Genomic DNA, 57,671 nt, shown 5'->3' with positions numbered 1-57,671 from the left:
GGAAGCAAAACAGTAGAGGTAGTTACCTTTATTATCAAGAAACCGTAATACTGCAGGAGGTTTAACGATCTTTTGTAAAATCTCGCCGATAAAGGATGAGTATTTTAAATCGTCAACTTTTATATCAAAAAAAAGAATAGCTTGATAGTTATAGTCACTGTTTATTAAAGATGGAATTTCTTCGCCTATTATCTGGTGGGTTAAGGTTATTTCTTTAACTTCTTCTTTAAATTTTCGTTTTTCTTGCTTTGTTAGTTCCCCGGATAAAAAGGTTTTTTTATCAAAATTTTTACCAATCTTATATCTTTCGGGGACCCCAAGCATTTACATCACCACAAGAAAAGATACTAACTCAAAGTCATCAGCATTTGTGTGGGCAAATTCATTTTTGTAGCCGCCAAAGTCGAAGATACTGCTTTCGGCTTTTCTTTCTTCTTCACCTTTAATGCTGTTGATTGCTTTATTCAAAAGATTTGAATAAAAACTCATATCGGTTGCATTTTTTGTTTGCTGGTTAAACAATTCAATTAGTTCGGTATTTGGCTTATTTTTTCCGTAGGAAAGCTTCCGAAATTGCATTAAAGTCTCTCGTGAACTACTGTTCCCAAAATATATTTCGCCGTAATTTGCAACATAAATTAAGTAATATGGGTAAAGAGAACTGGTACTTTTAGGTTTGGTATTATCTTCAAGATGTCTGAAACAAAAGATGCATCCCGGCTTTTCACCCCTAACCAGGGAATAAATTCCTCTTGGTATCTTTTTTATTTCAGGATGATTTCGGACATACATGGATAATTCGTGTAAATAATCGTTCATATTTAAGTCTGTTAGGGAGATATTGTCAGATAACTCATCGATATCAACTACTTCCTGCTGCAGCCTTTCTAATTGTTTTTTGCGAAAATCAAAATCGTTTAAATCCGGATTCAATATATCGTCTTCTCCGGTTGCAGTTAAATTTACTGCCAGCATCTTTTGTTTGACTCGGTATTCTAAACGTAGATATTCATTTAGTTCTAAGTTCGGGAAAAAGTTTATCATGGCTATCCGCTCATTTTTGCTTCCCAGACGGTCAATACGGCCAAAGCGCTGGATTAAAATTACGGGGTTCCATTGAATGTCGTAGTTTACCACGCAGTCGGCATCCTGAAGGTTTTGACCTTCGGAAATGCAGTCTGTAGCAATAAGAATATCTATTTGTTCATCTTCCGTCAGGTCCCTTCCTAATTTTGAACGAGGTGAAAAATGAGATAGTATGGTATTAAATTCTTTGCGTATATCCAGGGTCGTTTTAGGCTCTCCCGTTCCCGTTACGAGGGCGGTATTTATTCCGTACTTTTTTATTTCTGGTGCAATGGCATCATAAAGGTAATATGCTGTGTCGGCAAAAGCTGTAAAAATTAACACTTTTTTATTGCCGGGATTATAGGGTGTTTTGGTTACTTTTTCATTTAAAAAGTCCAATAAGGTTTTTAACTTTTCATCACGCCGTTCTTTTAAAACAGTATCGACGCTTTTTAATAATTCTTCTATTTTTTCCTTATCGTAATAAAGGTCTTCGAGATATAGACCCTTTATCAGATGATTTACATTTATTTCATACTTGTAATCCAATAACAATTCTTCGTCTTCGCCGGACTCATCCGGTTCCACTTCTAATGTCTCACCGCTTTTTTCAAGCATCTCTATATATCTATTAATCCTCTGAAGAAGGCGTCGTAAAGTTTCTCCAAAAGCATATACGGAGCTTTCTAATCTTTTAAATAAATTAAACCGGTGCAATACAGACACGAAATATTCTCTTTCCTCATGGTTAAATAATACTTTGTCCCCTTGAACCGTTTGAAATTTTTCTACATAATGTTGTTTGTATTCCGGCCTTATGTATTTCATGGGTTGGTAAACCGCAAGGGTCAGCATATCGAGTTTTTCATTGGTATCGTAAAATTCTAGCAATTCTCCTTGGCTATCAATTCCCGGTTTATAGGTTTTGGGTGGAAGCTTTTCTGGAAATTTGCCTATTTCATCGTTGCCGTAATACATAGTAATATGCTTACGACTTCTTGAAATTGTAACTAATTCAAGAAGTTTAAAAAACTCTGAGGGGAGTCTGTCTAATAGGTCATTTTTATTTCTATTCGGTTCCCTACTCCATTCGTTTATTACCTTTTGTGCTTTTCTTAATACTCCTTCAATGCTGGGAATACCCTCTTCTTTAAAGGCTTCATCATTATCAATGGTAATTGTGCTTAGCTGATTTTTTAAGTCATTCAGGGAATTATTTACCGGTGTGGCTGTTAGCATTAAAACTTTAGTTTTAACCCCTTTTTTGATAATTTCATTTATTAACCTTCCGTATCGGGAAAGTCTTTCGGGGCTATCGTTGCGGTTTCTGAAGTTATGGGATTCATCGATAACAACTAAATCGTAGTTCCCCCAGTTTATTCTGGATAAATCAAGGCCGCTGCGGGAGCGCCCAAAACGGCGAGTCAAATCGGTGTGGCAAATAATATCATAAGCAAAGCGGTCTTTAGCAAAACGGTTATCAACATAAGAATTTCTAAATGAATCCCAGTTATCAAACAGCTTTGCCGGTGTTAAGACTAAAACTTTATGCTGACGTAACTCGTAATATTTAATTATAGCCAGTGCTTCAAAAGTCTTTCCAAGTCCTACGCTATCAGCAATAATGCATCCGTTATATTTTTCAATTTTACGGATGGCAGAAACCACTGCGTCTTTTTGAAAGCGAAAGAGACTTTTCCAAATCTCCGTATCCTTAAATCCAATACGGTCGTTTTCAAATCGTTCTATATCAGAATCCAACTGATTTCCAAAAAGTTCATAGAGGGTAAAAAAGTAGAGGAATTCTGGATCATATTCCTTATAGATGAAATTAAGGTTTTCCAGAAGCTGTTCTTTAAAATCTTCGGTATAATCTTTATTATTCCAAAGGAGCTCAAAGCTTTTTTTAAAATTTTTTAACTGCTCAGGGTCAGTGATTTCGACATTAAAGTTCAGAGGCAAAAGGCTATTTTTTCTCGTTTTGCGAACAATTTCTAAAGAAGAATCTCCAAATACCGCATAATCTTCATCTATTAATATTAAGTTGCTTTTTACTAAATCTTTTCTTTTAATCTTTTTTACATTTACGTGTTTTTCAATAAAGTTATACATACTGCGGGCTTTACTTAGATGCCCCAGCTTATTTTTTTCAACTATTTCATAAGAGTTAAAAAATATGTCATCAACAATCCTGCCAATCTCAAACTCCCTGGAAATTTCCCTTCCAGTAGGAATATACGATGAGTCTCTTAAAACTAAATTTATCTCTTTTACCTTTTCCATGTTTGTCTGCAGTTCGGCAAATACGGAGAGGGTAAGCTTATCATTAATTATATTAACGGTACTGCGTTTTTTATTTTTCAGCATCGTATTAATGCGGTTTATCAAAATCTCATTAGAATTTAATACCTCACCCATCTGCCTTTCCTCCAGCAACTCTTCTTTTAAATTTTACATTTGAGCTGACTAATAGTAATAGTTCTCTAAAATAAACTGTTTTCCTGCACAGTTAAGTCCGAACATATTGAGTAAAAAAGGAATTTTTATTTTGGTGTAGAAACTCATTTTTAGAACCTTTTTTAATTCGGTGAGGAATACATTTTCGTAACACGGCTGTTTTCGCGGATTCAAAGGGATACCTCAAGTGCGAAACCCCACATTTTTGTTACCGGTGACGACCGGTTAACCTACAACTTTGTGACCAACCTGGCAAATCAACATTGAGATATTTTATTTATAATCCAAATTACGCTAAGCCATGAAGAGTATTTTGTAACAAAGCCGGCTTTGTAGAAAAAGCTTATTGAAAAAGACTCACGGTAATATGTCAATACCCTAAAAATGGAAAATAAAATTACACAGGCGAAAAAAGGCAATAATATCCATACCCAACTTAGATGGAAAAAGTTGGTTACAAGAAGCTTAATAAGTTGTGAAACTAAATTAACGCATCACCATCCCTTTATAGATTTGACCTTTGCTCAGCAGCGCAAAGACCAGCTTAACCAGTTTGCGGGCAGTCAATACCAGCGCTCTTTTATGCTGGTGCTTTTGTACCTCCTGATACTTGGTCTGGTAATAGGCTCTATACTCCTCGTTGTGCACCCGCAACGAGTTAGCGGCCATGACCAAGTAATAGCGGAGGTATTTATTCCCGCTCTTAGTCAAACGACGCTCTTCAGCATCAAAATCGCCCGACTGATAACGGGTCCAGGTAAGGCCGGCATACTGAACAAGGGAAGCTTCATTCTTAAAACGCTTGATATCGCCTATTTCAGCGATTATGCCTGCAGCCGACACATCGCCTAAATCCTTAACCTTAGTGAGGGTTTGAGGTATAGCTTTAAGCTATCGAGAAATGACCTTATCAAGGTTTTTAAGCTGCCTTTTGAGGTGCTCAATGTTTTGAAGAGTAAGGGAAAGAGCTATCTCACAAGCCTCCTGCATTTTGGAGCTTAAGCGGTAAGCACGCCTTGCTGCTTTCTTTAAAGCATTAGCAACTTCTTCGGCATTGGTGAATCTGTTTTTTCCGTGGGCCTGGATAAACTCTGCCGGCTCTTCTACGGACATTTGCGCTATCTCATCAGGCGTGAAATCTTTCAAGACTTCCATTGAAGCCTTGCTGAAAGGGTTGTCCTGTTTATAGTTAGAAAACCTCAAGAAAAGGAGATTCAAAGCTCGATTTTTCTCCTCCACCAAGAGATCGACAAGGTGCACTCTAAGCCTAGTGAGCTGGCGCAATGGTTCCGTAACAGAAGCCTCATGGCTGTAAGGCATAAGATGTCCGAAACGCAGCCCTTCTGCGATTATATAAGCGTCAACGGCGTCAGTTTTAGGAAGTTTAGAGCCGAATGCCTTTTTAAAGCCGGCTACGAGAGAAGGGTTTATCTCATAGACCTGGACCGAATAAGGCTTTAACTGAGGGGCGTCCGAGAGGAAAGTGCGAAGGTGGATACCATAAACTGAAGTAGCTTCCAGGCCTATATTAAATTTGCTAACGTTAAACTTATTAGCGAACGACTCAAGGGTTTTAACTAAATTAGCGGCACCCTCGAGATTATTAGGGAAAGATCTAGAGGAAGAAAGCTGATTTCCCTGATCATCGATGCAGACGAGGTCCAGCTTAGGAGCGCTGACATCGATGCCTGCGAAGATAACCTGAGCCAACGAATATCCCTCCTTGAGTTGGCCAGGATTAGGGGCGTGCCCTGCGGGTGCAGCACCTAACAACCTCGCGGGCGATAAGAGCTTGACAGGGCATCCGGGGGTGCACCCCTGGTCTGCTGACCTCATGAGCCGGAAGACCTGCTGGCTCAGCTCACGCGTAAGAAATCTGTGCCGCACCGCAAGGGTCTCACTCTTTTTCAAGTAGTCACCGGTTTTACCGGGCTACAGGAGGTGATAAGAGTGACCCCAGACCAACCCAAATTAATTTTCGCAAAGGCACACCTGATTATCAAGAACCTAAAACGGTTCTGCGATAATTTCTAAAACATATTATACGAGGGGGTATTATGATGGCTAACAGAGAATTGCTAACGCTTTCAGAAATATTTAATAATCGCTTTTTCAGAATACCTGACTATCAGAGAGGTTATGCATGGCAAGAAAAACAGTTAGAAGATTTCTGGGAAGATTTAGAAAATCTTAAAGAAGGGAGATCTCATTACACGGGCTTATTGACTATAGAGGAAGTTAATAGGAAAGAAGTTGAAAACAATGAAAGATGGAAGGACGATCTTTGGCTTTTTGATAAAGGTTTTTAGGCATATTATGTAATTGACGGGCAGCAGAGGTTGACAACTATAATTATTTTATTGCATGTTATTTTATCTAAATTTAAAGATGAAGATTTGCTTAACTATGAGCTTGTCAAAAATCATAAAGCTAAATATTTGTATCAAGAAGCTGGAGATAAATATAAATCATATATTTTTGGTTATGAGAAAGATAATCCTTCGGATGAATTTTTTAAGACCGAAATACTTGATCAAAAGTCTATTACTGCACATAGCGTTGCTAAGGAAACGCTTTATACTGCAAATTTAAAAAGAGCAAAGGATTTTTTTATAGAGAAAATAAGAAATATGGATGAAAAAAATATTGAAATATTATTCAAAAAAGTAGTGAATGGGTTAAAATTTAACTTATATGAAATAGATGATGATTTAGATGTATTTATAACTTTTGAGACTATGAACAATAGAGGTAAGCCTTTATCAAAACTTGAACTGCTTAAAAATAGACTTATATATTTGTCTACCCTTATTCCAGAAAATGAGGATATTCAAAATAAACTTCGCAGGGAAATAAATGAGGTTTGGAAAACAATTTATGAATATTTAGGCAAGAATAAAGATAATCCGCTAGATGATGATGAGTTTCTTGAAAACCACTGGATAATGTATTTTAAATATGAAAGAGGAGAATCTGAAGCTTATGCAAAGTTTCTTTTGGATAAATATTTTATTGCCAAAAATGTATTAAACCCAAATGCACAAACTAATGTAGGTTTTAAAGAAATAAAAGATTATATCGATAGTCTTGCTGAGAGCGTCAAAGCTTGGTTTTATATGTTTAACCCCGCACATTCAAATTCAATTTTTAACAAAGATATTATTGAATGGCTTCAAAAACTTCAAAGACTGGGTTTTGGAGCTTTTAAACCGCTTATTATGGCAGCTATCGTAAAAAAAGTTCAATCTGAGTTGTTATTAGAATTACTAAAAACCTGTGAAAGGTTTATATTCCTGGTATTTTCGATTTCCAGAAGGCCATCGAATACACAAAATAGCCACTTTTACCGCGTAGCTCATGACTTTTATACAGATTCCTGGGATATTAAAACAGTAATTAATGACATAAATTCATTAACGAACGATGTTGACAGCGGAGGGTGGTATGATATAAAAAGATTTTATGATTATATAGATGAACAATTTAAAAAAGCAGAAGGTTTTTACAGTTGGAATGCTTTGCGTTATTTTTTGTATGAATACGAGTTATATTTGCAAGAAAAAGCTAATGGGCCGTGTAAAGTTATTTGGGAAATAATAAAAGAAAAAGATAAAAGAGATACAATAGAACATATTTATCCTCAGGATGACAGCGATAAATACTGGCAAGTAAGGTTCGGTAAATTTTCACCAGAACAAAGGAAGGTCTTTGTAAATTCTCTTGGGAATTTATTATTGATTTCGCAATTAAAGAATTCCCAACTTCAAAACAAAGGTTTTGATTTCAAAAAAGAACATGAAGATAGAAACAATAATTACATAGGTTATTGCAACGGTTCTCACTCGGAAATAGAAGTTGCACGATACAATGAATGGACCGAGAAAGAGATAAAGGATAGGGGGATTAAACTTCTTAAGTTTATGGAAGAAAGATGGGGGATACAAATACCAGACAAAGAAAAACTTTTAGGATTTTGATAAATTATATGAGTTAAATTGAGAAGTAAATATTAGGGGATGACCTTATCATGGATGTTAATATATTTTATATACATCAATATAAATTTGAGTATGTTTGTGACATAATTCCTGAAACCGATGATAATGGGAACATTATTGAGTACTATCCGCAGGATTTATATAAGAAGAAGGAATTTGTCCAATTAAATGAATACGGTAAGGGGCCGTTTTGCAGGTTCAAAATTCCTACTTTCTGGGCTAAGAAAGAAGGGGTTTATTGTATTTTTTCAGATGAGCAACTGGTTTATGTAGGTGAATGTGTAGATCTAAGCAAACGATTTAATATGGGTTACGGCAATATCTCTCCACGCAACTGCTTTAAAGGTGGACAGCCAACGAACTGTAAAGTCAACAATTTTATACTAAATGAGATTAAGCAGGGAAAGTCAGTAAAACTTTATTTTCTGGAGACAAAAGAGCGTTTTGAGATTGAAAAAGAACTTATAGAAAAGTTTCATCCCCAATGGAATTCCCAATCAGGTAAAAATATAAGAAGTAATAATAGGGTTTTAAATGAAATAGGTATGGGGGTTAAAATTACAAAAGATAAATGCAATAATATCAAAAGCGCATCTGTTCGCAGCGGTGGTTATGAAGAGTTGTCAGCTTATCTGAAGAGAATTACTGGAGATTCGATAAGATTGACTTTTAAAGAAATTGAGAGGATTATAAATAGGACTCTTCCTCCATCGGCTTATAAACACGCGGCATGGTGGGCAAATGGAGGGCATTCACACGCGAATTATTGGTTGAAGGTTGGCTGGAGGGTAGAGAAAATCGCCCTTGGAGACTGGGTTGTATTTTCAAGAAAGTAAATCAGGAGTAAAAATTGAGTTTAAATCTTTCAATGTTCTAAAAATGAAATTTCGGAATGACATAAAGTTAGCATCCTAAGAAAAAAGTCTGTTAAGTCCGATTTAACTATAATAATTTATTCAATTCAAAGGTGACCTGATTAATGTTAATTAAAGACCTTGTCGAAATTAACAAGGAAACGTGCAGGCTGCTATGGACAATACCAAATTTTTCGTCTGAAAGTCTACCGCTCACTTTTTCTAGACTTATTTTTCCACCTTTAAGTAATGGTGTAATCAGAATAAGTGAATAGGAAGCCCGGTTTGCTTTTGCTTCTGTCATAGAGAGATCTACTAAATACTTTTATTCTGTAGAAACCCCAACAAAGGAACTCTACAATTTCACCGGGCAAAAGGATATAAGCGCTCAAACCGATTTGACTTTATATACTTTTGAAAATAAGTTTGTCGAACAAGTAAGGGTTGAATTTAAAGCTAAAAATCCTCCGCAAGAACATATTACGAAAGACATTGAAAAACTGGTCAAAGAAAATACAACCGGAAATTGGTTTCATTTGTTGGAAAATATTGATAGCTGTACTTTGCGAAGCCTTTTTGATAAGTTTCAGCTAGCTTCCAAAGAAGTAAATTCTAGGTTGTCAGATAATAAACAAATCCTTCTAATTAAACCTATACTTTTTTTCTTTGTCGTAATTGATAAACGTTGGGCTTATATATAAATGGTTTAATCCCTCAGGTGATATTGAAACTTATTGCAATAATTTCTTCTACATAGGGTATAGTGTGCGGCGGGGTGAAATTAACATTTCGGATTTAAATGGCTGGGAAGAGTATAAAGCTTAGATTGAGCTGCGGCCCGGAAGAAAGGGCAAGTTATTAATAGGTATAGGTAAATGAAAGGCGGTGATACCCATGGCCGTTTCCCTCACCTTTTACGACGGCGCCGACTGCATCGGCGGCAACAAGATACTGCTGGAAGACGGCAAAGCGTCGCTTTTTTTGGATTTCGGCACCAACTTCAAAGCCGAGGGCATGTTCTTCGACGAATTCCTCGGGCCGAGAAGTACGTTCGGCTTTTATGACCTCCTATGCCTCGGCATCCTGCCGCCGCTAAGGAGCCTGTACCGGACAGACCTGGAATACCCGGGCGTATGGGATAGATTCTCATCGCACCCACTGTACCGGAAAAACGAAGTTACGGGCGTATTCCTCTCACACGCCCACTTCGACCACTGCGGCCACTTTTCATACATCCGGGAAGAGGTGCCCGTAATAACCGGGCTGACCAGCGCCCTTATATGCAAAGCCCTTCAAGATACGGGAGGGGGCAACCGCTTGCAGGAAATATGCTATACAACGCCCCGGGAATTAAAGGACGGCCTTCTGCAGACCGGGCACTACAAGACAACCCCCTTCAGGCAGCGCCGCTACCGCATAATGGGAATAGAGGCTATTCCGGAAAGAGCCTGCGGTTTCTGGGAGAGAGTCGATAACTCCCGAGCGCTGCAATGCTGCGCCCTTGAAGCCTGCGGCGGGGAGTCTGAAATCGGCGGCCTTACCGTGCGCTTCTGGCCGGTGGACCACTCCATCCCCGGAGCTGGAGCCTTCGGTATAAAGACTTCCGCCGGCTGGATTATCTACACCGGCGACCTCAGGCTTCACGGTAAAAACGCCGGCCTTACCCGGTGGTTTTTCCAAGAAGCCGCAAAACTAAAGCCTCTTGCCCTCATCTGTGAAGGTACCCATCCGGGGACGCAAAAGCCCGTGACGGAAGGGGAAGTGGCTGCTAACTGTTTCGACGTGGTGGCTAAAGCAGGGGGCCTCGTTGTTGCTGACTTCGGTCCGCGCAACGTAGAGCGCCTGCTTTCATTCCTCGACATAGCCGGAAACACCGGCCGCCGCCTGGTATTGACCGCCAAGGACATATACCTGCTGGAAGCTCTGGATGCGGCGGGAGAGGACGGTGTTCCCGACCCGAACGAAGACGAACGCATAGTGCTTTACCTGCGGCCAAAGGCCCAGAGAAAAAAGTGGGAGGATGCCCTCCTCGACCGGTTCGACCCTACAAAGATGGTAACAGCGGAAGACATAAAAAAAGACGCCGGAAGCTACATACTCTGCTTTTCCTATTACGACTTCCACGCATTTCTTGACATCCAGCCGGAAGGCGGGACCTACATATACTCCTCCAGTGAGGCGTACGACGAAGAAATGCTGATAGACCACCAGCGGATAAAAAACTGGATTGATTATTTTGGTTTTGAACTTTACGGAACGTTAGGTAGGGACCGGGAAAAATCGGGCTTTCACGCCAGCGGGCACATCCACGGCCCGGGAATAGAGGAGATGGTGGAGACAATAAAGCCGGAAGTGCTCATCCCGGTGCATACACAGGACGGGGAATTTTTCGCGCGGTTTGAGGGATTTTGTAAAGTAGTGTGGCCGGAGAGGGGAAAGACTATAAAACTTAGCGGATATGACGGAACTATGTAGAGGCGGTTTTTGGTGCGGCGGGTTAAAGTTAAAGCAATTTACTTATTTGCTGGATAAATGAATCAAAATCTCCAAGATTGTTTTGCAATATGCCGTAAACCTCTTTATCGTCAACTTCATCATAGAAGTGAACGATACGATTTCGGAATTTGGCCATTAGCTTATATATATCAGCGTCATTTTTTGCTATTATTCCACTTTTGTATAGAATTTCAAAAGTATCGGCGTAAGTTTTTGGAATTCCAAGTCCCCTTCGAGATATAACATGGTTACCTATGTCTATCATAGCCTCGATAGCAGTTTGAAGATTATATTTTGCGGAATCAAAGTATCTGAAATCAGATATAAATTCATCTAAAGGAAGCCGGGAGAGTGTTTTTAATTTTGACAGGCTGTTTTCAATTACCCTAATTTTATCTAGAACCCTTTTTTTATCAATTTCATACATATTTATCTCTCAATCCTTTCATAAAATCATCATAAAATTTTTTTAATGTAATTCCATAATCCCCGTAGATATTAAAAACTCTCTCCTTAAAGTCTGCAAGGGCTATTTCATCAGTACAGTATAAAAGCTCTCCTGTATGTAATACCTGATGACAGATATCTATCGGGGCTTTGTTTAAGTTGACCAAATCAATGTCGTCGCGCTTGAAAATCTGGCTGATGCCGGATTCAATTTCCAGCTCTTCAAAAAGTGAAGGGCTGTTTCTGAATAATATTGCCAGGTCAATATCGCTGGTAGTGCGTTCATGACCGGTACCGTAAGATCCAAATATATATAATGCCAAAATATTTTTATTTTGCCCGAGATATTTTTTTAATTCTTCAATTTGCGTTATTATACCGTCAAGATTCCTTTTCAATTGAATCACCTATAATCGAATTTCATTTTAATTATACCAGAATAATCCTAAAGTTAAACAAACTTCTCAAAAAATATTGATGGTGTATAGTAACCCACCTAAATAACGCTGGTAAAAGGTGGGGTTTTATGAAAAAGATAATCATCCTCCTGATGGCGATTCTTTTAACGGCCTGTTCCGGTAATACGTCTTTCAACCCGGCGAAAAATGAGACGGTTTATTTGATAAATGAAAGCGGAAGGACCGTTCAGTAGAGGATAAGGGTTCCTGAGGGCTTTGAAAGGGTTGAAGTGCCCGAAGGTTCTTTCGGTGAATATTTGAGGAACCTGCCCTTAAAGCCTCACGGCTCGAAGGTAAAGTATTATAACGGCCTTCCGAAGCTCCGGAATGTCCATGTGGCAGTTCTTGATATTGACAAGGAGACAGGAACCTGCAGCAGTGTGCCGACGCCGTGATAAGGCTCAGGTCGGAGCACCTTTACCGGAAAGGAGAGTATGATAAGATCCACTTCAACTTTACCAACGGCTTCATGGCCGATTATACCACATGGATGAAGGGGTACAGGATTAAAGTTGAAGGGGATAATGTGTACTGGGTAAAACAGGCGGATTACTCCAACGATTACGAAAGCTTTAGAAAATACCTGGATACTGTCTTTGCTTACGCAGGCACGCTTTCGCTGTCAAAGGAATTGAAAAAAGTGCCGGTGGAGGATCTGCAGATAACCCAAAGTTACATGCCGGCCCAGGATATTCACATTCTCAAAAACCCGGCGAACGGCAAAGGAAACCCCTGGTATTCCATCAACTTCGGGGAAAGGCTCCGGACTCCGAAGTTAGAATTCACCCGGGACCAGCTGGCACGTTTTGATACTGAGTGATAAAGCGTATACTTCTGCAAATCTTGAAGATATACGGTAGATACGCTAAGATTGTGGTAGCGAGCCATATTCATATATATCAGAGGAGGACAAATAACATGTTAAACCTTGCCTATGTGGGACTTAAGCTCTTGTGGCACAACAAGTGGCCCAGGGAGAAAATCGAAAGCTACGCTAAGGCAAGGTTCCGTAGAGTCGTTGAACACGCATTTTATAATAGCAGGTTTTACCGCGAGCTTTACCGGAGTGTAGGTATTACAGAAAAGGATCTCGCTTATCTGGAGCCGTCAGACCTCCCTATAATCAACAAAGATGTCGTGCGCGCCAACTTCGAAGATATCTGTACAGTGAAGCACCTGCCTGCCGGCTTGAGGTCCCAGGTTGAAAAGCAGCGCGGAGAGCAAGATGCCCATGACAGCAGGCTCATAGTAAGACTAGGCCGTTACACTCTTGTGCACACTTCGGGGAGCACGGGAAAGCCTTGCAATTTCCTCTACAACGATTCAGCCATCACGCAGGTTGTAGCAAACATGGTCAGGTTGAGCCTGGGAGGTAAGGCAAAGATAAGACTATGGGATTTTCCTGTCCGTGTGCTGTTCGTGGCTTCCGTGGGGAGGGGATATGCCAGCACAACTCTGGCATTAAATGGGATAAAGAAATACAACGCGAAGAGCCTGATTCTGAACGTCCAGGATCCCCTAGAATCCTGGCCCGAAAAGATTCAAGAGTTTGATCCAAATTACCTTGCAGGTTATCCTTCGTGTATACAAATCGTGGCAGACATGCAGGCCAAGGGAAGCATACATATACGTCCGAAGAAGGTGATCACCGGAGGAGAACCTATCACCGTGGAAAGAGCGCGCTATTTTCAAGAGGTCTTCGGCTGCGATATTATAGACTATTACGCATGTACCGAGTCACTAGCTCTCGGGGCAGGTGCCAGCTGGTACGACGGCATCTACCTTTTCGATGACATGAACTACTGCGAGGTAGATGAATTTGGTAGGCTCATAGTAACTGTACTTTATAACGAGGTTTTTCCCCTGATACGTTACCGCCTCAACGACGTTGTGCTGGGTTTTACCAGAGGTCCGGTGGGTCCCTTACCGTATACGCGTATCGACAAGGTTCTCGGCAGGAGCGAAGACATGATGTGGTTCAGAAATCCCGCGGGGAAATGGGATTTCCTCCATCCCCTCTTTATTGATGACCTTAACGTTCCGGGTATCAAGGAGTTCCAGTTTGTTCAGGTCAATGAGATATCGTTCCGCCTCAGGATAGTTCCCGAACCGGGGACCAACGGAGAGAGTCTTACTGAAAAAGCGCGAGAACAGGTCAATGCCTTCCTCACCAGAAAAAATCTGAGCAACGTCAAATTTTCCGTCGATTTAACAGATTCGCTCGATGTGGATAAGATATCGGGTAAGGTTAAACTAGTGGTTGGCGCGCTCAAGCCCGGGAGCGATTTTTAATCCCTCAAAACCGTTTCGTTCAAGTTCTCTCAACTGCTTTTTAAATTTCATTGTACTGCTTGGCTCCGTTCTGCAGTTCCATTTGCCGCTTTACATTATAACGTACTTGTTCAAAACGATTTTTTAGAATATCATTAAATTGAATTGCATGAAATATATCAAATATTAAATGGTGGAGGGTTCAAGATGAAGACGGAAGAAGTAATTAAATTTTTAAACGAAAATCCCAATGGTGCCTTTGCCACTGTGGACGACGGGAAACCACGCGTAAGGCCCTGGCAGTTCCAATTTGAAGAAAACGGGAAATTTTATTTCTGTACATCCAACACCAAAGACGTTTTTAGACAATTGCAAAAGAATCCTTTTGCAGAATTTACCAGTACATCAAAGGATATGGTGACGGTCAGACTGTCCGGTAGGGTTATTTTTACAAAGGATTTGGATGTTAAAAGAAAAATTATTGAAAAAAACGAAGGAATAAAAGCCATATATAAATCTGCAGATAATCCTATCTTTGAGGTCTTTTATATTGAACCCAGTGAAGTGATTATATCTGACCTGTCCGGCAACCCCCCAATTAAGATCAGCTTTTGAGAGAAAGTGATGATCAGGGAGAAGGGATAATTAATAAGTAGGGGATAAGCGCAAAGCTCTAAAGGAGCTTTAGCGCTTATCCCTTTTTAATTATTTTTATTAACCTATAAAAATTGCAGTATAACAAAAATATTTTTATTGAACTAAAATTTTTTCTATGATATAATAACAAACAATAAATTCGGACCCGAGGTGGTGGTCGTTCACAGATTTATGGCTGATTTTTTTTTTTAAACAAACTGGCATATTTAATTATCCCAGGAACCATAAAACAGAAAGGATGATTGGATGAAAAACAAGATCGGCTTATGGGACTTGGTCTTCATGAATGTTTCCGCCTTGTACGGAATAAGATGGATAGCGAAGTCTACTGCGGACAGCTTCGGTTTGGGGCTTGGGGCCATACCGGTATGGGTTTTATTTTCTTTCATCTTCTTCGTGCCCAGTGCCCTCATCTGCGCAGAACTGGCGGCCACGTATCCGAGAGACGGTGGGCTTTACGAGTGGGTTAAAGAAGCTTACGGCGAAAAGTGGGGATTTATGGTATCATGGCTTAACTGGACTGCCAAAATATTCTGGTATTCTTCGTTTTTAACCTTCTTTACAGTCAACGTATCTTTCGCCCTGGGCAAACCCGAACTTGCAAGCGATAAGATGTTCGTATTAATACTCTCGCTTGTGACCTTCTGGATATTATCTCTCATCAGTGTAAGGGGCATGAGCTTCGGTAAGATATTTACCAATATTGGGGCTCTGGGTTCTACAATACCCTCCGTGCTGCTTATTTTAATGGCATTTATTTCTGTTGTAATATTCAAAAATCCTCCGGCTTCCACTTATACGGTATCAACACTTATGCCCAAGCTTAATATGGACTCTCTTGTAGCAATATCGTCGATTATGTTTGCTCTCAGCGGGGCCGAAACTACCGCCAACTTTATAACCGAAGTTGAGGATGCAAAAAATACATTCCCCAGGGCGATTATGCTCGCGGCTATGATCGTAGGGGGCTTATATGTTCTCGGTTCGATAGCCATTACGTCAATTTTGCCGACGAGCCAGATAACAGCTTCAAGGGGTGTGCTGGAAGCCCTTGCAGCAGTTGCATCAAAGCTCGGTATCGGGCCTTGGTTCATACAAATTATTGCTGTTTCTATATCCTTTTCAATACTCGGTGCAATAATACTTTATATAGCTTCTCCCATTAAGATGTTGTTCGGAAGCGTCCAAAAGGGAATTTTTCCGGAGTACTTTACCAAAGTAAATGCTTACAATATTCCTGCAAATGCCGTAATATTCCAGGCAATCCTGGTAACGGCGATACTCCTTGGAACGAACCTTCTGCCATCGGTAGATGCCATATACAACGTACTTGTGACTATGACCGCCCTGACACAGCTCTTCCCCTATGTCCTTCTATTTGGTTCTTATATTAAACTGAGAAGGGAAAGGCCCAATGAGAATAGGCCTTATGAAATGACGAGGGACAATGGAAAAGCTATAGCGATTGCCAATATGGTGCTGGCTATTACAATGATCGGCATAGTGCTTTCGGCAGCGCCCGTTATGGAGACCTTCAGGGAAAACCTTATATATGAAATCGAAATGATAGGTGGAGGGCTTTTGGTAATACTTACAGGACTGCTGATATGGAATAATTATGAGAAAAGATCCCCGATCGGGAAAAGCGCGGCCCTTAAAAAATAAAGGAGACTATCGTCTAAGATAGTCTCCTGCCCTGTTTGAAAAGCTTTAAAAGGGGGAAATGACATGAATCAGGAAAGGCTAAATGTCGTCTTGAGGGAGATGGAGAAACAAAATATCCCGCAGATTGTAGTCTCTGACCCTGCTTCAATTTTCTATCTCACGGGGAAGTGGATACATCCCGGAGAGCGAATGCTGGCGCTGTATCTAAATGTCAACGGCGACAAGAGGCTTTTTATCAACGAGCTTTTTCCCGTGCATGAAGACCTGGGCGTTGAAAAGGTCATTTTCAATGATACCCAGGATGCTGTAGAGATTTTGTCGAGGTATGTTGAAGCGGGAAAACCTTTGGGCGTAGATAAAAACTGGCCTGCCCGGTTTCTGTTAAGGCTAATGGAATTAAAGAGTAATTGTAAATTCGTTATCGGTTCAAATATCATCGATAGAGTGAGGATGCGAAAAGACCCCAGGGAAATCGAGCTGATGCGCCAATCCTCGAGAATCAACGATCTTGCCGTGGGGAAATTAATCGAACTTATACCGCAAAAATATACCGAAAAGAAGATGGGCCAAATTCTTTTAGAGATTTACGAAGAGTTAGGCGCTGAGGGCTGTTCCTTCGATCCCATCATCGCCTACGGCGCTAACGCGGCAGACCCCCACCATACACCCGGAAACTTTACAGTAAGGGAAGGGGACTGCGTTATCATAGATATCGGGTGTGTAAAGGATTCCTACTGCTCCGATATAACCAGGACTGTATTTTATAAGAAGGTTTCCGATGAGGCAGCTAAAATATACAATATAGTTCTGGAAGCCAACAAGAGAGCAATTGATACTGTAAAGCCGGGCGTAAGATTTTGCGATATTGACGCTGCTGCGCGAAATTATATTGAAAAAGCCGGGTACGGCAAATATTTTACTCACAGAACAGGACACTCTATAGGAATAGAGGTTCATGAACTCGGAGATGTCTCGGCTGCAAATACCGACAGGGTTGAACCGGGTATGATATTTTCCATAGAACCGGGCATATATATTCCGGGCATCGTGGGTGTAAGAATAGAAGACCTGGTGGTCGTAACCGAAGACGGTTGCGAAGTATTAACCGGGTACGATAAAAATCTAACCGTTATCGAATAACTCCTTGAAACCCACATAAGCGATCTTGCGCTTATGTGGGTTTTGGATTCTATATCAAAAAATAATAGGGGTTAGCACGGTCAGCAATTTTGTCTTCCGCTCTAGAGGATTAAACCATGAATGGGGTATTGTCGACGGGTAGTGTATCGACTCTCCTGCCTTTACCAGATATTCTTTACCGTCGATATCGACGATTACGGCGCCTTCAAGCACATACACAAATTCTTCTCCCGGGTGGCTGAATTTGCTCCCCAGCCCTTCTCCCGGTTGGATGTACACGATCATTGCTTCTAACGTTCTTTTAGGGAACTCCCCGCTTAAAAGCACGTATTCTGCAGAATTCCCCTCTATTTTGAATACTTTCTGTTCACTTAATTTGATATGGTAGCTGTGGTTATGGTAAGAGCTGAAAAACTCAGTTATTGGAACATTTAATGCATCGGCTATTTTCTTAAGGGATGTTATGGCCAGCGACGAGTAGCCGTTTTCAACCTGCGATAGAAAGCTGACCGAAAGGCCTGTCATTTCACTTAATTCTTTCAAAGTAAGGCCTTTCTGCTTTCTCAACTTACTTATCTTTTCAGCAATTTCATTAATCATTTTAACCTCCAGCCTATGTGTCGGGAATTTTATATACAGTCCATTTATAGATTACACGAAGCAAAAGCAAAAAACAAGGCTTGCTGAAGAGGGGCCTGTCAAGTTATACTTCTGAAGTGTAAAGTTTAAGAAAGAGGTGAAGCTTCCCGTATGCGGATCAGAAGATATGCGCCGCAGGATTTAGAGCAAATGCTCCAGTTGCTTTACGATACCGTACATAATATTAACATAAAGGATTATTCCCCGGAGCAGGTTGATGTATGGGCGCCGAAAGAGCCGGAGGTCGAGAAATGGTCCGGTTTTTTCGAAAATAATATCTGCTATGTGGCGGAAATCGATGATAAAATAGTCGGCTTCGGGGATTTAACGGAGAAGGGTTACCTGAATACCCTTTACACGCATAAGGATTTTCAGAGAAAGGGGATAGGTTCAGCCCTTTTAAAGGCTTTTGAAAGTGAAGCTAGAAACCTTGGTGTAAGTGAGATTACAACGGAAGCGAGCATTACCGCAAGGCCTTTCTTTGAAAAACACGACTTCGTATGCGTGAAAAAGCAGAATAAGGAATATAAGGGAATGGTTTTTATTAATTTTTTGATGAAAAAGAGTCTCCGATAAAAGTAGGCGGGCAATGCCCGCCTTTTCTGTCAAAGTTTGTATAGTAATGGCCTTATATGCGTGATATAATTAATATTAATTAAACTTAGACTTTTTGGGAATGGGAGAAGGTGGCATGAGTGGACGGTAAACGCCGGCTGGGGGACCTGCTGGTGGAGGCGGGCATGCTTACCCCCGAACAGCTGGAGAAGGCCTTAAATGAACAAAAGCGGAGCGGAGAGCGCCTGGGCAAGGTACTTACGCGCCTGGGGTATGTGAGCGAGAAGGATATCCTGGAGGTCCTGGAATTTCAGCTGGGTATACCTAAAGTGGTAGTGGAAGATTACCAGCTGGAACCTGAGGTGGTACGGCTGATACCGGAGCGCCTGGCTCGCCGCCACATGGCTATACCCGTCCGCCGGGACGGGAATAGACTGCTGGTGGCCATGGCGGACCCTTTAAACCTTACAGCACTGGATGACCTGCGCCTGGCTACGGGATTTGAAATCATACCGGCCATCGCCTCGGAAAGAGAGATTGAAACGGCTTTGTCCCGTTTCTGGCAGTCCTTCCTGGAAAATCAGGCCATGGCCGGTTTTGAGGAGACAGCGGCGGATACCTCTGCGGCCGCATGGGACTCCTTCGACCTGGATGAAGCGGCCGAGACCGGTATAGAAGGTGCGCCGGCAGTTCAGCTGGTGAACCGGCTGATTGCCCAGGCCGTGCGCGCCAGAGCCAGCGATATCCATATCGAACCTCAGGAAGGGAGCGTGCTGGTGCGCTTCCGGGTGGACGGGCTTTTGCGGGAAGTGCTTCGCCTGCCACCGGGGGTGCTTAGCAGCCTGACTTCCCGAATAAAAATTATGGGGGGTATGGATATCGCCGAAAAGCGGCTGCCTCAGGACGGCCGTTTCCAGATAACGCTGGAGAGGCGCAGTATAGACCTGCGCGTTTCCACCATGCCCACCGTTTATGGCGAAAAAGTTGTGCTGCGTATCCTGGATAAAAAAACTATGCTCCTTACTCTCGATAAGCTGGGCTTTTCGCCCGCTACCAAGGAGCAGTATGAAAGTTTGATACGCAGCACTTACGGAATGATTTTGATCACCGGTCCCACCGGCAGCGGCAAGACCACCACCCTCTACGCCACTTTAAACGCCCTGAGTTCCCCGGAAAAAAATATAATCACCATAGAAGATCCTGTAGAATACCTTTTGCCCGGCATCAATCAGGTGCAGGTAAACCCCAAAGTAGGCCTGGATTTTGCAGCGGGCTTGAGGGCTATTTTGCGCCAGGACCCGGATATTATAATGGTAGGGGAGATTCGCGACAGGGAGACGGCTGATATAGCCGTCCGGGCGGCTACAACGGGCCACCTCGTTTTCAGCACGCTGCACACCAACGACGCGGCCGGGGCGGTGACAAGGCTGCTGGACATGGGTGTGGAGCCGTTTCTCGTAAATTCTTCCCTGATCGGTGTGGTGGCCCAGCGTCTTGTCCGCCTCATCTGCCCGCAGTGCCGCGAGCCCTACGAACCGGCGCCCGGCGATGCGGCCTACGCCTTCCTCGGGGAAAACATAGACAAAAAGTTTTACCGGGGCCGCGGCTGCCGGCAGTGCAATTACACAGGATACCAGGGCAGGACTGCTATCCAGGAAATCCTGGTGATGACCGATGAAATTCGCTCTCTCGTGGCTGCCAAAGCACCCGTTACGGAAATAAAAAAGGCTGCCGTCGCCGGCGGAATGGTTACCTTGCGGGAAGACGGACTTTTAAAGGCCGGCCAGGGATTAACCACAGTGGAAGAAGTGATTCGCGTGTCCATGGGCGAATTTTAGCGCAGAGGTCAGGTGATAGTTTTGATGCATTTGCGGGAAATACTGGGAGAAGCCATAAAAAAAGGGGCATCGGATATACATCTGACGGTGGGTTTACCGCCGGTCTTCCGGCATCACGGACGGCTCGAACCTCAGGGGCAGTGGCCTCCTTTGACTGCTTCTGATACTGAAGCACTGGCAAGGGAGATTTTGGGTGAACGGTGGGAAGAATTTATTGAGCGAAAGGAACTGGACCTGGCCTACTCGGCAGCGGGATTGGGGCGTTTTCGGGTAAATATTTTTCACCAGCGCGGAAGTATAGGGGCTGCCTTACGCCTGGTTGGCGATGTTATTCACAGCCTTGACGAGTTGGGGCTACCCCCGGTGGTAGGCGAGCTGGCCGATCAGCCCCACGGCCTGGTCCTGGTTACCGGGCCTACCGGCAGCGGTAAGACCACGACTCTGGCGGCCATGATCGACCGGATTAACGAGCGGCGCAGCTGTCACATAATTACGCTGGAGGACCCCATAGAGTACCTGCATACGCATAAAAGGAGTATCGTGAACCAGCGGGAAATCGGAAGTGACTCTCCTTCCTTTGCGAGCGCTTTAAGGGCTGCCCTGCGCCAGGACCCCGACGTTATTCTGGTGGGCGAGATGCGGGACCTGGAGACGGTAGCCACGGCAATTACTGCGGCGGAAACCGGGCACCTGGTGCTGGCTACCCTTCATACCGGCAGTGCTGTCCAGAGCATTGACCGGATTATAGACGTTTTTCCTCCGCACCAGCAGAACCAGATCAGAATCCAGCTTTCGGATACTCTGGCCGGAGTCATTACCCAGCAACTGCTGCCCCGGGCTGACGGCAAAGGACGGGTGGTGGCTGTGGAAGTTTTGATTGCTACCCCTGCTGTGCGCAATCTTATAAGGGAAGGGAAAACCCACCAGATCGTTTCTTTGATGCAGACGGGCGGCCGATTCGGAATGCAGACCATGGAAATGTCGCTCAGGCAATTGCGTGAAAAGGGATTAATTCACCCGGATTTATATCAATTGAAGAAGGATTTTGGATAATTTTGCCGAATTAAATTTATAAAAATCCCTGTAAAGGGCAAACCCGGTGAAAGCCGGGGGCGCAAAGCTACGGGCCTAAGGGTAATAAAGCCTATCGGCCGCCGGGCTGCCGGGGGACGGTATGAATCGTTCTTCCAAAGCAGCCCGGTGCGTCTTTTTGGGACAGTGTAGGTGGAGATATGGCGATTTACAGTTATCGTGCGCGCGACGCTTTTGGTCAACCGGTGGTCGGTACTGTAGAAGCGGAAAATGAGGCGGCTGTCGTCCGGCTTTTAAGGGATAAGGGTTTATTTATCGTGGAAGTTCGCCCCGGGCGGGAACGGTTTGCGATAAATTCAGGACGACTTTTACGCCGCGTTGGAAAACAGGATCTTGCGGTTTTCTGCCGGCAACTGGCCACCATGCTCGGAGCGGGACTTCCGATCGTCCCGGCTCTCCAAATCCTGGCCATGCAGGCTGAAAATAAAATATTGCGCAGGAACATTGAAGAGATTGTGAGAAGCCTTGAAGGAGGTGAGACTTTTCACGAAGCGCTGGCCCGGTTGCAGGTTTTTCCTCCGATAATGGTGCATGCAATAGAGGCGGCTGAGCTGGGAGGGTCCCTCGATGAGGCCCTCGAGGAGTTGGCTGCCCACCTGGAACGGGAGCATGAGCTTCAGGAGAAGGTCAAGTCCGCCCTTACGTATCCGGCTTTAGTCGTATCGGTGGCTTTGGCGGTTTTGATCGTTTTGCTGGTCTTCGTTCTCCCGGCTTTTCAAAACATGCTGAACGCCTTGGGGGTGCCATTGCCCCTCCCGACCCGGATTGTGATGGGCGTAAGCAGAGCTCTCCGGCGGGGATGGCCTATCCTGATCTTTGCGGCAGGTATTCTGGCTTATGTGGCTTACGGGGTCCTCAAAACAGATAACGCCAGATACCGCCTGGACGGTATTTTGCTGAAACTGCCGGTATTTGGCCCGCTCCACAAGAAGGCGGTCCTTTCCCGCTTCAGCCGTAGCCTGGGCACGCTCCTTAGAAGCGGGGTTCCGATTCTCCAGGCTATGGATGTAGTACGGCGAACGGTGGGAAACCGGGTAGTAGCTGAAGCCATAGCTAGGGCACAGGAAAGTGTCAGGGATGGTAAGGGCATTGCGGACCCGCTGAAGGAGAGCGGTATTTTCCCTCCGATGATCATCGGAATGATCGCCGTAGGCGAAGAAACCGGTGCCCTTGATTTCCTTCTGGCGAAAATCAGCGAATTGTGCGACCGTGAAGTGAAAGAAGCCGTCAGCCGCCTGTCTGCTCTGATAGAGCCTTTATTGATCGCCATGCTGGGCGGTGCGGTGGGATTTATTGTGATTTCCATATTGCTGCCCTACTTCCAGATACTTGGGAATATAGGAAATATAGGATAATATATAATTTTGCAAGGGGGGTTGAAATCGGCGGAAAACCGGTAAAGTAATCTGAACCATTTTATAAAACAAATTGATGGGGGGCGTTGTTTCTTATGATGAAATGCTTTCGGAAAAAAGTAAAAGACCAGCGGGGCTTTACCCTGGTAGAGCTATTGGTAGTCATAGCCATCATTGCTATCCTGGCTGCCGTAGTTCTTCCAAATGCCTTCAATGCTATCGAGAGGAGCAAAGTTGTAGCGGCTGAGGCAGATTATAAGTCGATTAAAACGGCAGTGTTGAATTTTTATGCGGATACTGGAAAATGGCCGCAAAGTGATGATTACTCTTACCTTGTTGATAAGCCTGATGATAATAGTTATCCTGGATGGAACGGGCCATACCTGGATCGCTGGCCAAACAAGAACCCGTGGGGCGGGACGTATACTTACAAAAATGATAGCGCGGTAAACTGGGATGGCCAGGGAAGTGGAGATTCTGCTAGGTATCTAGAAGTTGATTATGTTCCGGACAATCTTTACGACAGATTAAGGGCTGACCTGGGCGGAAATATGGTTATGAAAGACAGCCAAACCAGCAATGTAGTATATATTTTAATTTCCAAAGATTAACTTCGCAGTCAATTATATTTTAATCTCAAATTAAGTTATGCTGGCATTGATGGTGCCCACCAAGCAGCAACTGCCGGAACTTGCTGTATATCATGTTTCAGCAAACAAGAGGTAATCGATTGGACCTACATAGCACCCTGTAATATTACTAAGTAAATAGAAAGAAAGTCTATAAAGGTGAAAATTATGTTTTTCATGGTAGGGTTTTTCTTCTTACTCGGCCTTTTCACCGGCAGTTTCCTCAATGTCGTCATCTACCGCCTGCCGCGGGGAGAGACGGTGGTTTGGGGGCGATCCCGTTGTCCGGCCTGCGAGCACGTGCTGGCCTGGTGCGATCTCGTGCCGGTGGCAAGTTACCTCGCCCTGCGGGGGAGGTGCCGCTACTGCGGGGCGCGAATTTCCCCGCGGTATCCTGTAGTGGAATTGTTGACAGGCGCGGTGTTTGCCGCGCTGTTTTATCGTTATGGACCGGTGCCGGCCCTGGTCAAGTATCTTTTTCTCGGCGCCGTCTTAATAGCGGCTGCCTTCATCGACCTGGAACACTACCTTATTCCGGACCGCCTTGTACTGGCCGGCTTTGCGGCCGCCATCGTTCTGGGGTTTGCGGCCAGGGATGTGGGGGTCTGGTCGTCCCTGGCGGGAAGCGCGGCGGGAGCAGGATTTTTATTTGCTATTGTCGTATTTAGTAAAGGCGGAATGGGTTGCGGTGACGTAAAGCTGGCCGCGGTAGCGGGTCTTTTTATAGGTTGGCCGCTGGCGGCTCTGGCTCTGTTTCTCGCGGTGATTACCGGGGGCCTGGTAGCTGCCGTTCTCCTGCTTTTCAGGCTGAAAGGGCCGAAGGATGCCATTCCCTTTGGCCCCTTTATTGCAGCGGGCACGCTTGCTGCGGCACTCTGGGGTTCACATATTATTGACTGGTACAAGCAGGTTTTTCTGTTCTAGTCAGAGCGGTGACGTGTTTTGGTATATCAATAGGGCACATGAGGCCAGGGAGGCTGGGGGAGAAACGCCTTTATTGCTTAAGGAGGGTATGGGAAAGTGATTTGGGCGCCAAAAGTTAAGGGGAAAACAAGTCAGCAGGATAACCCGAATAACGGCGGTTTTACCCTGGTGGAGGTGTTAATAGCCACCCTGGTTCTCGTCGCTGCTATTGTTCCCCTTATGAACGCCTTTATACACGGTGCGCGATGGACGGCCGAGTCGCGAGACCTAATAACGGCCTTAAATCTGGCCCAAGGTAAGCTGGAGGAACTGAAGAACAAACCTTATGCAAGCCTTGAGGCTGGGGAACCCACCGACCCCGATCAACCGCCGCGTCCCTTTACCGGTTATCCGGAATATACTTACCGGATTAGCGTCTTTGAAAACGATAAAAAAAACTTGAAAACGATAACGATAAAAATTTACGATGCCGCGACCAGCCGGGAAATCCTCTCCCTGACCATGGACAGGGGTGACTGGAGATGACGGGCAGGCGCACGAAGGAATGCGGTTTTACCCTGGTCGAGGCCGTCGTGGCAGTTTCCATCTTCAGCCTGGTGGTGGGGGCGGCGCTGGCCCTATACCAGCAGGCCGTTCTGTCCTGGCATAAGGATGAGGCGAGAGTCGATGTTCAAGAAAATCTGCGCATCGCCTTGGAAAGGATGAGCGGGGAAATAAGGTCCGCCAGGGGGCTGGTCGAAGCCGGGGAATCATGGATACGTTTGGCTGTAATGGAACCTGGGGGAGATTCGGATAATAGTACGAAGAACGTAAGTTATTACTTGGATTCCCGCGAAAAACGATTGATTCGGGAAATAGACGGGAAAAAAGAGCCGGTGGCTGAGTATGTAACAGATTTTCAGCTGGCTTACTACGACGAAAAAGACGAGGATGAATTGCAATTTCCATTGTCCGATGAGGACCACAAAAACATTCGCCGGGTTAAGATCACTCTCACCGGGAAAAAGGGTAACGGGCCTGAGGTCAAGATGACTACTTCCGTCAAGATCAGGGCCCTTAACTGAGGGGGTGCCGGGGTTTGCACATGAATATAAAGGAGAGCCAGGGCGCGGAACGGGGACAGGCCCTCGTCCTGGTCATGCTTGTGCTGATGGTGGTGGTCATACTCGGCAGTGCCACTGTAACTTTGACTGCCAGCCATAGGCAGGCAGCCGCCCGGCAGCGAAACCGCCTGCAGGCATACTACGCAGCCGATGCCGGTGTGGAGAGGGCCCTGGTTATGATTAGGCAAAACCCGGGAGTTGTGAATCAGATTCCTCCTGGGGGCTCTTTGACTTTGATTTCGAATGAACCTTATCCCGAACCTTCTGCCGGCGGCAGCATTGAGAAAGTGACCGTCGAAGAAATCGAGGAAGAATCCGGTACCGTTGTGAAGATAACTTCCGTGGGAACTTTTAATAAGGCGCGCGAGACTTTGACCGTAAAGGTGCGCATCAATACCTCCGGCAGCCCGGCGGAATTGCTTAAAGGTGTCAGCCTCTTACCGGAAGATCAGAATTCTGATATTAATTTGTTAAAACATATTTCGATCATAGGTTCACAAGAACCAAAACCGGTAATTTATGTTAACGGCAACCTAAATATTGGTGACAAATCGACAATTGAAAATTTTAATATTTACGCTTCTGGTAAAATCACTATTAATAAAGATGCAGAACTGAATAACTGTCAAATCACCGAATATCACCAAGCAATTCCGGATTTTCCAGATTTGAGAGAAGATTGGTACCGACAACAAGCTGAGATGACTGGCAAATATTTTGGGCAAGATACAACTTTTCCTATAAATGACCCGGGAAAAGAGAAGGGTGGAAAGAGCGAAGATACTACCGAATATAGCGGTATCTATTTTGTGAATGGAAATGTTAAAATTTCAGGTAGGTATAGCGGACAGGCGGTTATCGTAACTAGCGGTAATATCGATGTTACCGACGACCTGAAGGCTAACACCCCTGATGAAGACCTGTTGGTTTTGATTTCCTTAGGTGGTCAGGTAAATATAAATAAAAAAGGTTCGGACTCTATCATAGACGCCTTAATAATAGCCAACGGTAAATTATTTTGTGATAATAAAGTAGTACTAAATGGGGGAGTTTTGGTGCGACTAATAGAAAACACAAATAAACTGACAATATACTCCAACCCTGTACTGATCGATAGCCATCCTGAATTAATCGGGTTGGCTTTTGGCGGGGGCAGCGGTGGCGGGCCTACAAGCATTGAAATTGAAAGCTGGAGCGAGCAATAGGTCTTCTAAAGCTTTGGATCAACCGCGCGATTGTTGAAAGAGTGATCATAATATTTTAAATTGGGGGTCAAGAAGTGCACTGGCTTAGCTTGAGGCGGCAAAAAGGATTGCTGGGAGTGGATCTGGGGACTGCCCGGATCAAAGTGGCGGTGGTGAGGGGAGACCGCCTCCTGGCTAAAGGGGCGGTTCCTGCTCCTGCCGGAGGATGGGATAATATAACGGAAATGATAGCCGCCCTGGCCGAAGCGGTACAGCAAACGGGCTGGCGGGGCCGGAGAGCGGTGGCCGCCGTTAGCGGCGAGCGGGTGGTTGTGCGATACCTGCGCCTTCCGCGCATGCCGGAAAAGGACTTGCGGGCCGGGTTACAGTATGAGGCGGAGCGCTATCTTCCCGTGGGGACGGAGGATATGGTGCTGGATTTCGCCATACTGGATAGGGAGCCGGAAGGCCATCCCGGCCAGATGCTGGTCCTGCTGGCGGCAACGCCCAGAGAACAGGTAATCCAGTATCATCACCTTTTTAAGGAAGCCGGTCTTGAGCTGGAAGCATTGGACCTGATACCCGCAGCCCTGTGCCGCGCCCTGGGAACCACCGGTGAAGAAAAGGAATCCATCATACTGGACATAGGTGAGCAGTGGAGCCATGTTGTGCTGGCGCGCGGGAGCCGGCTTCTTTTCAGCAGGACAGTCAGAATGGGTTGCCGGGAGCTGAGAGGTGGCACCCTTTATACCGGTTTAAATCGGGCCGTAGATCTGATTCAGGAAGTGCGGCGTTCTGTGGATTTTTATCGTTCCCAGGGTGGAAGCGGTTTTAGTCCGGCAGGGTTATACCTGACAGGCGGAGGAGCCTACCTTGAAGGGATAAAGGATTATTTCGGTTTAGAACTTGATTTACCGGCGGAAATTGCCAGCCCGTTTTTGCTGGGGCCGGAATTTGCGGTGGCGGTGGGGCTGGCTTTAAGGGAGAGATAAGGGTTATGGCGTCTATAAACTTGCTTCCGCAGGAGTTAAGGCCTTCCAGCAGGCGGATTTTTTTGGTCCGGTCCAAGCCGGTTTTAATCCTGATCTCGGTATTAGTGCTTCTCTTTTCTGCATATTCGTTTCTGCTGGTTCATACGTGGTTGATGGAAAATCGCCTGACGGAAATCGAAAAGCAGGTTACTTTTTACCGGCAGCAGGTAGAAGCGGTGAAAGAGGCGGAAAATAAGCTAAACAGCCTTCGCCAGCAGAAGGCGGAGCTGGAAAAACTCGCGAAAGGCCGTCAAAAAAGGTCGGAGCTGCTGATTACTTTGACCGATGCTGTTCCGCCGGAAGTGTGGCTGACAGGGCTGGAGGTAAACGGGGAACAGCAAGTTAAAATTACGGGGCGGTCTTTGGATCTTGCGGCAGCGGGAAGGTTTTTTTTCGCACTGAAGGACCAGCCGTTTCTGGAAAACGTTAGGTTGGAGTCGGTACAGGATGTAACCGGCGAAGAAACCGTCCTGGAATTCAGTATAACAGCGGACTTAAGACAAACTAATGCGCTTGCCGGAAAAGCAAAGCAGTAAGACTTCCGGACACCGGGGTAGAGGAAGGAAGGATCGGGATGAGGCTACAGACCATAAACTTAAGCCGGCGGGAAAAAGTATTGATAATCATCCTGGTTGTATCGCTTGTCCTGTTTTTTATACAGAAGTTTATCTTCGCCCAGCGTTTGCCCTACTATATCCAGTTAAAAGCCCGGATGCGGGAGGAAACGGCAGAGCTAGCTTCCACCCGGGAGACTGCCGGCAGCTTACCGGTTCTGAAAAAAAATGTGGAAATTGCAGAGATGGAACTCGCCGAAACCAAGAAAAAGCTTGGCGTTGCTTTCGATGATATGGATTCCTTTTTACTGGCGGCCCAGCCCAAGGAACCGGGAGTCCGGGTGAAGCTTTTCCAGCCGATGCAGGAGGAAAAAAGGGGAATTTTCAGCGTGCAGCCGTTCAAGGTTACCGTGTCAGGCGATTACCCGAGCATTATGACCTATTTGCTGTACCTTGATACGTTGCCGGCAATGACTGAAATTCGGGAGCTCAAAATTTCGGCTGGGAGTGAAAAGCTGGGGGAAGTGGAGGCCGGTTTTGTTATAGATCTTTTTAAAATAGGGGTGGAAGGTGAAAGCATTCCATTAAGTGATGACCGCAATGATGAACAAAAAATCTTGCCTCAGAGCCGGAAGAATATCTTTGAACCGGCGGTGGCGGTCAACCGGCCGGAAAAACCGCATGAACAATTACCCCAACTATCTCCTCCTTCACCTGAAACACCGGCTTTGCCTAAAGTCCCGGATACTCCTACTCCCCAAAAAGACGTGCCCCTTTCAATTCCCGCCATTTCCAGCTATACCTTTCCATCAATTGACGGCAAAAGCAATCGGATAGCGCTTCCGTGGCTTGAGGGGGCAAAGGTGTTGCGCAATGTGGGGCCCTTTTATTCCGTTGGCTCCAGGAAAATAGCCATAGCGGGAAGGGAATTCGGTCGCGGTGTAGTTGTGGAAGTTGATAAAAATAGGCCGGTGGTAGAAGCTGTTATGGATTTGCAGGCGCGATATAGTGTTTTGCGTGGTTTTGCCGGCGTAGAGGATGATACCCAAAACAGCAGCGGCAGTTTCGTGCTGACTTTTTTGGGCGATGAGCGCGAACTCCTGAAGACGCCCGTTCTCAAGCCCGGCGCTTATCCGTATTACGTGGAATTGAACGTGAAAGGTGTGAAACGCCTGACAGTACGGGTTGAATGGAAGGAAATCGAACCGGGAGACTATGACCGTGTTGCGGCAGCCCTGGCAAATATGAAATTTGTAGCGGAAGAGCCAGCGAAAAAATAAAAATGCGGTGGCAAAATGAAAAGGTTGGGCGACTTGCCCAACCTTCAGCTTGTAGACAAAGCCGCTTTTAGGATGCATAACCTAAAAGCGGCTTTTTGTTGAAGGCGAAGAAAATTTTTAAGAAAAACGAATGTAAAGCGGGGACTGTTGGCGGAAACGTTCCCCGTCTTTTCTTCCATAAAGCCAGCTTTTTTAAATTCATGCATGCGAAAAGAAGCGTGAGGTAATGTCCAACTTTCCTCAAGCCTCGTAGATTTGTATAGCGCATGCCATGCTTTTCCTTCGCATCGGCAAATACCCGCTCGATGGTCTGGCCGCGCATTTTGTATAGTTCTTTACCCCATTGGGTGTGTCTTATATCTTCCGCTATTTCTATGTAATGCTCCCATATATGCCGAGTTATGATTTTTGTGTAATTTTTACTTTTGGTGCACTGTAGGCGCATGGGACATTTACAGCATATTTGGGGGTTGCTCCTATATTCCCGGTATCCCGCCCGGTTGGTGGTGCTGTATTCTAATATTTGGTTGTTGGGGCATATGTAACAATCATAATATTCGTCATAGACGTATTCGCGTTTTTTAAAGTAACCATCTTTGGTCATCGGCCTCTTGTAGGGCATAACGGGAAGCGCTCCTGCCTCAATGATTTCTCTGCATATCCCGGGGGTTTTGTAGCCTGCATCAACCACTACCGCCTCTATTTTAGAAAATTTATCGTTTACTTCTTGAAATAAATCGGAGAATACCTGGCTGTCATGAACATTTCCAGGTGCTATTTTGACACCAAGGACAAAGTTGTTCCGGTCACAGGCTACAGAAGCTGTGTAGGCAAAGCAGCGCTCTTTTTCCCCTTTTTGAAACATCCCACTTTCAGGATCTGTGGTGCTTACCCTGACTTTTTTAGAGCTATTTTCTCCTTTGTTGTTATCGTCATCATCATCTTCTTCTTCAAAGGGCTTTTTACCGTTTGCTTCCCGTTCGGCGTTGATTTCTTTTAAAAGTTCTTCCTTATATTTTTGAGTCCGTTGCTTAGCGACTTTCTCGATATATTTATTCTTATTGGCACTGGCTTTTATGTGAGTAGCATCGATAAATACTGCATCTGTTTTAACAAACCCGCATTCTATTGCTTCCATCAACACCCGCTCGAATATCTTTTCAAATAGATCACTTTCCTTAAACCGCCGTTCATAGTTTTTTCCAAAAGTTGAAAAGTGAGGTATTTTTTCTTGTAATCCATAGCCTAAAAACCAACGGTAAGCTACATTGACTTCTACTTCTCTGATGGTTTGGCGCATGGAGCGGATTCCATACAATGCTTGGAGCATGAGTAGCTTAATTAACACTACCGGGTCAATACTAGGTCTTCCTGTATTTTCGCTATATAGGTCTTTTACTTCATCATAAATGAAATTAAAGTCGATGCTTTCTTCTACTGCCCTAAGGAGATGGTCTTGAGGTACTAAGCTATCGATGCTTACTAATTCTACCTGCTCTATTATTTCTCGATTTTTCTTCGTTAACATTTCATCGCCCCACAATATTTTTGTATCTTCTTTAATTTTACTAAAAAGCTGATGATTTTTGTACTAGCTTTTGCAAAAAAAGACTGTCGACAGTTACTTTGTCGACAGTCTGAAGGTTGGGCGACTTGCCCAACCTTTAATTTCATTATTCTATTTCTATCCTGCGGCCGGTGGGTTTGCTGGGAGTGATCTTGGGGAGGATTACCTGCAGCACGCCGTTGTTGTAACTTGCCCTTATCTTTTCGGCGTCCACGTTTTCGGGTACCGGGATGGTCCTTCTGAAGCTGCCCCTGCGCCGTTCCCGGTGGATGTAATTGTCGCGCTTTTCCTCGGTAAACTCGTCATGCTGCGCTGAAATGGTGAGCAGGTTGTTTTCGTAGCGGATATCTATACTGTTTTTGTCGTAACCGGGCATATCGGCTTCTACGATATATTCGCTTTCGGTTTCCCTCATGTCAATCCTTATGGCCTGGGGTGAGAAGAAGTCGAAGAAGCTGTCCAGGAAATTCTCCACGTCGAATTCGAAAACGGCAGGGAAAAAGCTCTTTCTCCTCCAAGGAAACAATTCCCGACCGCGCATACTAACTCCTCCTTTTACAGAAATTAGTATTGGCAATTATTATTATATAATAAAGGTCAAAGAAGGTCAATATGCCTGTGCGTAAAAATTTTTTAATTTCGAAAGGTATTACGGGTAGGATATAGAATTTATATATTATATAAATATTTCTCCCGGTATAGTGTTTCACTTTTTTCTTTGCGTTATTACATCTTTTCAGAGGTGAAACTTCTATTCATGGAAATAGGAGTTGACATAGTAGAGGTCGACAGGATAAAAAAGGCCATTGAAAACGGTGAGTTTTTGACGCGAATTTTCACCGAAAGGGAAATAAATGCTTTCAAAGACAAAAAAGGGGAAGGCTACTTCCGGCATATAGCCGGCCGGTTTGCTGCCAAGGAGGCGGTGAGCAAAGCGTTATGTACCGGGATCAGGTTTTTCGGGTGGCACGATATCGAAATCCTGACAGATGCCTTAGGAAAGCCGGAAGTGAGGCTTCACGGCAGGGCCTTTGAGATACTCAAAGCCCGGGGATATTCCCGGGTTCTCGTCACCATATCGCATTCTAAGGATTACGCCGTGGCTTTTTCGATAGCGGAGGAGGGGAATAGATGTGAAGGTTGTCAGCCCTTCGACTATGAGGGATATCGATAGGAGAGCCATTAAAGATTTCGGCGTGCCCGGCATCGTGCTCATGGAAAACGCCTGCCGGGAAGTGGCAGTAGCAGTATGGAGGATTTGGGAGCGGGTTAAGGAGAACCGCCGCGTCCCTCCGAAAGTGGCCGTGTTCTGCGGAAGGGGAAACAACGGTGGAGACGGCTTCGGGGCCGCCCGGCATCTTGTAAATATGGGTTTTGAAGTTCGGGTGTTTCTTGCGTCTGACCCGTCGGAAATAAAAGGTGATGCGGCGGTAAACTTTGAGATCGTCAGGAGGATGGGGATTCCGGTAATCACATTGCGGGGTGAAACCGACCTGGAAAAGGCCCGCGGGTTTTACTCGGAATCCTTTGCCGCCGTAGACGCCCTTTTCGGCACCGGCCTCAGGGGAGAGATAAAGGGGTTTCCCCGGAGGGTGATAGAATTCATAAATGAAGGCGGCTGCCCAGTGGTGGCTGTGGACATACCTTCCGGGATATGCGGCATGACCGGGAAAGTCCTGGGAGCTGCGGTGCGCGCCGAGGTGACGGTGACCATGGGGCTGCCCAAGATCGGCCTTTTGCTTTATCCGGGCGCATCCTATGCTGGCAAGATCATTGTGGCGGATATAGGTCTTCCAGCGAAAATTCTGGATGATGTTAAGGCTGAGGGCCTGCTCCTGGACCGGCAGGTGATCTCCGGTTATTTCAAGCCCTACGCTCCGGACGCTCACAAGGGCGATTTCGGCCGGGTGTTTATCATTGCCGGGTCGAAGGGTATGACGGGAGCTGCGGCCCTGGCGGGCCTCGGGGCCGTAAGGGGCGGCGCGGGCCTTGTGACTATAGGCATCCCCGAGGGGCTGAACGACATCCTGGAGGTTAAGGTCACCGAGGTTATGACGCTGCCCCTTCCCCAGACGCACGAGGGGAGCCTGTCTATAAAGGCGCTGGAGCCTGCGCTTGATTTCGCAAAAGGGTGCGATGCCGTGGCCATAGGGCCGGGACTGTCCCGCCATGAGGAGACCGCAGAGTTCGTAAGGAAATTTGTAGCGGAGTGTCCGGTGCCGGTGGTGATCGATGCCGACGGGCTGAATGCCCTTTCCGAAGACCCGGATGTGCTGAAAAAATCGGTTGCTCCTGCAGTGATTACTCCGCACCCGGGGGAAATGGGAAGATTGCTTTCGGTAACCGCCGAAAAGGTGCAGGAGAACAGGTGGGATGCAGTGCGAGAGGCCTGCGACCGGTTCGGGTGTACCGCGGTCTTAAAGGGTGCCCGCACTCTGGTGGCTTCGCCGGATTATCCAACCTGCATCAATCCCACCGGGAATCCCGGGATGGCTACCGGCGGCAGCGGAGACGTGCTCACCGGCATGATAGCTGCCCTTGCGGCAAGAGGTCTAAAATGCCATGAGGCGGCCGCGGCAGGGGTTTACCTGCACGGCCTGGCCGGAGATCTGGCAGCCCGGGAAAAAGGAGAAATCCCCCTGATCGCGGGAGATATTTTAGATCATATCCATGAGGCTTTTAAATACGTATTAGAGGGGGAAAGCTTGGATGGATGTGAAGGTCAGGCCCACCAGGGTCGAGATTAACTTGGACAACCTGGAGCACAACCTAAAGGAGATAAGGCGGATAACCAGCCCGAACGCCGGCATATGCGCGGTGGTCAAGGCCGACGCCTACGGCCACGGTGCCGTGGAAGTGGCCATGACCGCCCTTTCGTTCGGTGCGAAATACCTCGCCGTTGCGTTCCTGGACGAGGCCGTCGTCCTCCGGGAAGCTGGGATCAGAGCTCCCATCCTAATTTTGGGTTTTACACCGGAAGACCAGTTTGATAAAATATTAGAGTATGGCATAACGCAGACCGTTTATAACGTGAGGTCCGCGGAGGTTCTGTCCCGGGAAGCCCAAAAGCGAGGCATGAAGGCAAAGGTCCACATAAAACTCGATACCGGTATGAGCCGCATCGGCTTTCCGGCCGAACCGTCATCCCTTTCCGACATCGAGAAGGTATTTTTACTGCCCGGAATAGAAGTAGAGGGTATTTTTACCCACTTTGCAAGAGCCGACGAGGAAGACAAGAGCTTTACAGAGGAGCAGTATAAAAAGTACCGCGAGACTGTCGGCGTCCTGGAAAGCCGCGGCCTTCGGGTTCCAATAAAGCACGTGGCCAACAGCGCCGCTATTATAGACATGCCCGGGATGCACCTTGATATGGTCAGGCCGGGTATAATCCTTTACGGCATATACCCTTCAGAAGAGGTGCAAAGGAGCAGAATCACTTTGAAGCCGGTAATGACCTTTAAAACAAGGGTATCCCATGTAAAAACCGTGCCCGCCGGTACGCCCATCAGCTACGGGGGCACCTTTGTCACCAAAAAGACAAGTGTTATAGCCACCCTGCCTGTAGGTTATGCGGACGGCTACCCAAGGCTCTTATCATCCAGGGCTGAAGTCGTCATAAAAGGGCGGAGGGCTCCGTTGGTCGGAAGGGTCTGCATGGACCAGTGCATGGTAGATGTCACCGACATCCCCGGAGTTCAGCCCGGTGACGAAGTAGAACTTTTTGGCACCGGCGAAAACGGCGGCGTTACCGCCGATGAAATAGCGAAAATCGTAGGGACTATCCCCTATGAGATAGTCTGCGGCATATCTAAACGGGTCCCCAGAATATATATTAAGGATGGTAAAATAATAAAAATCAAAAATCATTTGGCAGCAAAGGTATAATTTACATACGCGATTCACATAATGATACTGATTTGTTACTATTTTTTGGGGGGTGCCGCTGTGGCTGAGTTAAAAAGGATAGTCGTCAGCTTACCGGATAGCCTGTTAAAGCAGGTGGATGGCATAATATCTAAGGAAAAAAAGAACCGCAGCGAATTTATTCAGGATGCGATGAGATTATATATTAGAGAAAGGGAAAGGATAAGAATGAGAGAACAGCTCAAAAACGGTTACCAGGAAATGGCCGATATAAACCTTAGGATCGCTGAATTCGGGATAAACGAGGATTTCAGAGATCTTGCGCTTTACGAGATAAGGCTTTCGGAGAGTGACTAAAGTGCTGGTAAGGCGCGGAGATGTGTTCTATGCGGATTTAAACCCGGTTGTGGGTTCCGAACAGGGCGGTGTAAGGCCCGTCCTCGTTGTGCAAAACGACGTGGGAAATAAGTACAGCCCTACCGTAATTGTTGCTGCAATTACGTCCCAGATTGACAAGGCCAAGCTGCCGACCCACGTGGAGCTAAAGCGGGGAGAATACGGCCTGGAAAAGGATTCGGTCATTCTTTTAGAACAGCTCAGGACCATCGACAAAAGGCGATTGAGGGAGAAGATAGCTTACCTAGACCAGGAAATTATGGCAAGAGTAGATGAAGCGCTGAAAATAAGCCTGGGACTGGTGGACTTTTAAATATCAATTTCAGGAAGCCCGTAACGGGCTTATTAGTTTTTTTAAAGCAGGATATTTCAGTTTTTTTTAGAATATATACATTAACTGTATACTTTTTCGCATCGGAGGTTTGCATGGAAATTAAGGATAAACTTTTTACCGAATTAATGACCGCCCTCTCTTTGATGATGGACCTGGAAGAGAACCGGAAGCTCTACCACGCCTGGAGAGTAGGTGTGTTGGCCGAGAAAATGGCCCGGAAGGTAATGCCGGAATACGCCAACCACATATTTTACGCCGGTCTTTTGCACGACATCGGAGCCATATCCCTGCCCGACCACATGGTGCACTATACCAATCCGGATGACCACCTTCGCTATCCGGTGATTTATAACCATCCGCGCAAAGGGGCCGAAATAGTGAGGGAGATCGAACCGCTGAAAGGTGTGGTGGATATGATCCTGGACCACCACGAGCACTGGGACGGCAGCGGTTACCCGCGCGGTATTTGCGGCGACAGGATAAGCCTGGGAGGCCAGATTCTCAGGATCTGTGACACCTTTGACGTGCTCTCCAGGGTAAAACCTCCCCTTGACATCGTCGGTATGAAGACACTCCTTGCCGCCAGAAGAGGGTGGGAGTTTTCGGACCTGATGTATGAGGTCATGGTTGAAGTTCTTGGGGAAGGCAATTTCTTCGACGAGATCATAGATGAACAGAAGATAGGAGAAATGGTGTTCAAAATAGTTGAAAGCATGCCGCCCACCAAAACCGGATACTGCGAGAGGGACATATCTAAGGTTATACAGGTGTTCGGACGGGTAATAGACGCCAAACACGAATATACCGCCGGCCATTCCAGCCGGGTGGCCTTTTATACGTCCCTCATAGCCAAAAACCTGGGCCTTGCCGATAGTGAGGTGGAAAAACTCGAGTTTGCTGCATACCTGCACGATGCGGGAAAGGTGGCCATTCCCCGGGCAATACTCGATAAGCCGGGGCGCCTTACCCTGGAAGAGTTCAAGACAATGAAGAGGCACCCGGTCTATACGATGGAGATATTGAGCACGGTAGGCGCCCTTAAGGATCTGGCACCTATATCGGGACACCACCACGAGAAGTACGACGGCTCCGGATACCCCGACGGCCTGTCCAGGGACGGCATCCAACTGGGTGCCCGCATAATGGCGGTGGCCGACGCCTTCGATGCCATGACCTCAGCAAGGCCCTACCAGAAGCAGAAAAGTGGCTGGGAGGCAAAAGAGGAACTCGTAAAATGGGCGGGGTCCCAGTTCGACCCGGAGGTGGTGAAGGTGGCCGTCAGGGTTCTTCCTGACCATCCACAGCCGGAAGAAGCGGAGAGTAGATAGGGTGAAACCTCTGATAGCGATAACATGTTCGTTGGAAGATGGTAGAATTTTTCTAAATCACGGCTATTACAGGGCTGTAGAGAGGGCCGGTGGGATACCCGTAGTCGTCCCGCCTTTGGGGAGGGAGCAGGATCTCGGCGAGTTGCTCGATAGGGTCCACGGCCTTCTGCTTGCCGGGGGGCCCGACGTAGACCCGCGTCACTTCAACGAGAGCCCGCGGCCCGGTCTGGGAGAAATAAACCCGAAGCGCGATGCTGTCGAACTTTACCTCTGTCGGGAGGCTGTCAGGAGGAGAAAGCCGGTATTCGGCATCTGCCGGGGCATACAGGTTATCAACATCGCCCTGGGAGGCAGCGTTTACCAGGATATCGGGTCGGAAATAGAAAAGCCGCTCAAGCACAGGCAGGAAGCTCCAAGGTGGTACGGCAGCCACGAGGTCAGGGTAGAGAAAGATTCGATGCTTTACGGCCTGATCAAAGCAGAGACGCTCCTGGTGAACAGCTTCCACCACCAGGCCCTGAAGGATATCGCCCGCCCTCTCAGACCGGTGGCCTTCGCCCCGGACGGTCTGGTGGAAGCCGTTGAGGGTATTTCGGAGGATGCGTTTCTTTTGGGAGTGCAGTGGCATCCGGAAGAGATGTGGGAAGTCTACCCAGAGCAGCTCGAGCTGTTCAAAAGCTTCGTCGAGGCTGCCGCCCGGATCGACGAATAATTTCGGCCGGACTTTAATAACTTTTTAATAGCAATTGTAAGAAGGAGGAGGGGCTTTTTGAAGATCTACATATCCGCCGATATGGAAGGTATTTCGGGAGTCGTCTCGCTGGCTCACGTAGAACCGGGGTCCGGGGAATACGAGAGGTTTCGGCGGCTGATGACCAGAGAGGTAAACGCGGTGGTGGAGGCCGCTTTTGAGTTTGGGGCCTCCGAGGTCGTCGTGAATGACTCCCACAATAAAATGGACAATATCCTGGTGGAAGAACTGCATCCCCGGGCTTCTCTAATAAGCGGCAGCCCCAAACCACTCAGCATGATGCAGGGAATTGACGGGAGTTTCGATGCGGTATTTTTCGTCGGATACCACGCCCGGGCTGGTAGTTCCGAAGCAATAATGGACCATACCTATACCGGCAGCGTGCTGTGCGCAAAAATAAACGGCAGAGCCATGAGCGAGGCCGGATTAAACGGCAGGCTGGCGGGTTACTACGGTGTGCCAGTGGTGCTGGTGACCGGAGACCAGAACGCGGTAAGATGCGCAAGAGAGGAGCTCAACGATCCGGTAGGTGTGGTGGTAAAAGAGGCTGTTACCAGGTATTCGGCTAAGGTGTGCCCCTTCGACGTAGTGAAAGAACGGATCCGGCAAGGGGTAAAGGAAGCCCTAGAAGACGTCTCCCGTTTCAGGCCAACCATCGAGGAGGGAACCGTTGAGCTGGAAATTGCCTTTAAGCAGTCCATTTTGGCTGATGTGGCCCTTCTGATTCCTGGCATGAAAAAAAAGGATGCCAGGACCGTGGTTTACAACGCTGCTGATTATTTAGAAGCGTATAAAGTGTTCAGGGCGGCTCTGGCCATGGGCTCCGGCATACGCTAATAAGGTTAAGGCAAAAGTTGGAGCAAATAAGGTAAAATGATGAATTTTATTCGGGTAATGTATAAAAGTAAGAGGCGTGGAGGGAAGGATCAGTATGATAGCCATAAAAGGCGGCATGGTTTACACTATGAAAGGCGAAGTGTTGGAAGACGGAGTCGTGCTCGTCGAGGGCGGCAAGATCAGCAAAGTCGGGAAAAATCTGCCGGTTCCGGAGGGCTGCGAAGTAATAGATGCGCGGGGTAAATACGTGTTTCCCGGTTTTATAGATGCCCACAGCCACGTGGGGATCTTCGGAGAGGGCGTTGGGGACATCGGGGAAGACGGCAACGAGTGGACGGACCCCATCACACCGCACCTCAGGGCCCTTGACGCGATAGATCCCATGGATAAGGCTTTTGAAGATGCGGTGAAGGGCGGCGTAACCTGTGTCTTTACAGGGCCGGGCAGCGCCAACGTCATAGGAGGCCAATCCATAGCCGTAAAGACCTACGGCCGGGTTATTGATAAAATGGTCGTCAAGGCTCCGGCGGGGTTGAAGGTGGCCTTCGGGGAAAATCCGAAGCGCGTTTACGGCAACAAGAAGAAGATGCCGTCGACCCGCATGGGCACCGCCGCCCTTTTGAGGGAGGCTTTAAACAAGGCCAGGAATTACAAGGAGAAGCGGGACCGGGAGAGGAAGGAGAACGAGGTCTTTGAAAGGGACCTGAAGATGGAGGTCCTGTGCGACGTGCTGGAAAAAAAGATACCCCTCAGGGCTCACGCCCACAGAGCCGATGATATTATGACGGCCATCAGGATAGCACGGGAATTCGATGTGGACGTAACTATAGAGCACTGCACCGAGGGGCACCTGATAGCCGACGAACTGGCGGAGCTGGGCGTTGCGGCCGTTGTAGGCCCGTCGCTTACGTCCCGGTCCAAAGTAGAACTGAAGGACCTGAGCTTCAAGACTCCGGGGATACTGGCAAGTAAGGGCGTTAAAGTGGCCATAATGACCGATCACCCGGTCATACCCGTCCAGTATCTGAATATATGTGCTGCTCTGGCGGTAAAAGAGGGAATGCGCACCGAGGATGCCCTGGCCGCCATTACCATCAATGCGGCCGAGATAATAGGCATCGCCGACAGGGTGGGCAGCATCGAAGAAGGCAAGGACGCCGATATAGTCGTATGGGACGGATTCCCCCTGGAGATAATGTCGAGGCCCCAGGTCGTGATGATAGAGGGCCGGGTGGTGTATAAAAAAGAATAGATTATCCTTGTTAATAAATTGCGCTGAAAACCCGTAAAAAAGATCATACGGGCGAAAATATGAAAACGGAGGGCATATTTGGTTTTCCGTTATTGTATTATTTTCCAATCAGAATTATTAGGCATATACGAATGTTTGACATGACACTTGTACAGTGTTAGAATTTTCATAAGATACATCAAAGGGGGTGAGAAAGCGATTTGGACGATGATATGGCAGGCTGCTAAATTTATTCGTAAGGGAGGGTAAACGGTGGAAAAAAAGAAAGGGTTATCGGAGCAGGCTTATAAACTTAAGCCCGGTGAACAGTATATCCCCTATATTCCCGCTGATCGCACGGTACCCGAATTAACCGCTTTTTCAATAGTACTCGGAATCATCCTTGCTATTGTATTTGGAGCTGCCAACGCTTATCTCGGCCTAAGAGTGGGAATGACCGTAAGCGCCTCCATTCCGGCTGCTGTGGCTTCGATGGCCATTTTGCGCGGAATAATGCGCAGGGAATCTATACTCGAAAACAACATGGTTCAGACCATCGCATCTTCGGGCGAATCGCTGGCTGCAGGCGTAATATTTACAATACCCGCGCTGTTTTTGTGGAACGCCAACCCGAGCATTTTGCAGATTTCGAGCCTTGCAATTATCGGCGGATTTCTCGGTGTTCTGATGATGATCCCGCTCAGAAGGTTCCTCATAGTGCAGGAGCACGGGAAACTTCCGTACCCTGAGGGCACGGCCTGCGCTGAGGTGCTCGTCGCCGGCGAGGTCGGCGGCGTCAGTGCAAGGACGGTCTTCACCGGTCTTGGAGTAGGAGCCATTTACAAATTGATAGCAGACGGGTTTAAAATCTTTCCATCAGAGATCGAATGGCCCGTACCCGGATACAGGACGTTAATTGGTGCGGATATTCTTCCGGCGCTGCTCGGCGTAGGATTCATAATAGGGCCGCAAATAGCAGCGTATATGCTTGCCGGCGCAGTTCTCGGCTGGTTCGGCTTTATACCTCTAATTTCCCACTTCGGAAGTTACATTAATCAGGTCATATACCCTGCATCAGCTCCGATTGCCGAGCTCGATGCCTGGGGCATCTGGAGTTTTTACCTCAGGTATATCGGTGCCGGTGCGGTAGCCTTTGGCGGAATAGTAAGTTTGATAAAGGCACTGCCCACTATCATCAATGCCTTCCGCCAGTCGGTAGGCGGCTTCAGCTTAAAAGACGAAAACGAAGGTAAACCCCGCACCGACAGAGATATACCGATGAAATGGGTATTGGTGGGAACCCTTATACTGATAATTTTAATCGCTTTTAGCCCCTTCATACCTGTAGGTATTCCCGGAGCAATTCTCATCGCATTATTCGGATTCTTCTTCGTCACGGTTTCGTCCAGGATCGTGGGTATTGTTGGAAGCTCGTCCAACCCGGTTTCCGGTATGACTATTGCTACGTTGCTTTTCACAACAATAATTTTTAAGGCTCTTGGCATGACGGGACTTGAGGGAATGGTTGCCGCCATTTCGGTGGGTGGAATTATCTGCCTTGCAGCGGCCAACGCCGGTGATACTTCACAGGACCTGAAGACCGGATTCCTGGTCGGCTCCACTCCCTGGAAACAGCAGATTGGAGAATTTATAGGTGTATTCGCATCGGGATTGCTCATAGGCTTTGTTTTAATTCTCCTGAACCAAGCCTACGGCTTTGGAAGCAAGGAACTAGCAGCTCCGCAGGCAACCCTGATGAAACTCGTAATAGAAGGAGTTATGAACGGAAATCTACCGTGGTCGCTGGTATTTACCGGTTTTGCTGCAGCAGCTGTCGTAGAGCTTTTCGGCATAGCGTCACTGCCCTTTGCCGTTGGACTGTATCTACCCATTCACCTCAGCGTGCCCATCATGGTAGGCGGTTTAGTAAGAGGCTTCCTTGAAAAGGTCACGAAATCCGAAGAAGATCTGAAGAAGAAAGTTGAAAACGGTGTTCTCTACGCTTCCGGATTGATTGCCGGCGAGGGAATAATGGGAATTATCATTGCGGCTTTTGTAGCTGCAAATGTCGACATTGCTTTCGGGAATAATGTCCTCGGACAGGTCGGAGGCCTTGTTGCTTTCATAATTCTGACACTTACTCTGATCAGCGTATGCTTTAAAAAGGTTGAAGAATAAAAGAGGGGGATAATAATTCCCCCTCCTAAATTTTAATCAGGGAGTGGTTAGCGGCTTGGGCAAAGAAAACCTTCTGTTAATGATACCTGAGAGAAAACCTCACGTGAAGTGGACGGAAGATGAAAGCGGCAGTATAAAACTTTGCATCGAAAGGGATGGAATAATTGCCAGAATCCTTCAATTTGTTTTTAATGCTCCTCGAAAAATAACGCTGGACCTTGATGAAATAGGATCAACCGTATGGAAGCTGTGCGACGGTAAAAATACCATTTACGACATAGGCAATGCCCTTTCAGAAAAGTTCGGCGACAGAGTGGAGCCGCTATACCCAAGGCTTGTAAAATTTATTCAAATGCTCTGCAGTGGTAATTATTTGTTTTTAAAACAAAAGGAGGACTCTTGAAAGGAGAGATGTCCAAACCCGACGCCTTTGGTGTCTGGTTTTTATTAATTAGATTTAATGAAGTATTTGATATCGTTTAAACTATGTTCGGGGGTCTGAGCCTACAAATTGATCTCTTTTCAATAAAGAATTCGAAATTAATGTAATATTAAATTGAGCTAAATTGTAAAACGAGGTCTCCAAAAAAAGCGACTGATGAAAGGGGGGAGGAAAAGTATGTTAAGTTTAAAAAGGAAAGACAGAATTTATCAAAAATTAAGAGATCTTACCGCCTCACTATCCTTGAGTGTTGACAATAGCAGATTAGGATTTGAAGCTAGTTACATAGGTAATTTAATTGGTATTGATCGGTCTAATGCAAGCAGAGAACTTAATAGTTTAGTAAAAGAAGGAAAAGTTCTAAAAATTAAAGGTAAACCGGTTTTGTATTTAGATAGAATCTACTTACAAGAAAAGTGGGGTATAAATTTTGCTAATACAGTTATAGAGAGTCAAAAAAAGTTTATTTTAATGCTTAAAGAAAAGGGTGTATTAAAAGGTATAAAGAGAGAAATCGAAAATAATGTAACAACAAATTATGTAGAAAATAGTCTTGACAACCTCATAGGGGCTCAAGATAGCTTAAAAGACCAAATAACAAGAGCTAAAGCTGCAATACTATATCCTCCAGATGGCCTTCATACATTAATTGTTGGACCAACAGGTGTTGGTAAAACCACTTTTGCGGAAGCGATGTATAAGTATGCGATTCAGATAGGAGTGCTGCCAGAGAAATCTCCATTTATTATTTTCAATTGCGCGGATTATGCCGAAAACCCTCAATTATTACTGTCTCAATTGTTTGGCTATGTAAAAGGAGCTTTTACTGGTGCAGATAAAGAAAAAAGAGGTCTTGTTGATGAAGCTAATGGGGGAATTTTATTCTTAGACGAGGTACATCGTTTACCTCCAGAAGGTCAGGAAATGCTTTTCACATTAATGGATAAAGGGATTTATCGGAGAATGGGTGAGTCGGAAAATACAAGAAAAGCAAAGGTAAGGATAATTGCGGCTACAACCGAGGAACCGCAATCGGTTTTATTGCATACTTTTTTAAGAAGGGTTCCCGTTGTAATACAACTTCCGAGTTTGGAAATGCGTACGTTGAAAGAACGGCTGATGTTTATATATCAATTTTTTTGGGAGGAATCTCGCCGTATTAATGTGCCTATAAAAGTTTCAAAGGAGGTTATAAAAGCCTTACTATTATACGATTGTCCGGGAAATATAGGCCAGTTAAAGAATGACATCCGGCTTATATGTGCGGGAGCCTTTCTTGAGTATATGATGTCTCCGAATGGTGTAGTGGAGGTAAAACTTTCAATACTTTCCCGTCATATTCAAGAAGGATTATTTAGGATAAGGGATGCCAAGAAAAACGAGGAAATAATAAGAGAGGTTAATAATTATAAGGATGTTGTATTTGAGGGAGATAATACTGAACTAATGAATGAATTTAATAAAAAATTTCTTGGGAGTGCAGGCAATTATGAGGCAAAAGATGATTTTTATGAGATAATAGTAAATAACTGGAGGAAATATAATGAAGAGGGATTATCTTCTGAGGAAATCAGAAGAAAAATAGAAAATCAGATTAAAGAATATTTTAATAAGTATTTGCTTTCCGGTGAATCAGAGCCTAACACTATAAATCGGGATGTGGTATTAAAATTTGTAAGTCCAGATATCTTGGAAGCTGTGGAATATGCTTTAAATAATGTAAAAGATAAATTTAAAGGACTCATTGATCAACGGATAATTTATACTATAACGCTTCATATTGCGACACTTTTAGAAAGATTAAAAAAGGGCATAGTGATATCTCATCCGGATAGAGAAAATATAGCAAAAGATTACCAGTTTGAATATATTGCGGCAGAAGAAATAAAGGCTAAATTGGAAGAAAAGCTATACGTAAAAATACCCGAAGACGAAACGGCGTTTCTCGCTATGTTTTTGCATGCATTGAGAATAGGTAGAAAGGATGAAAACATAGGTGTATTAGTCATAATGCATGGGGATCATGCGGCAAGCACAATGGCGAATGTGGCAAATGTTCTTCTTGGGGTAGATCATGCAAAGGCTTTGGACATGCCTCTTGATGAAAAAGTTGAAGTTACATTAAATAAAGCTATTGACATTGTTAAGCAAATAGATAAGGGGAAAGGTGTACTTATATTGGTGGATATGGGATCCCTTACAACTTTTTCTGAGATAATTTCAGAAAGAACAGGGATTATGACAAAGACAATAGATATGGTAAGTACGCCTATTGTTATTGAAGCTACAAGAAAAGCTTTAATGCCTGATATGACTCTTGACGAACTAACGAAAGAAATCATGAGCTTGAGTTTTGCTTTTAACAATAATAAAGAGAAAAATGAAGTGATAGAATATACGCAAATAGAATTTGAAAATGATATGCCATTTTTAAAGAAAAGCTTGATTAATATACTTGATAAAACGTTGACCTTTTTAAATCCTAGTAAGGCATATAAAATTCTAGAGAGTGTGTTAAAGTGTATATTATCGGATATTGGTGCTGATATAGACGAAGAAATATTGATAAAATTCTTGTTTCATTGTTCATGTATGATAGAGAGGATTATAAGAGGTGAAAGTTTGCCTTATAGGAATTTAGATCATATTAAAAACGATCAAAGTGTTAAGTTTGAGCTTATAAAAAAACATTTTGAAATAGTGGAAGAGGTTTTTGGAATTTCAATACCTGATACAGAAATTGCGTATATAGTAGAAATGATTAGCACATATTATGGCACACTTTCTATTAGGGTTGACACATATATTTAAAAAGATCGTAACACAGATATTTTTTTTGACATACATTAGTGCTAAATGCTTTAGATTAATAGCACTAATTTTTTTTTCGCCATAATTAGCGCTTATATGACAAAATACTTGGCATGAAAGTTGCTTGTAGAATATTAGAGAAAAAGTTGTGATAGTAAGGAGTAATTTCATGATAGGAATTTTAATAGTTTCACATGGAAATTTAGGCAAGGAGCTTTTAAAAAGTGCAGAACTTATTGTAGGAAATCAAGAGCGAACAATGGCCTTGGGGCTTTTTCCAGGTGACAATATTGAGGAATTTAAAAACAATATATTAGAAACGATTAAAATGCTCGATGAAGGTGATGGGGTTTTAATTTTTATAGATTTTTATGGTGGAAGTCCATCAAATGTTACTATTATCGGCAGCAGAGATTTAGAGGATAATCTAAAAGTCGAATATATAACGGGTGTTAATATGCCTATGATTATAGAAGCATTGACCATGCGAAAAAATTATAATTTAAGCATGCTAAAAGAGCATTGTATTGAGAAGGGACACTGCGGAATAAAAGATTTACGAAAAGTTATTTCTGACTACGAAATAGCTTAAGAAGGAAGCTGATATTATGAGAGATATTGTTCTGGCGAGGATTGATGATAGATTAATTCACGGGCAAATTATAGCTTCCTGGGTAAATTATACTCAAGCTCAAAAGATTATTATTGTCGATGACGAAGTTTCCAATGATGTGTTTCTTGCCAAAGTAATAAAAATGGCAGCTCCTCAAGGTATAAAAACAGAAATTTTTAGCATTAGAGAGGCTATTTATGCCTTGAAGGAAAAATTTGTTGGTGAAGAAAGGGTGATATTGTTAGCAAAGAGCCCTTCTACAATGTATTCTCTAATAGAAGCGGAAGTTAAATTGAAAGAAATAAATATAGGGGGTATGAGTGCGGGACCGGGAAAGAGATTATTACTAAAAAATATTTTTATCTCACTCGAGGAAACAGAGATATTGAAAAGTATCTTAGCGAAAGGTATACCTGTTTATTTTCAAATTTTACCTGATGACCCTAAGCTTAATATAGACAAATATTTATAAATATTAATATACAACTACAACCTGAAAGAGGTGGGAATGCAAGTAGGATAGTAAAAGCATCGAAAATAAAATAAAAATTAAAACTTAATAATTAAGGGGGATGTAAAGATGGATCAGCAAGTTACTCTTAGTGCTGGACAAGCGGCTCTAATAGCTCTGTGGATAGCGATAGTAGAAGCGCGTGCTCTTGGATACTCTACATTGATGCTCCGCTTTACTCCTATGATGACAGGGTTGGTAGTAGGTATAGTTTTAAACAATGTTCCTGCTGCTATGACAGTTACTGCTGCAATTCAATTAATTTATATGGGTTTAATAGCCCCGGGTGGTACAATGCCAAGCGAACCAGCTGTTGCGACCGCTATAGCAGTGCCGGTTGCGGTTTTGGCCAACCTAAGTCCAGAAGCAGCAATTGCTGTAGCCGTCCCTATAGGGCTTTTAGGTAGTTATCTTTATAGTTTTAGGTTTTTTGTTAATACCTTTGTCGTTCGTTTGGCTAACAAATATGCAGATCGGCTAAATGAAAGAGGTATAACTTTCTCAATTGTCGTTCTGCCTATAATCATTAGTCTGGTCATCTTTTTCCCGACAATTTTCATTGCTCTTTATAAAGGAACGCCTCTAATAGCTGCATTAGTTAAAACAGTTTCTGCGGGGAAGATATTCCATATGTTGTCGGTCATAGGAGGAGGTTTGCCTGCCTTAGGAATAGCTTTGACACTTACTGTTATAGGCAAAAGAAAATTTATTGTATTTTTCCTTCTTGCTTATTTCATGGCCATAATTCTGAAGCCTCTTAATGTGAATACTGTGACATACGCAGTCTTAGGGACAATAACAGCTTATTTGTATGTTTCCTTAACCAATCCGCAACAAATTGAAGAATAAATCTATAAGGAGGGTAGATGAAAAATGGAGGCAAATGTAAAGAGCAAAGATTATCCTGAAAGAATTACTAACAAGGATTTGCACCGCGCTTGGTTTCGTTGGTGGTTTGTTAATGAGATTCCCCATAATTACGAAACAATGATAGCTCCGTCTTTCCTGTGGGCTATAATGCCTATTTTAAAGAAATTATATAAGAAGTCAGAAGATCTGAGAGAAGCTTTTAGAAGACACCTCCTATTTTTTAATACACAGTGTAACTGGGGTGGAGGTACTATACTCGGAATTACGATTTCTTTAGAAGAAGAAAGAGCTAAGGCTTTGGCTGAAGGAAAAAAAGATGAAGCCATTACTTCGGAAGCTATTAATAATACAAAAGTTGGTTTGATGGGACCCCTTGCGGGTATAGGAGATGCTATAGATTCTGGAACTGTACAGTATATTTTAATAGCCCTTGCTCTTCCATGGGCACAAGCAGGAAATCCTTTGGGCGCTTTAGTTCCTTGGATTGCATTCGTTACAATAACGTATCTATATGGATTTTACTTTACCAGATTGGGCTATAATTTAGGACGTGCTGCAGTTGCGGAAATAGTAAGTGGTAGCCGCATACGAAGCATAATAGAAGCATTATCAGTTTTGGGCACCTTCATGATGGGTATTCTCGCAGCTTCATACGTGAATGTAAGCACTCCGCTCAAGTGGACAATTTCTGGGAAAGAGTTTGTGCTTCAAGAAATATTGGATAAGATCTTACCCGGTATGTTACCTTTGTTTGTAGTAATGTCAATTTACCTGTATTTTTCTAGAAAAGGATTGAAGATTATACAGGTACTTCTGTGGTTGGTAGTTATTTTTGGCGTGTTAGGATTTTTGGGTATACTCTGAGAAATTATAAAAGAGGGGATGCTTTGCTTCTCCCTCTTACCTTTGTTCTGCAGTATTTTCGGTTAATTTTATTTTGCCAAGTGGCAAAACATCGATTCAAATATTTAAATGTAAGAGATGAGGAGGAACCAATGAAAGAAAAAGCTGTACTGATTATTACACATGGGAATTTTAGTAGAGAATTATTGAAGAGCGCTGAATTGATAATGGGAGAACAAAAAGATGTGGTTACACTCGGACTTAATTTAGGGGATGATATTGAATCATTGCGAATGGACGTTGAAAAAATTGTTGTAGAGAATCAAAAAGCTAATAAAGAAACGATTATTCTTGTAGATTTATTTGGCGGCAGTACATCAAATAGTGCTTTGTCAGTCTCAAAAAACTATGATGTAAAAATTTTGACAGGAGTTAATTTACCGATGTTGATAGAAATATTATCATCTAGGGATAAATATGATACGGAAGAATTGATTGAAATTGTATATAAATCAAGTGTGGATGGTATCAAAAAGCTAGGATCCAAATTATAAAAGGGAGGAAAGATCAGCGATGGGAGAAATACTTTTTGCTAGAGTGGATGATAGATTAATTCATGGACAAGTCATGACAAAATGGGCCAAAGGATTTGGATGTAATTCTGTTTTTGTGATAGACAATAACCTTGTAAAAGATGAATATATGAAAAGTATTTACCTAATGACAGCTGCCGCGTCTAATTTGCCGGCAAAAATATTAAGCGTGGATGATGCAATCTCGCTATGGAATAAAGATAACTTTGGGATTTACAAAGTTATTTTACTTTACAAGGATATTGCTACAGTAAAAGAATCCGTCGTTAAAGGTTTGCCTATCAAAAAATTGAATATTGGAGGACTTGCTAAAAGTCCGGAGAAAAAGTTTGTGATTCCAAGTGTTAGTTTAAAAAAGGAAGAAGCTGAGATGCTGTGGGAATTGGCAAATGATTTTAATGTTGAGGTCTTTTTTCAAACATTGCCAGAAAGCAAAAGGGTTAACTTAGATGCTGCTTTAAAGCTATTTGGAATAAATAAATGAGATGTGAAACTTATAGAGAGGTTGATGTCGATGCCGAAGATTATAGATGCAGATAAATTAAAAAAATTGGAAATAGAAATTTTTAAAAAGACGGGTTTTAAAGAACAAGATGCGAAAATAATAGCGGAAAGTCTCATTTATTCTGATTTAAGAGGGATAGAATCGCACGGTATATCCAATTTACCTATTTATGTAAAAAGGGCAAAATTAGGTTTGTATAATTTATCAGGCGATATAAACGTTTTAAATTTAGATAAAGATATACCACTATTATTGATTGACGGCAATAATACCATGGGACAGATCGCGGCATATAAGTCGGTTGAACCTTTATTAAATAAAGCAAAGAAAAGCGGAATTGCAGCAGCATTTATAGGGAGGACAAACCATTGTGGTTCATTAGGTTTTTATGGAAATATAGTAGCAGATAATGGCTGCATCTTCATAGGTATGACAAATGCCCCCGCATCGATGGCACCGTGGGGAGGGAAAGTCAAATTTGTTGGGACAAATCCTCTTTGTATTACGATTCCATATAACGACCAAGTGATAAATTTAGATATGGCAACTTCAACTGTGGCAAAAGGGAAAATTTATGTTGAATTATCTAAAGGTAATAAAATCCCGGATAATTGGGCTCTTAATGCAGATGGCAAACCTACAACTGACCCTAAAGAAGCTTTAAAAGGGACACTATATCCGTTAGGTGGCTATAAGGGATTTGGACTTGCAATGTTGATTGATATAATAGCCGGTCTATTAACAGGTTCATCATGGGGCCCTGATGTGGGATCGCTTCATAATGCATTAGATCGTGGTCAGGATTTAGGCATAGTATTTATAGCGATAAACATCAGCGAATTAATGCCAATCAATGAATATAATGAGAAAATTACTCGTTATATAGAAAAAATGAAATCTGTTCCAAAATCAGATGATAATAATGAAATTATGTTCCCCGGTGAACCAGAACTAAGGAGAATAGAAGAACGTTTAAAAAATGGAGTTCCTATAAACGACCAAACGTATGAGGAAGTAATAAAGATAGCAAAGGAGTATGACATAGACTTTGAAGAATAAAGTAGAGAAAAATGGAGGCTCGAAATGAGGAAGAAAGTATTAATAACACCGAGATCTTTTGGCAAGACAAGTAATGTTCCATTTGAAATGCTAAAAAAATACGATTATGAAATTTTGATAAATAACTCAGGGAAACCGTATGAAGAATCTGAATTGATTAAAATAATAAGGGATGTTGATGGCATTATTGTAGGTTTAGACAAAATAACGAGTAATGTATTAAAAAATGCAAAAAAGCTGAAGGTCATAACGAAGTATGGAGTTGGGGTAGATAATATAGATATTGAAGAAGCTGACAAGTTAGGAGTAAAAATTACTTATACCCCTGGTGCAAACACAGAATCTGTAGCAGATTTAACCTTTTCTCTGATGCTGTGTTTAAGCAGAAATGTTATTAAGTTAGATAATATAGTGAGGAGCAACAAATGGGAAAAGATAATTGGCTGTGAAGTTTATGGTAAGACTTTAGGGATCGTCGGTACAGGAAATATTGGTAGGAGTGTTGCCAAAAGAGCTACAGGTTTTGATATGAGAATATTAGCTTATGATAAATACCCTGATTATGATTTTGCAAATAAACTAGGTGTAAAATATGTTGATAAAAAGACATTATTTGAAGAAGCAGATTTTATAACATTACATTTACCGCTAAATAAGGAAACATATCATTTTGTCGACGAAGAGGAATTTAATCTCATGAAAAACACTGCATATATAATTAATACTTCTCGGGGTGGAATTATAAACGAGGCTGTACTATATAACGCTTTGAAAAACAAAAAAATAGCAGGAGCAGCATTAGATGTTTTCGAAGAAGAGCCACCATTAAATAGCAAACTGTTTGAATTGGATAATTTAATTTTATCACCCCACTGCGGGGCAGCTACTATAGAAGCCTCGGAGAGGATGGCAATTATGGCGGTAGAAGGGCTTATTAGTGTATTGGAAGATATGGAGCCCAAATATCTTTATGAGAATAAGAAATAAAACTTATTGGAGAGGATACAAATGAAAAAGCATGAAATTATTGAGAAACTTAAAAAACTTAAAATAACAGCTGTAATTAGAAATAGTGATATAAACACAATATTTTCTTTAGCCGATGCCTTAAAAAAAGGAGGTATTGAGGCTTTAGAAATAACCGTTGAGGCTCCTGGGGCTCTAGATGTAATTAAAGAATTGAGTAAAGGCAATAAATATTTTGTTGGAGCTGGAACAGTATTGGATGCGGAAACGGCAAGGGCTGCTATTTTAGCAGGTGCGAAGTTTATATTTACACCGGTTATGAAGCTAGATGTAATAAAATTGTGCAATAGATATGGTATACCTGTAATTCCCGGGGCTACAACACCCACAGAAATTTTAACAGGTTATGAGGCAGGAGCGGATTTCATTAAAGTTTTCCCTGCCGGTGTATTCGGACCTCAATATATTAAAGAAATTTTAGGACCACTTAAACATATACCTATTTTTGTTACAGGAGGGATTAATAAAAATAATATTAAAGACTTTATTTTAGCGGGTGCAACAGGCGTGTCATTAGGAGGAGCATTAGTAGATAGAGATCTTATAGCAAAAGGTATGTTTGATAAAATAACCGAAAGGGCTATCGAGTTTGTAAATTTAGTAAATCAAGTTTAACTCATTGGCAGGTACAATTTTAGAAATGCGATGCTTAATTTATTTATCACATTTAATTTAATGTATGGGGGTTGAAAAATGGAGATAGGATTAATAGGAATTGGTAAAATGGGATATAATCTTACACTTAACTTATTGTCAAAAGGATATACAACAGTTATATATGACATCGACAAAGAAAAATTAAAGGGTTTAGACAAAAAAGGAGCAATTTTTGCCGAAAGTATTCAAGATTTAGTTAGTAAATTAAATAAAACAAGAAAGATATTTTTATTACTACCAGCTGGAGAACCCACCAATAATGTTATAAATGAATTAGTTAAATATTTAGATGAAAACGATATCATAATAGATGGTGGTAACTCGCATTATAAAGATTCGATTGCAAAGTATGAAATGCTCAAGAGGTTGAATATTAATTTTTTAGATTGTGGAATAAGTGGCGGCGTAAGTGGAGCGCTAAATGGAATTTGTGCAATGGTAGGTGGAGATAAAGATGTATTTGAAACTTGCGAGAAAATTTTTAAAGATATCTCTGTAGAAGATGGCTATTTATATACTGGAAGAGCTGGAAGCGGACATTTTTGTAAGATGGTACATAACGCCATAGAATATGGTATGATGCAATCAATCGCAGAAGGATTTGAAATGTTATATAAAAGTGAATTCGACTTTAAATTGGATAAAGTGGCAAAAGTTTGGAATCATGGTTCTGTTATCAGAAGCTGGTTGATAGAGTTATTGTATGATGCCCTATCTAAGGACAATAAGTTAACAAATATTAAGGGTATTATGAAATCGACTGGAGAAGCTCAATGGGCTGTAGAAACAGCTTTGGAAAAGGGTATTCCTGTACCTATCATCGCACTATCCTTATTTATGAGATACAGATCGTTAGAAAATGATACATTCTCAGGCAAAATTGTAGCTGTCCTAAGGAATCAGTTTGGTGGACACGAGCTTTACTACTTATAGGGAAAAGATCCCAATCCGTCCTCTCTATGAATGAAGTATAACAATAGCTCTGAGGATTCAACAACAATAGTCGCTTTTTTCACTTGAATCTGAAAGAATTATGTGGTATACTAATCTACAGAATTTAATAAGATCGAAGGATCAAGCCTTCGGGGCAGGGTGAAATTCCCGACCGGCGGTGAGCCTTTATGGCGAGCCCGCGAGCCCTTTAAAGGGGTTGACCCGGTGAAAATCCGGGGCCGACGGTTAAAGTCCGGATGGGAGAAGGCGATAGTGGCGATGTGAGATTAAGCCCCGGGGGTTTGTCCCGGGGTTTCAAATTTTACAGGAGGTGTAAGTATGGATGCATTAAACCAGTCCGGAGCAGCGACATGGCGCGAAACCAGAAATATTGCTAAGGTTGCGGTGCTCGGAGTGATGGCCTTTTTGATAATGACCTATCTTGAGTTTCCGCTGCCGCTATTTCCCGAATTTTTGAAGATGGACCTGAGCGACCTGCCGGCACTGCTCGCCGGTTTCGGGGTAGGGCCCTGGGCGGCGGTGGCGGTGGAGGTGCTCAAGAATATCCTGCACGCCATTTTCAAGAACCAGACCGCTTTTGTGGGAGAAATCGCCAACCTGCTTACGGGCACACTTTTTGTGGTGCCGGCGGCCCTGCTGTACTCGGTGAGGAAGACCCGGACGAATGCTATACTCGGAATGGTGTTTGGTACGGTCATAATGACCCTGGGCATGGCCCTGGCCAATTACTACGTTTTTTTACCTCTGTATGCGAAGGTCTTCAACATACCCCTGGAAGCAATTGTAGGTATGGGCAGCAGCGTCAACTCCAGAGTGGTAGACCTCAAGACGCTGGTAGTATACAGCATCGTGCCCTTCAACCTCATAAAAGGCTTAATACTGACGATAATCACAATGCTGATCTACAAAAGAGTTTCGCCGATATTGCATATATAAAGTCACGGTAAATAAAAGGGCTGTCCCTAGGCGCGTGCTGGACTGTCCCCTGTCAAGTAGACAGTGGAAATAATAAAAATTCCACGTAAGGCACCAATCCAAAATGATTGGTGCTTTCTTTATGCTGCATACCGGCAAGATAGTTGCGATACTCCATTGGTGTCATGCACCCCTCTGTCTACTACAAGGGGAGCATATCAATTTTGGGACAGCTTTTTTACTTGTGTGTTAAACAAATTTATCTGTTTTTACCATCAGGCATTTTGCGATATAATGTATATGTAACACAATAATACGAATGGAGAAAGAATGAGGGAAATGAAAGCGATTTTTGAAACAAACGGTGTGACGGAAACCGAAAAGCTGGGCGAAGCCCTGGGTAAACTGCTTTCGCCCGGGGACTGCGTGGCTCTAAAAGGAGACCTTGGTGCGGGTAAAACGGCCTTTACCAGGGGTATTGCAAGAGGGCTGGGTTCCATCGATTACGTGACGAGCCCCACTTTTACGATAATAAACGAGTACGGGGGCGATATACCCCTGGCTCACATGGACGTTTACCGGCTTTTGGACGCCGTTGAACTGGAAGACATAGGGTTCAGGGATTATCTTAAAAGCCATGTAGTGGTGATGGAATGGGCCGATAAGGTGACGGATATCCTGCCGCCGGAAGTGCTCTGGATAGAATTCGAAATCCTGGACTATAAAAGGAGGAGAATAACCTTTACGGCAACGGACGGGCGGTACGAAAAAATAATACGGGAGTTGAAGCGGCAATGAAGATTCTGGGAATAGATACATCTTCCACGGTGGCTACAGCAGCGCTGCTTTCCGAGGAAAGGCTGGTGGCCGAATACGTCCTGAACAACCGGCATACCCACCTGGAAAAACTTATTTCAATGATAGACAGGCTGCTTACCGATGCCGATACGGAATTGAAGGAGCTGGGCGCCGTAGCGGTGGCTGTAGGGCCTGGGTCCTTTACGGGTATCAGGATAGGAATGGCCTGCGCCCAGGGGCTTTCTCACGTTTGCAATATACCTCTCGTGGGGGTTAATACCCTGGATGCCCTGGCGTACAATTTGATGCACTGCGGTGACCTCATATGCCCCGTTGTCGATGCCCAGAGGGGAGAGGTTTATACCTGCCTCTACCGCTGGGAAGAGGGGGAGCTGAAGCGTCTTTGGGATTATGAAGTCATAAGGGTGGAAAGGTTGATAGAACGCCTGCTGGAACTGAATAGCAGGACGATTCTGGTTGGAGACGGTGCGGGCCTTGTGACTTCCGCGCTGCCGGAAGGACTGACTGCGGGGGAGAAAATCACCGTTGCCCACCGGATCTTTGCCATGCCCAGGGCTTCTTCGGTGGCTGCGGCGGGGCTAAATGATTTTCTTAGCGGCAAGACCTGCAACTGTTTTTCCATCAAACCCTTTTACATGAGGAAATCGCATGCGGAGGAGAAATGGGAGGAGAAATATGGAAAATGCTGAACGGGAAAAGGTTACCATTGAGCTGATGAAGCTGGAAGATCTGGACCGGGTGATAGAGATAGAAAAGCTAAGCTTTACCAACCCCTGGTCCAGAAACGCCTTTGCCGCGGAGCTGACGGACAACCATTTTTCCACCTACATAGTGGCAAAGTTTAACGGCAGCGTAGTGGGTTATGCCGGGATGTGGCTGGTTGTAGACGAAGCCCACGTGACCAATGTGGCCGTCTTGCCCGAGTACCGGGGAAGGGGAATAGGGGAACTCCTGATGAGGTCTCTAATGGATATTGCCCGGGGGAGCGGCGCCCGCAGGATGACCCTTGAAGTGAGAAAGAGCAACTACGTTGCCCAGAACCTATATTCAAAGCTGGGGTTTGAGCCCATGGGCATAAGGCCCGGCTATTATTCCGATAACCGGGAAGATGCGGTCATAATGTGGGCGGATTTGTTAGAAAAGTAAATTTTTCCACATATCCACAGAGTTATCCACAGAAAAAACTTAAAAACCGTCCCTTGTACCCAACTTATTCACAATATCCCCAGATTTATTTTCCACAAGATCATCAAAAAAGCCTCAAGTTTGCATAGGCGTCAAGAAAAAGATCCGAGGAGAACCCCTGCTTGTACCTGTAGTAGCCTGCGCACGCTATCATGGCGGCGTTGTCGGTGCAGAGTTTGACCGGTGGGAAGCGGACCTCCAGGTCACCGCCGGTCCTATTCAGCAGTTCCCCTCTAAGGCGGCTGTTGGCCGCGACCCCTCCCGCCAGCGCTATAACCTTCGAATTCACCCGCTTTGCCGCTTCCAGGGTGTTTTCCACCAGGGCAGTTACTACCGCTTTCTGGAAACTGGCCGCCACATCTTCTACTTTTACCTGGACACCCCTTTGCCTGCTGTTGTTGAGGAAGTTTAACACCGCCGACTTGAGCCCGCTGAAGCTGAAATCCAGGGCGCCGTCCTTTATGTGTGCCACCGGAAACGCGATGGCGTTTTCGTCGCCGGATTTGGCGATTTTATCGATCAGCGGCCCGCCGGGATAACCCAGGCCCAGGGCCCGAGCTATTTTATCGAAGGCTTCGCCCGCAGCATCGTCCAGTGTTCTGCCCAGCACTTCGTATAGCCCGTGATCCCGCATGTGTATAAGGTGCGTGTGTCCTCCCGAAACCACCAGGCAAACGAAGGGAGGTTCAAAATCGTTTTCAAGGAAGTTGGCGTAAATGTGCCCCTCTATGTGGTTTACACCTATGAGGGGTTTCTTTATCGCGTAGGCCACGGCTTTTGCGTAGGACACCCCCACCAGCAGGGCTCCTATGAGGCCCGGACCGTTGGTGACTGCCACCAGGTCCACGTCTTTGAACCCTACGCCGGCTTCCAGCAGGGCCTTTTCGACGACGGCGCAGATCGACTCCAGATGCTTTCGTGAAGCGATCTCGGGCACGACGCCGCCGAATCTCTCGTGCCATTCAGTCTGCGAGAGTATGATATTGGAAAGGATATTCCTGCCGTCCGTCACTACCGCCGCCGAGGTCTCGTCGCAGGAGGTCTCGATGCCTAGAGTGATGAATGAGCCGTCTTTCACTTTTGCACTCTCCTTTCTAAATCAATGTTAACATACCGGAGCGACGGGTGCAATTTTTGGATTATTGGAGAATGTTTTACCCCAATTTTTTATAGTTTATTTAAAAAAAGGGAAAATAAAAAAACGGAAATAAATAAAATTTTATGGTGGTAGCCATGAACACCCTTGGATCTGAGTTATATGAGGCTGTGCTCGATTACGGTTACGTCGCCATATTCTCGATACTGGCCTTCGAAGGCACAGGCATGCCCGCGCCGGTACAGGTGGTTTTTCTGGCGGCGGCCTTCCTCATAAAAAAAGGTAAAATCTCTTTCTGGAAAGCGGTACTCACCATGGCTCTGGGGAACCTCTTGGGAAACGTGCTCGCGTATTATGCCGGCCGGAAAAAAGGGAAACCTTTTTTCGACAGGTACGGGAAAAAAATCAAGCTATGGCGGGAAGGTTTTGACCGGATAAAGGAGTGGTACAGGCGCTACGGCGGCCTTGTAATCGTGGGCAGCCGCCTGATAGGCATTCCCCGAACACCGGCTGTCTGGGCCTCGGGGATCATCGGGATCGATTTCAGGGTCTATGTGATTTATAGTTTTCTCGGAGATTTTTTATGGGCAG

The 57,671-nt window shown here is 44.5% G+C and carries 54 protein-coding genes, 3 pseudogenes and 2 riboswitches (2 of these 59 running past the window's edge); of the genes and pseudogenes, 48 read left to right on the top strand and 9 right to left on the bottom strand.

Annotation, left to right across the window (positions count from 1 at the left end; all coding sequences use genetic code 11):
- From TOCE_RS09790 to TOCE_RS09780, 3 genes and pseudogenes are all read right to left on the bottom strand, one after another.
- Positions 1-324, bottom strand: the 5' end (the start) of a protein-coding gene (locus TOCE_RS09790) for a DUF4391 domain-containing protein (protein ID WP_013276693.1). It extends 402 nt beyond the left edge of the window; the window shows 324 of its 726 coding nt (coding positions 1-324); its start codon is at positions 322-324; its stop codon lies beyond the left edge, outside the window.
- A complete protein-coding gene (locus TOCE_RS09785) occupies positions 325-3,486 on the bottom strand; it encodes a helicase-related protein (protein ID WP_013276692.1) in 3,162 nt (1,053 codons plus the stop codon).
- 525 nt (positions 3,487-4,011) lie between these two features.
- Positions 4,012-5,235: pseudogene (locus tag TOCE_RS09780) on the bottom strand (IS110 family RNA-guided transposase).
- Between the two features lie 347 nt (positions 5,236-5,582).
- Between TOCE_RS09780 and TOCE_RS12685 the strand changes: the two are divergent.
- From TOCE_RS12685 to TOCE_RS09760, 4 genes and pseudogenes are all read left to right on the top strand, one after another.
- Positions 5,583-6,305, top strand: a pseudogene (locus tag TOCE_RS12685) (DUF262 domain-containing protein); the annotation flags it as partial.
- Positions 6,306-6,470: 165 nt separating this feature from the next.
- On the top strand, positions 6,471-7,502 hold the full coding sequence (locus TOCE_RS12680) for an HNH endonuclease family protein (protein ID WP_342606911.1): 1,032 nt from the start codon (positions 6,471-6,473) through the stop codon (positions 7,500-7,502).
- A 50-nt stretch (positions 7,503-7,552) separates the two neighbouring features.
- Positions 7,553-8,359, top strand: coding sequence for a GIY-YIG nuclease family protein (locus TOCE_RS11745; protein WP_013276689.1), 807 nt, complete (start codon positions 7,553-7,555; stop codon positions 8,357-8,359).
- A 912-nt stretch (positions 8,360-9,271) separates the two neighbouring features.
- Entirely contained in the window at positions 9,272-10,852 is a 1,581-nt protein-coding gene (locus TOCE_RS09760; RefSeq protein ID WP_013276688.1) for an MBL fold metallo-hydrolase, read from the top strand.
- Between the two features lie 28 nt (positions 10,853-10,880).
- Here the strand turns inward: TOCE_RS09760 and hepT are convergent, their stop codons facing one another.
- Complete coding sequence (hepT, locus tag TOCE_RS09755) at positions 10,881-11,300, bottom strand: type VII toxin-antitoxin system HepT family RNase toxin (protein ID WP_013276687.1); 420 nt, start codon at positions 11,298-11,300, stop codon at positions 10,881-10,883.
- Positions 11,293-11,727, bottom strand: a complete 435-nt coding sequence (gene mntA / locus TOCE_RS09750; protein WP_425358466.1) for a type VII toxin-antitoxin system MntA family adenylyltransferase antitoxin — start codon at positions 11,725-11,727, stop codon at positions 11,293-11,295. Before mntA ends, hepT begins: the two co-directional genes overlap by 8 nt.
- Before the next feature lie 119 nt (positions 11,728-11,846).
- On the opposite strand from mntA, the pseudogene TOCE_RS12955 reads away from it, so the two are divergent.
- From TOCE_RS12955 to TOCE_RS09725, 5 genes and pseudogenes are all read left to right on the top strand, one after another.
- Positions 11,847-12,598, top strand: a pseudogene (locus tag TOCE_RS12955) (DUF4846 domain-containing protein).
- A gap of 347 nt (positions 12,599-12,945) precedes the next feature.
- Positions 12,946-14,070 carry an AMP-binding protein gene (locus TOCE_RS09740; protein ID WP_223156816.1) on the top strand — a complete coding sequence of 375 codons (1,125 nt, stop codon included), beginning with the start codon at positions 12,946-12,948 and terminating at the stop codon, positions 14,068-14,070.
- Between the two features lie 186 nt (positions 14,071-14,256).
- On the top strand, positions 14,257-14,664 hold the full coding sequence (locus TOCE_RS09735) for a pyridoxamine 5'-phosphate oxidase family protein (RefSeq protein ID WP_013276684.1): 408 nt from the start codon (positions 14,257-14,259) through the stop codon (positions 14,662-14,664).
- A gap of 288 nt (positions 14,665-14,952) precedes the next feature.
- A complete protein-coding gene (locus TOCE_RS09730) occupies positions 14,953-16,371 on the top strand; it encodes an APC family permease (protein WP_013276683.1) in 1,419 nt (472 codons plus the stop codon).
- Between the two features lie 63 nt (positions 16,372-16,434).
- Positions 16,435-17,511 carry a M24 family metallopeptidase gene (locus TOCE_RS09725; RefSeq protein WP_013276682.1) on the top strand — a complete coding sequence of 359 codons (1,077 nt, stop codon included), beginning with the start codon at positions 16,435-16,437 and terminating at the stop codon, positions 17,509-17,511.
- 54 nt (positions 17,512-17,565) lie between these two features.
- Here the strand turns inward: TOCE_RS09725 and TOCE_RS09720 are convergent, their stop codons facing one another.
- Complete coding sequence (locus tag TOCE_RS09720; RefSeq protein ID WP_013276681.1) at positions 17,566-18,111, bottom strand: helix-turn-helix domain-containing protein; 546 nt, start codon at positions 18,109-18,111, stop codon at positions 17,566-17,568.
- Between the two features lie 150 nt (positions 18,112-18,261).
- Here TOCE_RS09720 and TOCE_RS09715 point away from each other — a divergent pair, with 150 nt between their 5' ends.
- From TOCE_RS09715 to pilO, 12 genes are all read left to right on the top strand, one after another.
- The gene (locus TOCE_RS09715; protein WP_013276680.1) at positions 18,262-18,726 is read left to right on the top strand and encodes a GNAT family N-acetyltransferase; all 465 of its coding nucleotides are present in this window, start codon (positions 18,262-18,264) and stop codon (positions 18,724-18,726) included.
- 119 nt (positions 18,727-18,845) lie between these two features.
- Positions 18,846-20,543, top strand: a complete 1,698-nt coding sequence (locus TOCE_RS09710) for a GspE/PulE family protein (protein ID WP_013276679.1) — start codon at positions 18,846-18,848, stop codon at positions 20,541-20,543.
- Between the two features lie 24 nt (positions 20,544-20,567).
- A complete protein-coding gene (locus TOCE_RS09705; RefSeq protein WP_013276678.1) occupies positions 20,568-21,596 on the top strand; it encodes a type IV pilus twitching motility protein PilT in 1,029 nt (342 codons plus the stop codon).
- A 26-nt stretch (positions 21,597-21,622) separates the two neighbouring features.
- Positions 21,623-21,710: riboswitch (cyclic di-GMP riboswitch) on the top strand.
- A 65-nt stretch (positions 21,711-21,775) separates the two neighbouring features.
- Positions 21,776-22,990, top strand: coding sequence for a type II secretion system F family protein (locus TOCE_RS09700; protein ID WP_013276677.1), 1,215 nt, complete (start codon positions 21,776-21,778; stop codon positions 22,988-22,990).
- A gap of 95 nt (positions 22,991-23,085) precedes the next feature.
- Complete coding sequence (locus TOCE_RS09695; RefSeq protein ID WP_013276676.1) at positions 23,086-23,601, top strand: type II secretion system protein GspG; 516 nt, start codon at positions 23,086-23,088, stop codon at positions 23,599-23,601.
- Between the two features lie 186 nt (positions 23,602-23,787).
- The gene (locus TOCE_RS09690) at positions 23,788-24,543 is read left to right on the top strand and encodes a prepilin peptidase (RefSeq protein ID WP_013276675.1); all 756 of its coding nucleotides are present in this window, start codon (positions 23,788-23,790) and stop codon (positions 24,541-24,543) included.
- A gap of 96 nt (positions 24,544-24,639) precedes the next feature.
- A complete protein-coding gene (locus TOCE_RS09685; protein WP_013276674.1) occupies positions 24,640-25,068 on the top strand; it encodes a type IV pilus modification PilV family protein in 429 nt (142 codons plus the stop codon).
- Positions 25,065-25,607, top strand: a complete 543-nt coding sequence (locus TOCE_RS09680; RefSeq protein ID WP_013276673.1) for a prepilin-type N-terminal cleavage/methylation domain-containing protein — start codon at positions 25,065-25,067, stop codon at positions 25,605-25,607. Before TOCE_RS09685 ends, TOCE_RS09680 begins: the two co-directional genes overlap by 4 nt.
- Positions 25,608-25,627: 20 nt before the next feature.
- Positions 25,628-26,851: a PilX N-terminal domain-containing pilus assembly protein gene (locus TOCE_RS09675; RefSeq protein WP_281054655.1), complete on the top strand. Its 1,224-nt coding sequence runs from the start codon at positions 25,628-25,630 to the stop codon at positions 26,849-26,851.
- Between the two features lie 74 nt (positions 26,852-26,925).
- Entirely contained in the window at positions 26,926-27,822 is an 897-nt protein-coding gene (pilM, locus tag TOCE_RS09670; RefSeq protein WP_013276671.1) for a type IV pilus biogenesis protein PilM, read from the top strand.
- A 5-nt stretch (positions 27,823-27,827) separates the two neighbouring features.
- A complete protein-coding gene (locus TOCE_RS09665; RefSeq protein ID WP_041423927.1) occupies positions 27,828-28,397 on the top strand; it encodes a PilN domain-containing protein in 570 nt (189 codons plus the stop codon).
- Positions 28,398-28,435: 38 nt separating this feature from the next.
- The gene (pilO, locus tag TOCE_RS09660) at positions 28,436-29,695 is read left to right on the top strand and encodes a type 4a pilus biogenesis protein PilO (RefSeq protein WP_013276669.1); all 1,260 of its coding nucleotides are present in this window, start codon (positions 28,436-28,438) and stop codon (positions 29,693-29,695) included.
- A gap of 67 nt (positions 29,696-29,762) precedes the next feature.
- Here pilO and TOCE_RS09655 read toward each other — a convergent pair whose 3' ends face one another.
- Together TOCE_RS09655 and TOCE_RS09650 are read right to left on the bottom strand one after the other, a co-directional pair.
- Positions 29,763-31,223 carry an IS1182 family transposase gene (locus tag TOCE_RS09655; RefSeq protein ID WP_425358462.1) on the bottom strand — a complete coding sequence of 487 codons (1,461 nt, stop codon included), beginning with the start codon at positions 31,221-31,223 and terminating at the stop codon, positions 29,763-29,765.
- Positions 31,224-31,368: 145 nt separating this feature from the next.
- Entirely contained in the window at positions 31,369-31,803 is a 435-nt protein-coding gene (locus tag TOCE_RS09650; RefSeq protein WP_013276668.1) for an Hsp20/alpha crystallin family protein, read from the bottom strand.
- A 216-nt stretch (positions 31,804-32,019) separates the two neighbouring features.
- Between TOCE_RS09650 and acpS the strand changes: the two genes are divergently transcribed.
- The 26 genes from acpS (at position 32,020) to rimI (ending at position 55,945) form a co-directional block, all read left to right on the top strand.
- Complete coding sequence (gene acpS, locus TOCE_RS09645; RefSeq protein ID WP_013276667.1) at positions 32,020-32,436, top strand: holo-ACP synthase; 417 nt, start codon at positions 32,020-32,022, stop codon at positions 32,434-32,436.
- Positions 32,396-34,009 carry a bifunctional ADP-dependent NAD(P)H-hydrate dehydratase/NAD(P)H-hydrate epimerase gene (locus TOCE_RS09640; RefSeq protein ID WP_013276666.1) on the top strand — a complete coding sequence of 538 codons (1,614 nt, stop codon included), beginning with the start codon at positions 32,396-32,398 and terminating at the stop codon, positions 34,007-34,009. The genes acpS and TOCE_RS09640 overlap by 41 nt, the downstream gene beginning before the upstream one ends.
- Positions 33,972-35,147 carry an alanine racemase gene (gene alr / locus TOCE_RS09635; RefSeq protein WP_013276665.1) on the top strand — a complete coding sequence of 392 codons (1,176 nt, stop codon included), beginning with the start codon at positions 33,972-33,974 and terminating at the stop codon, positions 35,145-35,147. The genes TOCE_RS09640 and alr overlap by 38 nt, the downstream gene beginning before the upstream one ends.
- A 60-nt stretch (positions 35,148-35,207) precedes the next feature.
- Positions 35,208-35,483, top strand: a complete 276-nt coding sequence (locus TOCE_RS09630) for a CopG family ribbon-helix-helix protein (RefSeq protein WP_013276664.1) — start codon at positions 35,208-35,210, stop codon at positions 35,481-35,483.
- Between the two features lies 1 nt (position 35,484).
- Positions 35,485-35,835: a type II toxin-antitoxin system PemK/MazF family toxin gene (locus tag TOCE_RS09625; protein WP_013276663.1), complete on the top strand. Its 351-nt coding sequence runs from the start codon at positions 35,485-35,487 to the stop codon at positions 35,833-35,835.
- A 113-nt stretch (positions 35,836-35,948) separates the two neighbouring features.
- A complete protein-coding gene (locus tag TOCE_RS09620) occupies positions 35,949-37,184 on the top strand; it encodes an HD-GYP domain-containing protein (protein ID WP_013276662.1) in 1,236 nt (411 codons plus the stop codon).
- Position 37,185: 1 nt separating this feature from the next.
- Positions 37,186-37,896 (top strand): gamma-glutamyl-gamma-aminobutyrate hydrolase family protein, encoded by a 711-nt coding sequence (locus tag TOCE_RS09615; protein ID WP_013276661.1) that lies wholly within the window; start codon positions 37,186-37,188, stop codon positions 37,894-37,896.
- A gap of 57 nt (positions 37,897-37,953) precedes the next feature.
- Positions 37,954-38,772, top strand: coding sequence for a M55 family metallopeptidase (locus tag TOCE_RS09610; protein ID WP_013276660.1), 819 nt, complete (start codon positions 37,954-37,956; stop codon positions 38,770-38,772).
- Positions 38,773-38,866: 94 nt separating this feature from the next.
- On the top strand, positions 38,867-40,024 hold the full coding sequence (locus TOCE_RS09605; RefSeq protein ID WP_013276659.1) for an amidohydrolase: 1,158 nt from the start codon (positions 38,867-38,869) through the stop codon (positions 40,022-40,024).
- A 252-nt stretch (positions 40,025-40,276) separates the two neighbouring features.
- Positions 40,277-42,181, top strand: a complete 1,905-nt coding sequence (locus TOCE_RS09600; protein ID WP_013276658.1) for an OPT family oligopeptide transporter — start codon at positions 40,277-40,279, stop codon at positions 42,179-42,181.
- A gap of 55 nt (positions 42,182-42,236) precedes the next feature.
- Positions 42,237-42,584 carry a PqqD family protein gene (locus TOCE_RS09595; protein WP_013276657.1) on the top strand — a complete coding sequence of 116 codons (348 nt, stop codon included), beginning with the start codon at positions 42,237-42,239 and terminating at the stop codon, positions 42,582-42,584.
- A 216-nt stretch (positions 42,585-42,800) separates the two neighbouring features.
- Positions 42,801-45,434, top strand: a complete 2,634-nt coding sequence (locus tag TOCE_RS09590; RefSeq protein ID WP_013276656.1) for a sigma-54-dependent transcriptional regulator — start codon at positions 42,801-42,803, stop codon at positions 45,432-45,434.
- A gap of 169 nt (positions 45,435-45,603) precedes the next feature.
- Positions 45,604-46,026, top strand: coding sequence for a PTS sugar transporter subunit IIA (locus TOCE_RS09585; RefSeq protein WP_013276655.1), 423 nt, complete (start codon positions 45,604-45,606; stop codon positions 46,024-46,026).
- A 16-nt stretch (positions 46,027-46,042) separates the two neighbouring features.
- Positions 46,043-46,519: a PTS sugar transporter subunit IIB gene (locus TOCE_RS09580; protein ID WP_013276654.1), complete on the top strand. Its 477-nt coding sequence runs from the start codon at positions 46,043-46,045 to the stop codon at positions 46,517-46,519.
- A gap of 108 nt (positions 46,520-46,627) precedes the next feature.
- Positions 46,628-47,407 (top strand): PTS mannose/fructose/sorbose/N-acetylgalactosamine transporter subunit IIC, encoded by a 780-nt coding sequence (locus TOCE_RS12675; RefSeq protein WP_013276653.1) that lies wholly within the window; start codon positions 46,628-46,630, stop codon positions 47,405-47,407.
- A gap of 24 nt (positions 47,408-47,431) precedes the next feature.
- Positions 47,432-48,292 (top strand): PTS system mannose/fructose/sorbose family transporter subunit IID, encoded by an 861-nt coding sequence (locus TOCE_RS12670; protein ID WP_013276652.1) that lies wholly within the window; start codon positions 47,432-47,434, stop codon positions 48,290-48,292.
- Positions 48,293-48,423: 131 nt separating this feature from the next.
- Positions 48,424-48,825 (top strand): PTS sugar transporter subunit IIA, encoded by a 402-nt coding sequence (locus TOCE_RS09565; protein ID WP_013276651.1) that lies wholly within the window; start codon positions 48,424-48,426, stop codon positions 48,823-48,825.
- 19 nt (positions 48,826-48,844) lie between these two features.
- Positions 48,845-49,348, top strand: a complete 504-nt coding sequence (locus TOCE_RS09560) for a PTS sugar transporter subunit IIB (RefSeq protein ID WP_013276650.1) — start codon at positions 48,845-48,847, stop codon at positions 49,346-49,348.
- A 30-nt stretch (positions 49,349-49,378) separates the two neighbouring features.
- A complete protein-coding gene (locus tag TOCE_RS09555) occupies positions 49,379-50,428 on the top strand; it encodes an Ldh family oxidoreductase (RefSeq protein ID WP_013276649.1) in 1,050 nt (349 codons plus the stop codon).
- A gap of 24 nt (positions 50,429-50,452) precedes the next feature.
- Positions 50,453-51,415 (top strand): phosphoglycerate dehydrogenase, encoded by a 963-nt coding sequence (locus TOCE_RS09550; protein WP_013276648.1) that lies wholly within the window; start codon positions 50,453-50,455, stop codon positions 51,413-51,415.
- Positions 51,416-51,436: 21 nt separating this feature from the next.
- Entirely contained in the window at positions 51,437-52,069 is a 633-nt protein-coding gene (locus TOCE_RS09545) for a bifunctional 4-hydroxy-2-oxoglutarate aldolase/2-dehydro-3-deoxy-phosphogluconate aldolase (RefSeq protein WP_013276647.1), read from the top strand.
- 78 nt (positions 52,070-52,147) lie between these two features.
- Entirely contained in the window at positions 52,148-53,044 is an 897-nt protein-coding gene (gene gnd / locus TOCE_RS09540) for a phosphogluconate dehydrogenase (NAD(+)-dependent, decarboxylating) (RefSeq protein WP_013276646.1), read from the top strand.
- A gap of 141 nt (positions 53,045-53,185) precedes the next feature.
- Positions 53,186-53,317, top strand: a riboswitch (FMN riboswitch).
- 66 nt (positions 53,318-53,383) lie between these two features.
- Positions 53,384-54,001, top strand: coding sequence for an ECF transporter S component (locus TOCE_RS09535; RefSeq protein ID WP_013276645.1), 618 nt, complete (start codon positions 53,384-53,386; stop codon positions 53,999-54,001).
- Between the two features lie 318 nt (positions 54,002-54,319).
- Complete coding sequence (tsaE, locus tag TOCE_RS09530) at positions 54,320-54,778, top strand: tRNA (adenosine(37)-N6)-threonylcarbamoyltransferase complex ATPase subunit type 1 TsaE (protein WP_041424235.1); 459 nt, start codon at positions 54,320-54,322, stop codon at positions 54,776-54,778.
- Entirely contained in the window at positions 54,775-55,488 is a 714-nt protein-coding gene (gene tsaB / locus TOCE_RS09525) for a tRNA (adenosine(37)-N6)-threonylcarbamoyltransferase complex dimerization subunit type 1 TsaB (RefSeq protein ID WP_013276643.1), read from the top strand. Before tsaE ends, tsaB begins: the two co-directional genes overlap by 4 nt.
- On the top strand, positions 55,475-55,945 hold the full coding sequence (rimI, locus tag TOCE_RS09520; protein WP_013276642.1) for a ribosomal protein S18-alanine N-acetyltransferase: 471 nt from the start codon (positions 55,475-55,477) through the stop codon (positions 55,943-55,945). Before tsaB ends, rimI begins: the two co-directional genes overlap by 14 nt.
- A gap of 103 nt (positions 55,946-56,048) precedes the next feature.
- On the opposite strand, the gene tsaD is transcribed toward rimI, so the two are convergent.
- A complete protein-coding gene (gene tsaD, locus TOCE_RS09515) occupies positions 56,049-57,062 on the bottom strand; it encodes a tRNA (adenosine(37)-N6)-threonylcarbamoyltransferase complex transferase subunit TsaD (protein WP_013276641.1) in 1,014 nt (337 codons plus the stop codon).
- A 155-nt stretch (positions 57,063-57,217) separates the two neighbouring features.
- Between tsaD and TOCE_RS09510 the strand changes: the two genes are divergently transcribed.
- Positions 57,218-57,671, top strand: partial view of a DedA family protein gene (locus TOCE_RS09510; protein ID WP_013276640.1) — the 5' portion only. The gene runs 80 nt beyond the window's last position; only the first 454 of its 534 coding nucleotides appear in the window; the start codon lies at positions 57,218-57,220; its stop codon lies off the right edge, out of view.

Origin of the sequence: Thermosediminibacter oceani DSM 16646 (genome assembly GCF_000144645.1) — a bacterium.
GTDB classification, from domain to species: domain Bacteria; phylum Bacillota; class Thermosediminibacteria; order Thermosediminibacterales; family Thermosediminibacteraceae; genus Thermosediminibacter; species Thermosediminibacter oceani.
The sequence above is the reverse complement of the archived record's forward strand: the minus strand, read 5'-3'. Positions and strand labels throughout refer to the sequence as shown.

Coding starts and splice junctions, on each gene's coding strand:
- pilO (WP_013276669.1), top strand. CDS start 28,436: ATGAGGCTACAGACCATAAACTTAAGCCGGCGGGAAAAAGTATTGATA.
- TOCE_RS09605 (WP_013276659.1), top strand. CDS start 38,867: ATGATAGCCATAAAAGGCGGCATGGTTTACACTATGAAAGGCGAAGTG.
- TOCE_RS09715 (WP_013276680.1), top strand. CDS start 18,262: ATGCGGATCAGAAGATATGCGCCGCAGGATTTAGAGCAAATGCTCCAG.
- TOCE_RS09590 (WP_013276656.1), top strand. CDS start 42,801: ATGTTAAGTTTAAAAAGGAAAGACAGAATTTATCAAAAATTAAGAGAT.
- TOCE_RS12670 (WP_013276652.1), top strand. CDS start 47,432: ATGGAGGCAAATGTAAAGAGCAAAGATTATCCTGAAAGAATTACTAAC.
- TOCE_RS09655 (WP_425358462.1), bottom strand. CDS start 31,223: ATGTTAACGAAGAAAAATCGAGAAATAATAGAGCAGGTAGAATTAGTA.
- TOCE_RS09560 (WP_013276650.1), top strand. CDS start 48,845: ATGGGAGAAATACTTTTTGCTAGAGTGGATGATAGATTAATTCATGGA.
- TOCE_RS09680 (WP_013276673.1), top strand. CDS start 25,065: ATGACGGGCAGGCGCACGAAGGAATGCGGTTTTACCCTGGTCGAGGCC.
- alr (WP_013276665.1), top strand. CDS start 33,972: ATGGATGTGAAGGTCAGGCCCACCAGGGTCGAGATTAACTTGGACAAC.
- hepT (WP_013276687.1), bottom strand. CDS start 11,300: ATGTATGAAATTGATAAAAAAAGGGTTCTAGATAAAATTAGGGTAATT.
- TOCE_RS09620 (WP_013276662.1), top strand. CDS start 35,949: ATGGAAATTAAGGATAAACTTTTTACCGAATTAATGACCGCCCTCTCT.
- TOCE_RS09730 (WP_013276683.1), top strand. CDS start 14,953: ATGAAAAACAAGATCGGCTTATGGGACTTGGTCTTCATGAATGTTTCC.
- TOCE_RS09735 (WP_013276684.1), top strand. CDS start 14,257: ATGAAGACGGAAGAAGTAATTAAATTTTTAAACGAAAATCCCAATGGT.
- TOCE_RS09700 (WP_013276677.1), top strand. CDS start 21,776: ATGGCGATTTACAGTTATCGTGCGCGCGACGCTTTTGGTCAACCGGTG.
- TOCE_RS09720 (WP_013276681.1), bottom strand. CDS start 18,111: ATGATTAATGAAATTGCTGAAAAGATAAGTAAGTTGAGAAAGCAGAAA.
- gnd (WP_013276646.1), top strand. CDS start 52,148: ATGGAGATAGGATTAATAGGAATTGGTAAAATGGGATATAATCTTACA.
- TOCE_RS09675 (WP_281054655.1), top strand. CDS start 25,628: ATGAATATAAAGGAGAGCCAGGGCGCGGAACGGGGACAGGCCCTCGTC.
- acpS (WP_013276667.1), top strand. CDS start 32,020: ATGGAAATAGGAGTTGACATAGTAGAGGTCGACAGGATAAAAAAGGCC.
- TOCE_RS09695 (WP_013276676.1), top strand. CDS start 23,086: ATGATGAAATGCTTTCGGAAAAAAGTAAAAGACCAGCGGGGCTTTACC.
- TOCE_RS09725 (WP_013276682.1), top strand. CDS start 16,435: ATGAATCAGGAAAGGCTAAATGTCGTCTTGAGGGAGATGGAGAAACAA.
- TOCE_RS12675 (WP_013276653.1), top strand. CDS start 46,628: ATGGATCAGCAAGTTACTCTTAGTGCTGGACAAGCGGCTCTAATAGCT.
- TOCE_RS09585 (WP_013276655.1), top strand. CDS start 45,604: ATGATAGGAATTTTAATAGTTTCACATGGAAATTTAGGCAAGGAGCTT.
- tsaE (WP_041424235.1), top strand. CDS start 54,320: ATGAAAGCGATTTTTGAAACAAACGGTGTGACGGAAACCGAAAAGCTG.
- tsaB (WP_013276643.1), top strand. CDS start 54,775: ATGAAGATTCTGGGAATAGATACATCTTCCACGGTGGCTACAGCAGCG.
- TOCE_RS09555 (WP_013276649.1), top strand. CDS start 49,379: ATGCCGAAGATTATAGATGCAGATAAATTAAAAAAATTGGAAATAGAA.
- TOCE_RS11745 (WP_013276689.1), top strand. CDS start 7,553: ATGGATGTTAATATATTTTATATACATCAATATAAATTTGAGTATGTT.
- TOCE_RS09550 (WP_013276648.1), top strand. CDS start 50,453: ATGAGGAAGAAAGTATTAATAACACCGAGATCTTTTGGCAAGACAAGT.
- TOCE_RS09535 (WP_013276645.1), top strand. CDS start 53,384: ATGGATGCATTAAACCAGTCCGGAGCAGCGACATGGCGCGAAACCAGA.
- TOCE_RS09650 (WP_013276668.1), bottom strand. CDS start 31,803: ATGCGCGGTCGGGAATTGTTTCCTTGGAGGAGAAAGAGCTTTTTCCCT.
- TOCE_RS09545 (WP_013276647.1), top strand. CDS start 51,437: ATGAAAAAGCATGAAATTATTGAGAAACTTAAAAAACTTAAAATAACA.
- rimI (WP_013276642.1), top strand. CDS start 55,475: ATGGAAAATGCTGAACGGGAAAAGGTTACCATTGAGCTGATGAAGCTG.
- TOCE_RS09565 (WP_013276651.1), top strand. CDS start 48,424: ATGAAAGAAAAAGCTGTACTGATTATTACACATGGGAATTTTAGTAGA.
- TOCE_RS09705 (WP_013276678.1), top strand. CDS start 20,568: ATGCATTTGCGGGAAATACTGGGAGAAGCCATAAAAAAAGGGGCATCG.
- TOCE_RS09785 (WP_013276692.1), bottom strand. CDS start 3,486: ATGGGTGAGGTATTAAATTCTAATGAGATTTTGATAAACCGCATTAAT.
- TOCE_RS12680 (WP_342606911.1), top strand. CDS start 6,471: ATGTATTTTAAATATGAAAGAGGAGAATCTGAAGCTTATGCAAAGTTT.
- TOCE_RS09760 (WP_013276688.1), top strand. CDS start 9,272: ATGGCCGTTTCCCTCACCTTTTACGACGGCGCCGACTGCATCGGCGGC.
- TOCE_RS09665 (WP_041423927.1), top strand. CDS start 27,828: ATGGCGTCTATAAACTTGCTTCCGCAGGAGTTAAGGCCTTCCAGCAGG.
- TOCE_RS09580 (WP_013276654.1), top strand. CDS start 46,043: ATGAGAGATATTGTTCTGGCGAGGATTGATGATAGATTAATTCACGGG.
- TOCE_RS09690 (WP_013276675.1), top strand. CDS start 23,788: ATGTTTTTCATGGTAGGGTTTTTCTTCTTACTCGGCCTTTTCACCGGC.